This is a genomic window from Pedobacter miscanthi (genome assembly GCF_003315595.1).
Classification (GTDB): Bacteria; Bacteroidota; Bacteroidia; order Sphingobacteriales; family Sphingobacteriaceae; genus Pedobacter; species Pedobacter miscanthi.
The window spans coordinates 1-57,671 of record NZ_QNQU01000019.1 but is presented as its reverse complement, the minus strand read 5'-3'; the positions used below and the strand labels follow the sequence as shown (position 1 = coordinate 57,671).

Sequence of the window (57,671 nt, the reverse complement as noted above, 5' to 3'; positions counted from 1 at the left end):
ACTACCGGCGAAATTTGTTTTAATACCGGGATGACAGGTTACCAGGAAATTTTTACCGATCCAAGTTATTTTGGACAGATAATGGTTACCACCAATGCACATATTGGTAATTATGGTATCCACAAAGATGAAATCGAATCAGGTTCGATCAAAATCGCTGGTTTAGTCTGCAAAAATTACAACATCGTTTATAGCCGTAAAGAAGCAACAGAATCGATCCAGGATTATTTCCAGAACGATAATTTAGTTGCCATTTCTGATATCGATACCCGCGCTTTGGTACGCCACATCAGGGATAAAGGCGCCATGAATGCCATTATTTCTTCTGAAATTACCGATCTAGAAGAATTAAAGCAAAAACTGGCCGAAGTACCTTCAATGGAAGGCTTAGAACTTTCGTCAAAAGTAAGTACAACAGAACCTTATTTTTATGGTAATCCTGAAGCAAGTTTAAAAGTTGCTGCTTTAGATTTAGGCATTAAGAAAAACATTTTGCGCAGTTTCGAAAACCGCGATATCTACGTGCAGGTTTTCCCGGCTAAAACTACTTTTGCCGAAATGGAAAAATTCAGTCCTGATGGTTATTTTATTTCAAACGGTCCTGGCGATCCATCGGTAATGCCTTATGCTGTAGAAACCATTAAAGATATTTTAGCAGAAGATAAACCATTGTTCGGTATTTGTTTAGGACACCAGTTATTGGCCGAAGCAAACGGTATCGGTACCATGAAAATGTTTAACGGTCACCGTGGATTAAACCACCCGGTTAAAAACATCATCAAAAACCACTGCGAAGTTACTTCACAGAACCACGGCTTCGGGGTTATTCCTGATGAAGTTAGAAACTCTGATAAAGTAGAGATTACACACGTTAACCTTAACGATAAATCAATCGAAGGTATCCGTGTTAAAGGTAAAAAAGCATTTTCGGTTCAATACCACCCTGAATCTTCTCCAGGTCCACACGATTCGCGTTACTTATTCGACGATTTTGTTGAGGTAATGAAAGGCGAGTTAGTTTGGTAGGCCTTAAAAGACCAAAGCTTAAAGACTAAAGACCAAAGGTAGGCAGATGGCTGGAAGGCGGAAGGTTTAGGATTAAAGACTAAAGGTTAAAAACTAATGACCAGTGACGAAGTTAGGAGTTTTGCGGGGCAGAACAGTTAACCAATTTAAACGATTAACCAGTTAACCCAATAAACTAATCAACAAAATAGATCTGCGGATTTGAGGCAAAACAGGCCAACAATCCGCAGATTTCTTTTTTAACCAGTTTTCACCTGCTTAAAACATCATTTTACCGACTTTTTGGATAATCTCAGCCATAATTCATTTTCAATTCATTAAAGCTCCTTACATTCGCAATATGGAAACAAAAAAAGCCATTATCAGCGTAAATAACCTGGTAAAAAAGTACGATGATTTTGTGGCCGTTCAGGGCCTTAGTTTCGAAGTTTACGAGAACGAGATTTTTGGTCTGCTTGGTCCCAATGGTGCCGGAAAAACCACTACACTCGAAATTATCGAAACCTTAAGGGATAAAACATCAGGCGAAATTATTGTTGATGGCTTTTCGGTTGATAAACAGGCGCACAGCATTAAGCAGATTATCGGAGTGCAGTTACAGGCCGCTGGTTATTACCCAAACCTTAACCTGGTAGAGTTGATCGAACTTTTTGCAGGTTTATATGGCGCCAACATTAAACCAATGGAAATCCTGGAGAAAGTAAACCTCCAGGATAAAGCCAAAGCCAAATATAAAGCACTTTCGGGTGGACAGAAACAACGTTTCTCAATCGCCACCACCCTGATTAACCAGCCCAAAATTATTTTCCTTGATGAGCCTACAACAGGTTTAGATCCGCAGGCCCGCAGAAATCTCTGGGACCTGATTACCGAAATCCGCGATGCAGGCACAACAGTGGTAATTACCACCCACTATATGGATGAAGCCGAACAGCTCTGTGATCGCGTTGCTTTTGTAGAGCGTGGACAGATTATCGCTCTGGACACGCCAGATAACCTGATTGATAAATTGGTAAGCAGTGGTTTCGAGCGTAAAAAAGAAGTTAAAAAAGCCAACCTGGAAGATGTTTTCATCAACCTAACAGGGCAAGAGTGGCGCGAATAAAATTTCAAGCTCTTTTGAAAAGCAAGCACAGTATTCCAATTAATGTTGGCCCCGCTTTTCGTTACAATCTTTTTGCAAACGTTATCCTTCGCAATTAAACTATATTAAGCAAAAAGGATTTACACTGCAATCGGGTTTAAAAACATAAAATAGTGCAACTATTAATCAATAGTAAATGAAAAAATACAATAACATTAAAGCAACCCTGGCCCTTGCCAAAGCGAGTTTCCGGTCCATTATGCGGAGCCCTTCGGCTGTGGTATTTACCCTTGCTTTCCCTTTGATATTTATCCTCGTTTTTGGCTTTTTGGGTGGCGGCGGAACACATATCGATGTTGGGGTAACACCAGGCTCTGATGTAAACAACCCGGTAATGGGCATGCTTGAAAAAACAGGTATGATCCGCTTGATTAAGGATAAATCAAAAGCCGATTTTGATAAACTACTCGAAAAAGGTAATGTAGATGCCATGATCGATGTACACAGGAAAGTAAATTCAGCAGCTTATTCAGTTAATGTGGTCTATACATCAGCATCGCGTGATAAAGGTGGCATTTTAAAATCGGTGTTAAACAATGTCTTTTACGATAAAACACTAAAACCAACGGTTGCAGAGATAAAAGAAAGCACCATAACCGGTCGCGAATATAAAACCATTGATTTTATCCTACCCGGACAGCTGGGTTTCTCCCTTTTGAGCACAGGCGTTTTCGGAACAGCTTTCGTATTTTTAAGTCTCCGCCAAACTTTGGTGATTAAACGCTTTTTCGCTACACCGGTAAGGCGTTCGAGCATTGTAATAGGCGAAGGTATTGCACGTATTGGCTTTGCTTTAATAGGCGCTTTATTTATCATTTTAATCGGTCACTTCTTTTTTGGCTTTACACTCGTGCACGGGGCAGCCACGGTCGTCAATATGCTCATATTGGCTACAATGGGTATTATTGTTTTTATGGGTTTTGGTTTTATCATTTCGGGCATTGCCAAAAACGAAAGTATGGTACCACCAATATCCAACATTGTTACTTTACCACAGTTTTTACTATCAGGCACATTCTTTTCAATAGAAGCCTTTCCAAGCTGGTTACAGCCCATCAGCAGGGCTTTACCCCTTACCTATTTAAACGATGCCATGCGTAAGGTCGCTTTCGAAGGTATGGGTTTATGGGATGTTAAATTCCAGATTATGATCCTTTTATTATGGGGAATCGGTATTTATGCCGTAGCCGTGAAGGTATTTAAGTGGGAATAACCAACATCATAAAAAGAACTTAAAAAGATAACCTTCTGGTTATCTTTTTTTTTTGTGGAAAATTTTAATATCGGATAATAGTATTTTTATATCCAACCGATAATTGGTACATTTGGGTATGTGGGATTTTGATTTAAGCGATTTAGAAGAGCTACAACAACAAATAGGCAGGTTGTACGATAAAAAGACCAAGTTGGAAAACTCGAGGCCCTTGCCTAATAGTGCCCTTCACCGCATCAAAGAAGATCTTACCCTTGAGTGGACGTACAACTCCAACAGCATAGAAGGAAACACCCTAAGCCTGAAAGAAACCCAGATGGTTTTACAGGAGGGCATTACTGTTAAAGGCAAATCTTTAAGGGAACACTTCGAAGCCTTTAATCACGAAAAAGCAATCGATTACCTTTACACCCTGGTAAATCATAAATATACGCTAAGGAGCATCGACATTTTATCATTACATGGCTTGGTTTTGCGTAGCATAGAAGATGATTATGCCGGCCGTTTAAGAAACGGTGGTGTGCGTATTGTTGGTGCAAATTCCACACCACCCAATGCCAATAAGGTTTCCGATCTGCTGGATCAACTGATCACATTTGTAAATGATAACCCGTTGGGGTTAAATGATATTGTATTATCTACCATTTTTCACCATAAACTGGTATGGATACATCCTTTTTTCGATGGAAACGGCCGCACGGTAAGGCTTGCCATGAATCTTTTACTCATGCGCAGGGGCTTCCCTCCCGCTATCATTCTCAAAAACGACAGAAAAAAATATTATGAGGCACTTAATCAGGCCAATAAGGGCAAATACCATAAGCTCTGCCTGCTTATGCTGCAGGCGGTAGAGCGCTCTTTAAATATCTATCTTCATGCATTACCCAATAGCACTTACGGCGATTACGAACCCATTTCGCATATCGTTTCGGAGCCTGATGTTCCTTATGGGCAAGAGTACGTAAGTTTACTGGCAAGGCAGGGCAAAATAGATGCCTACAAAGAAGGCAGGGATTGGCTAACCACAAAATCTGCAGTAAAAAGCTATATCCAAACGCGTAAAAGGAAACGTTAACCTTTTTTAACTTTTTGCGGTTTGATAATGACGTAATTTTACCGAAAAATATTCAATGAAAAATTTGATCATCTTTTGCAGTATTTTATTGATTGCCAATACCGCGAAAGCACAGTTTAAATTCCTCGCCAATAACAGTTCCGATCAATACAAGGCCAAAATTATTGTTGATAAATGCGAAAGTGGCAGCTGTGATGGAAAAGCAACCATTATACTTTACGATAAAGCCACAGACCGCGAGATTGACACTTTCCATTCGGATGACCTTGAATTTGGCTTAACCGAAACACAGGATGCGAAATTGGGATGGCTTGAACTCGGGAAATACCAGACACCATTAATTTTCGGCGATTTTAATTTCGACGGGATAGAAGATATCGCAATCAGAAATGGCAATAAAGGCAGCTACATGAGTCCGTCGTACGATATATACGTGGCCGCAGCCGAAAACAAGTTTACCTTAAATAATGAACTAACTAAATTGGCCAGCCAAAATCTCGGCATGTTTGATGTAGATAAAAAACTTAAGCAAGTTTCTATCCATCAAAAAGACGGATGTTGCTTTGATAAGACGATCAATTACAAATACGGCAATAAGAATGCATTATATGAAGATTCGTCGGTAATTGAAGATTCGAGCATTGCCGATTACGTTACGGTAATTACCCAAAAACTGGTTGACGGTAAAATGAAGAGAACCGTGCAGAAGTTTAAGATGAAGGAGTATTATAATCAGTAACGAGGGTTAATTAACCACAGATGCACAAGACTGATAACCGTCATTTCGAGCGGAGTGCGACGCCACCTAGGATAAAGTAAGTGCTCAGCGAAGCTAAATCTAATTCTAGTCGTAGCGTCGCGCTACGACTAGCTAACAAGTTTATTTTCGGTCTTAGCGAGACGCTAAGACCAGAGATTAGATGACAAATAGCGAAGAAAGACCCTGAAATAAATTCAGGGTGACGAATTTTATATTTAAAGCGCCGCTTTCACCAAAAATGGCAATATCTCTTTCTGGAAACTTACAAAGTTTTTGCGCACATCCGAATCGCTTACGGATGTAAATGCGAAGGAAAATACGATGCTTTTACTTGCTTTTAGCAGAAAAGCCAATCCTTCCCTTCGGGCAGGGTTATTTTTAAAGTTATCCAACTGCAGGTAAGCCGCTAATAATAAGGCCTCAAGCTGATCTGACAGATGTTTTAAGAACTCCTGTGAGTTTGCATTTTCGCGCACAAAATCCCAGCCGATAAACTCGTTACAGGCCGTAAAAGATAAACGGCTGGTTTTCATTACAAGTGCTTTTAAATGCTCTTCTTCTGATGCGTAGCTAACTTTATTATGCAGAATTTCGTGCAGGTTCTGATCAAGATAATCCATTAGGATACTATCTAATACCTGCTCTTTACTTTCAAAATATTTATAAATAGTTGCTTTGGCGATGCGTGCCTTTTTTGCAATTTCGTTTACACTGGTTTTATGATAACCATATTTTCTAAATAATTCTTTGGCAGCCTTTTTTACTGTTTCTTTTATTTTTTCAGCTTCCATTCTAATTGGTTACGTGTAAAAGTGTGTTGCCCTGCAACGATATATTGTATGCTTTTAAGCTTTTTTCGGCAGGTGCTTTTTGCGGACTTCCATCCAGCAACGAAAATTTTGCACCAGAGCAGGGATCTGTTGCGGTTACACCACTATCATCAGGGGCAACTTTGCATATTTTCTCGGGATTTACGGTACTGCAACGATCGAAAGCTACATAAGTACCAAGTGGTGTTTTAACAATTAACAAGCCACCAACGCCGTTGTTTGCAACTACCAGCACATTATTTACTGCTTTTAAACTAAACTCCGTTAAGGTAACATTATAATTCACGGGTACATCCGGAATGTAACCGTCCTCCTTACCACAACCGGTAGTTAATATCAGAACAAATAATATGCTGTATAGATATTTCATCATTAAATTAAGGCCGATTTAAACTGCTTTAAGAAACGTGCATCATTCTCAGAGAATAAACGCAAATCTTTAATTACATATTTTAGGTTGGCAATACGTTCAATACCCATTCCGAAAGCGAAACCACTGTATTTTTTCGAATCGATACCACAGTTTTCCAAAACGTTAGGATCAACCATACCGCAACCCAGAATTTCTACCCAGCCGCTGTATTTACAAAACTGGCAACCAGATCCTTTACAAATGGTACAAGAAATATCCATTTCTGCAGACGGTTCTGTAAAAGGGAAATATGACGGACGGAAACGCACTTTGGTACCTTCTCCGTACAATTCCTGAACGAAATAAAACAAAGTTTGCTTTAAATCTGCAAATGAAACATTTTCATCTACATATAAACCTTCTACCTGATGGAAAAAGCAGTGTGCCCTTGCCGAAATGGCTTCATTACGGTAAACACGGCCCGGCATAATTGCTCTGAATGGCGGTTGTCCCTGCTCCATCATACGTACCTGTACCGATGAGGTATGTGTACGCAAAGCGATATCGCCTTTTTCGCCACCTTTTTTAATAAAGAAGGTATCCTGCATATCCCTGGCCGGATGCTCTTCAGGGAAGTTTAATGCAGAGAAGTTATGCCAGTCGTCTTCAATTTCAGGACCTTCTGCCACGGTAAAACCAAGTTTGGCAAAAATCTCCACAATTTCCCTGCGCACCAAAGCTAAAGGATGGCGCGAACCGATTTCAAAACCTTCACCGGGTAAAGTTAAATCCTGTTGCGAATTTTCACTTTTGGCATCAACACTTTCGGTAGATTCTTTTAAAGTCTGGTATTTTGATTCGGCAAGTTGCTTAAATTCATTCAAAACCTTACCCAACGATCTTTTTTCTTCAACAGAAACAGATTTGAACTCGTCGAAAATTTCTTTGATGATGCCCTTGCTTCCTAAATATTTAATACGGAACTGCTCTAATTCGTCGGCCTTTTCGGTTACGAAAGCATTAATTTTATCGGTATATTGTGTTATTTTGTCCTGTAACATGGCTTCAAATATACGGCAAATTATCTAATAATTTTAAGCTTAACGGGTTCAAATAATCTGTTTACAATATCATTATAAAAGAAAATGAACCCATAAACAACAAAAGCCGCTTAAAGCGGCCTTTGTAATTATAATAGATCTATAAGTTTTAAATTACGCCTAATTCTTTACCCACTTTGGTAAATGCAGCAATGGCTTTATCTAAATGGTGCTGCTCATGTCCGGCCGATAATTGTACACGGATCCTGGCTTTGCCTTGTGGTACCACCGGATAAAAGAATCCGATTACATAAATACCTTCTTCGAGCATTTTAGCGGCAAATTGTTGTGCTATTTTTGCATCGTACAACATTACCGGAACAATCGGGTGGAAACCAGGTTTAATATCGAATCCGGCTTCTGTCATCTTCTCGCGGAAATATTTGGTATTACTTTCCAGTTTATCTCTTAAAGAAGTGGTTTCGCTCAACATATCCAGCACGGCAATTGATGCACCCGCAATCGCAGGCGCCAGGGTGTTAGAAAACAGATAAGGGCGTGAACGCTGACGCAACATATCGATAATTTCTTTTTTACCCGAAGTGAAACCGCCTGATGCACCGCCCAAAGCTTTACCTAAAGTACCTGTAATGATATCGATACGATCCATTACATTAAAATGTTCGTGCGTACCACGTCCGTTTTTACCGATAAAGCCTGTACAGTGCGATTCGTCGATCATGATCAATGCTTCATATTTATCGGCCAGATCGGCAATTTTATCCAATGGGGCAACAGATCCGTCCATAGAGAATGCACCATCGGTAACGATAATACGGTGACGGCAATCTTTAGCAGCGATCAATTGTTTTTCCAGGTCTTCCATATCTGCATTTTTATAACGGAAACGCTGTGCTTTACACAAGCGCACGCCATCGATAATAGAAGCATGGTTCAATTCGTCGGATATAATGGCATCTTCTGCATTAAACAAAGGCTCGAAAACGCCTCCGTTTGCATCAAATGCAGCTGCATATAAAATGGTATCTTCAGTACCTAAAAATTTAGAGATTTTTGCCTCCAGTTCTTTGTGTACATCCTGTGTTCCGCAGATAAAGCGCACTGACGACATTCCATAGCCATGATCGTCTATCGCTTTTTTAGCCGCTTCTATCACTTTAGGGTGAGAAGAAAGTCCTAAATAATTATTTGCGCAGAAATTGATTACCTCAGCACCACCGCTTACTTTAATGTCGGCACCCTGAGGCGTAATAATAATCCTTTCGCGTTTAAATAATCCAGCGTTTTCGATTTCTTCAAGTTCTTTTTGAAGAACCGGTTGTAATGTTTTGTACATGGCCTTTTAATATGGTTGAATTTACGTCCAAAGTTATAAAAAAAAGTCTTTTCAGACCTAAAAACGCAATTTTCGTGATATATTTTACAGACAAACGTTTGACCGGCAGGTTATCCTGAACCAGACCTCGATTATTGGCTTAAAATTGTAGCCGTTACTATTTTTTTTCGATCTTAACAAACTTTAACATGCCGCTATGTGTATAGTGTAAAAAGATATTCGATATTTAGGGCATACTAATCCAACTATGACAAGAATTTGCGCACTCCTATTTTTTTGCGGCCTCACCAACTTTGTATTCGCCCAGCATTTTACCGTTACAGGGATTGTTAAGGATACCAACGGACAGCCAGTTCCTTTTGCATCGGTTTACTTAAAGAATACCACTACAGGAACTTCTGCCAATGTTGACGGGAAATATTCGGTAAAGCTAAAAAACGGGGAACATACTTTAAGTTTCAGGGCTGTTGGTTACAAACAACAGGAGCATATTGTAAATTTAACTGGTGATATTTCGCTAAATGTAACGCTATCACCAGAGAGTTATACGCTGGAGGGTGTAAATATCAAGGGCAATGCCGAAGATCCGGCTTACGGCATTATCCGCAAAGCCATTAAGGAACGAAAAACACATTTAAATGAAGTGAAAGCATTTAGTTGTGATGTTTACATCAAAGGTGTTCAACGGTTAAAAGGTGCACCTAAAAAGTTTTTCGGACAGGATATACAGAAAGTTTTAGAGCTTGATACCAACCGCAAAGGCATTATTTACCTGTCGGAATCGCAAAGCAAATTTAATTTCAGACGGCCGAATGATGTACATGAGGAAATGATCTCATCTAAAGTTGCCGGCAGGAACAACGCCTTTAGTTTTAATAAGGCATCAGACCTGATCATTAATTTTTACGACAATTACCTACTCGAGAACAAATTAAGCGCCAGGGGATTTATTTCGCCAATTGCAGATAATGCTCTTTTTTATTATAAGTATAAATTATTGGGTGAAAGTAAAGAAAATGGCGAAATCATCCACAAGATAGAGGTGATCCCACGCCGTGAAAACGATCCGGTTTTTAGGGGAATTATTTATATTGTTGATGATAGCTGGAGAATTTACAATACTGATGTTTACCTGACCAAAAATGCGGGCATTAACTTTATCGATACCCTAAACATTAGCCAGCAGTTTACCCGGGTTAATGATGTTTACATGCCTACCGCCATTAATTTTCAATTTGCAGGCAATGTACTGGGATTTAAAATTGCCGGTTATTTTGTGGGTATTTACAGTAATTACAACCTGGATCCTAAATTCCCGAAAAACTTTTTCAGTGGCGAGATTTTAAAAGTTACCGAAATGGTGAACAAAAAAGACTCTGTTTACTGGAAAAACAACAGGCCTATCCCTTTAACTGAGGACGAAAAAATCAATTATGTTAAAAAAGATAGTGTTGCCAAGTTAAAAGAGTCGAAAAAATACCTCGATTCACTGGAAAAAGACAATAATAAGTTCGGGATAGTAAAGCTGCTGTTACATGGTTATAGTATTAACGACCGTTACGATAAAGAATACTGGTCGTTCGATCCGGTGCTTAAATCTATATTTTACAATACTGTTGAGGGTTTTGCAGTTAAATACGGTGTTACCTATAGAAAAGTGTTTGAGAACAGAAAATCTTATTCGATACGCCCTGAATTAAGGTATGGCTTTGCCAACCAGAAGCTTACCGGAAGTTTAAGCGGAAGTTATTTTTACAACCCGCTTAAACGTGCCAGCGTAAGTGCATCCTTCGGAAACGGGATATTCGACCTGAATAACCTGGGCTCTATGACGCAGCTGGGTAACTCCATCAACTCCTTATTTTACGAAAAGAACTTTGCCAAGTTTTACGAAAAAAGTTTCATCAATGTTAATACCACCCGCGAGCTGGCATCAGGACTACAGGGAAGTGTGGCTGTAGATTACAGCAGGAATAAAACACTTAGCAATAACTCAACATTTAAATTTATAGATGCGAAAGACCGGGAATTTACTTCGAACAATCCTTTTAGCCCAACAGAAGACATAGCACTTTTCCCAACTTATAATGCTTTTAGTGCAACGGCAAGTTTAACTTATACTTTCGGACAGAAATACATTACCCGTCCGGATGGCAAGTTTTATACCGAATCGAAGTTCCCTAAAATGACAATATTGTATAAAAAGGGTTTCAATGGTGTATTGAACAGTGATGTGGATTACGATTTTGTAAAGCTGGAGGTTTCGCAAGACAGAATCGGGCTTGGCTTGTGGGGTTATACTTCATTTTTGGCAGGTGTGGGCAAATTCCTGAATAACAAGAGCATGTATTATCCTGATTTTAAACATTTCGCCGGTAACATCTCTACCATCTTCCCTCCTAACCTCAGGAAGTTTCAATACCTGGATTTTTATCAGTTCAGTACCAATCAGCAATATTTCGAAGCCCATTTAGAGCATAATTTTGCAGGTTTCTTTATGAATAAAGTTCCATTATTGCGAAAAGCAAAACTTGAAGAGTTTATCGGTGGGGGTTATTTATCTTCTCCTGAAAAAAGAAATTACAAAGAATTCTACTTCGGCATTCAACGTCTGGTATTACGCGCCAGTTATGGTTTTGCCTATGATGGCGGACGTAAGTTGACGCAAGGGTTTAGGATTTCGTATGGCTTTTAGGATGGATGATGTTTGATGGAAAATGGATGATGGAAAGCACATAATCCATTTTACATTTTTACATCTTACATAATTCCCCTATCTTTGCCCCGCTTTAAACGCCGTTTGCAACGGTATCAACAGCGTTATGGAAAAATATCAAACACTACTTTACTATTGCTATAGTTACATAGCAGAGGCAGAGCAATTTGCTGCCGATCACCTTAAATTTTGTAAATCGTTAGGTTTAGTTGGCCGCATTATCGTTGCCGACGAAGGTTTAAATGGTACCGTTTCCGGAACAGCCGAAGCCTGCGAAGCTTACATGAAAGCAATACATGCTGACGAAAGGTTTGCCAAAACCGAATTTAAAATCGACAATGTTGAAGAACTTTCGTTCTTAAAAATGCACTGCCGCTATAAATCGGAGATTGTACATTCGGGTTTAAGGGATACTTCGATTATCGACCCGAACAAACAAACCGGCAAACATTTAGAGCCAGTCGATTTCATGAAAATGAAAGATGATGAGGATGTAATTATCCTCGATGTGCGTTCTAATTATGAGCATAACCTTGGTAAATTTAAGAACGCAGTAACGTTAGATATTGAGAATTTCCGCGATTTCCCTGACCAGATCAATCAGCTCGCCCAATATAAAGACAAGAAAATATTAACTTACTGCACCGGCGGCATTAAATGCGAAAAGGCATCTGCCCTATTGTTGCATCATGGTTTTAACGATGTATACCAGTTACATGGTGGCATTATAAAATACGGAAAAGAAGCTGGCGGCAAGGATTTTGAAGGTAAATGTTACGTTTTCGACAACCGTATTGCTGTTGACGTGAATGAGGTAAACCCTACTGTGGTTTCCGTTTGCTACAACTGTGGTAAAACCACTCCAAAAATGATCAACTGTGCCAATCCGGAATGTAACGAGCACATCACCCAATGCGATGATTGCGGTAACGAACTTCAGGGTTGTTGCTCAACGGCATGTACAACAAATCCGCGCAAACGTCCTTATGATGGCACAGGGTACTATGTGAAGGTTCCGCAGCCAGTGACTTTGAAAAGTTAAAAAATTAATTTAAATTCCATTATTAATTTAACGCACTCTTAATAATGGAAATACAGACTTTAAAAAGTAAAATATATTATGTCAGAGGGCTCAATGTATTATTTGATTTTGACCTTTCTGAACTATATGAAACAGAAACCAGGATTCTAAAACAGGCCGTTAACAGAAATATCGACCGCTTTCCGGAAGATTTCATGTTTCAAATCACAAAAGCAGAATGGCAAGAGGTTATCACAAATTGTGATAACCTCCCTGCAACAGCTAAATTCTCTCGATCAAATCGACCGTCATCTCGACCGGAGCATAGCGGAGCGGAGAGATCTATCTCGAGACAGATTTCTCGGCTGCGCTGCGCTCGAAATGACGGTAATTCATAGGAGTTATAAAGTTTTTGGCGCATGATTCTCTAACCATGAACCTCCACTCGCCCATTTTAAACAATTTTTCGTTTACTTTGTGTAATAATGGCTTTACCCGCTAACCATTTTATGCTAAACTATTTCCGTTTCGTACTACTGCTTTTATGCTTTACCATAGGTACCTATGCAGCTGATATTAAAAGTATTGGCGTACCCTACATAGAAAATTATCCAAAATCTGTTTATTCATCCGGTAACCAGAACTGGAGCATCGCTAAAGATAAAAACGGCGTAATGTATTTTGGTAATGCCGAAGGTCTGTTAACTTTTGATGGCCGCTACTGGCAGAAATACCAGATGCCCAACAGGCAGATTGTAAGGGCTGTGGCCACTGATAATAAAGGAAAGATTTATACCGGTAGTTTTGGCGAATTTGGTTACTGGGCTATTAAAAACAATAAATTAAATTATAACTCCCTTACCAGCTTACTTCCAAAAGGAATAAAAATAAATGATGAAGTCTGGAAAATTTATATTGATAGAGACCGGGTGATCTTTCAGTCATTTTCAAAGATTTTTATCTATCAAAACAATAAAATTGAGGTAGTAAAATCGCCATCTTCTTTTTTATTCCTGCATAAGGTAAATAACAGATACCTGGTGGAAGTACTCGAAAAAGGGCTGTTTGAACTAACAGGCAGTAAACTGGTCCATATTCCGAACAGTGAAAAACTAGGCCGGGAAGGGATTCTTTCTATCCTGCCCTATAAAACCACCGGCCTGATCATCGGAACCAGTAAACAGGGATTATTTACCTACGACGGGAAAGATTTCACACCTTTAAATACCCCTGCCAATAGTTACCTCAAAACCTATCAACTTAACAACGGGGTAAGTTTGCTGGGTAAATATTTTGCTTATGGCACCATCCTAAATGGCCTGATCATTATCGACGAAACCGGAAGAGTTGTACAACGCATCAATAAATCGAGTGGTTTGCAGAACAATACGGTTTTAAGTTTATATGCGGATAATGAGCAAAATCTTTGGGCGGGGCTGGATAACGGCATCGACCGCATAGAACTCAACTCTCCCCTATATTTCTATTTCGATAAAACGGGGCAGTTTGGTACGGTATATTCGAGTATCATTTTTAATAATAAGATTTATCTGGGCACCAATCAAGGTCTGTTTTACAGCGAATGGTCGCCGGATAATCTCGTACCTTTTAATTTTAGGCTGATCCCAAATTCGCAGGGACAAGTATGGGAGTTAACCATTATCGATAATGAATTAATCTGCGGGCATAATAGTGGTACTTTTAAGATTAATGGCAATCAAATTGAGTGGTTATCGAGAAGTTCGGGTGGGTGGACAATCAGAAAGTTAAATTCCAATCCCAACTATCTGGTTCAGGGCACCTATACCGGGTTATCACTTTTTACCGAATCTCCCGCCCGGGGTTTAAAGTTCGAAACAAAAATTTCAGGATTTGATGCACCATCGAGGTACGTAGAGCAAGATAACAAGGGCGATATTTGGGTAGCCCATGCTTATAAAGGATTATATAAACTGAATTTAAGTCCAAATTACACCAATGTAACCAGTATTAAATATTTCGACGAAAAAAATGGCTTACCAGGCAACTATAATATCAATATTTTCAATTTAGAGAATAAAATTGTTTTTTCTTCCGACGCAGGTTTTTATACATACGACGAGTTAAGCGATAAATTTACCAAATACGAAGCGTTGAATAAGGAACTTGGGTCTTTCCAGTCTTCAAACAAAATCATTAATGCTGGTGGCAAAAAGTACTGGTTTATCAATCACGGTAAAACAGCCCTGGTTAACTTTAGCGAACCTGGCAAAGTAGAAATAGATTCGAACCAGTTCAGCATTTTAGATGGCCGGATGGTTCAGTATTATGAGAACATCAGCCGTATCAGCAATTCAATTTACCTGATCAGCGTTGATGATGGTTTTGTAATTTATAATTCTACCGCACAACTTAATCAGGAAAAAAGGAAACTACCTTCTGTTTTAATCAGGCGTGTGGAAGATATTACCGATAAATTTTCACTCATCAGCGAAACCGGAAATGATGAAGAAGCTACAGAAATCCAGAATAGCCGCAACAACATCCGCATTTCTTATGCACTACCCTACTACCGCCAGGCAAAAGTTAAATACCAGATTTACTTAGAGGGATATTCCAAAACATGGTCTGACTGGAGCTACGCCACGCAAAAAGATTTCACCAACTTAAGTGCCGGAACCTATGTTTTTAAAGTTAGGGCAAAAACCGACGACAGTACGGTGAGCGAAGAAACCGTTTATACATTTACCATTTTGCGGCCCTGGTACCTTAATAACTGGGCTTTACTGTTTTACACTGCCCTGTTTGTGGTGGTATTGATCCTCGGGAAGAAAATTTATGAAAGAAAACTGAAGAGGGACAGTCAGAAAATAAGCGACCGTTTACAGGCAGAACAGGAAGAAATATTAAAACAGGAAGCCGAAACAAACGAAAAACACATTATTAAACTCCAGACAGAGAAGCTGCAAGCTGAACTGGCTTCGAAAAACAGGGAACTTGCGAATTCGGCCATGACACTGGTATATAAAAATGAGCTCCTCCAAAAACTCAGCGATGAGATTTCGAAACTCAAGGATGAAAACGGAAAAAAACTTTCGGAAGATCAGACCCGTAAAATCCAGAAAGTAATTAATGACGGCATGAACGATGAGCGTGATTGGCACCTCTTCGAAAACAGCTTTAACGAAGCGCACGAAAGTTTCTTTAAAAAATTAAAGGCGCAGCATCCTGATCTTGTTCCGAATGATTTAAAACTTTGTGCTTACCTGCGGATGAACATGAGCAGTAAAGAAATGTCGTCGTTGCTGAATATCACTTTAAGGGGGGTAGAAATCCGCAGGTACCGCCTGCGCAAAAAGCTCGAAGTACCCCATGATAAAAACCTGACCGAGTTTTTAATGGAGCTTTAGTCAACAGGTTTTGGGGATCAGAATTCTTCATTTTTAGGGCATAAAACCATCGTTAAATTAATTAACTAATATTTTAGGAAATCTCACTTCTCAGCCATTTTTGGCCTGAGTGGCAGATTAGGCACTACATCATTACCTCTCATAGGCCTTTTCTCTACCCCACAAAACACTTAGTGTGATTTGTACACTTTTGTGTATGTTAATGTTTTGTTAAAATCCAAAAAAACTGCGTTTTTAGGCTAAAATCGCATTTGGTTTATCTTAGTGAGATACCGCACACGGCACGATGATGTATTAATGTTGAGGTACAAAGACTTGCACATCAGCAAAAACAACCCCACATTTAACCAACAATTAAACTAAAATTTATAATAAAGCATGAAAAGAATCTTTACAAGAATTTCTGTTCTCGCTGCATTTTGTTTGCTAACAATTAACGTAGCATTAGCGCAAAACATTACCGTTAAAGGTAAGGTAATTGATGGAGGTGACAAAACTCCTTTACCAGGCGTATCTATTTTAATCAAGGGCACACAAACTGGCACCCAAACAGATGTAAACGGCGGCTATTCCCTTAGCGTACCGGCCAATGCCACATTGGTATTCAACTTTGTAGGCTACACAGCACAAGAGCAGGCTGTAAATAATCAAACTACGATTAATGTATCACTGGCGTCGTCGACACAACAATTAGAGCAGGTTGTGGTTGTAGGTTATGGTACACAACGAAAAATTGATGTTACGGGTTCTGTAGCATCGGTTAAGGGTGAGGATATTAATAAACAACCTTCTACCAATCCAATCAGCGCTTTACAGGGTAAGGTTGCCGGAGTTTCGATCAGCAACAATGCAACTCCTGGTGCTGCACCACAAATTACCATTCGTGGTACAGGAACCATTTATGGTAATACAGGTCCGTTATATGTTGTTGATGGTGTTTGGTATGATGATATTACATTTTTAAATCCTGCAGACATTGCAAGTATCAATATTCTTAAAGATGCATCAAGCCAATCTATTTATGGTGTTAGGGCTGCAAACGGTGTGGTTTTGGTTACTACCGTTAAAGGAAAAAATGGAAATGCAACAATCAATTACAACGGAACAGTTGGTTTACAAGCGGTAACCAACCAGGTTAAAATGACCAACGCAAGCGAATATGCAACTGCGGTAAACGAGGCGTATGCGATAAATGGAGCAGCTAAGCCGTTGTTTGCAAGTACAAATTTGGGCGAAGGCACAGATTGGTATGATCAAATTTTACGCAATGCCATGATTAACAATCATCAGGTTTCTATCAACGGGGCCAGCGAAAAATCGAGCTATAATTTTTCATTGGGCTATGTTAATCAGGATGGTATCATCACCAATAACAATTACAAAAGATATACCGCACGCCTGTCTAACGATTTCCAGGTTTTTAAGAATTTAAAAGTTGGATACAACGTTACTGGTAGTTCAAGTAAATCAAATAATGCTCCTGCCTCAATTTACAGGGCTTTATATACCGCATCTCCGGTTGTACCTGTTTTTAATGCCGATGGCAGTTATGGCGATCCTAATACGTATCAGTTAGGAAATGGAAGCAATGTGAATCCACAGGCTACCATTGATTTTAATAACAGTATCACCTCGAAATACAGGGTTACAGGAAATGTATACGCGGAATTAAAGTTTGCTAAACACTTTACCTTTAAAACAAGTGCAGGTGGTGATTTCGGACAGGAAGAAAACAGGATTTACACTCCATTATATTATGCCACTACCGGACAGAACACAAAAATAAGTACACTTTCTATCGGCAGAACTGAAACCAGAAACTGGATTTTAGAAAACACCCTAACCTACGAAAATAAGTGGAACGACCACAGTTTAACTATTTTAGCAGGTCAAACCGCACAACGTTACAAATCATATACCATAACAGGTACAGCACAAAATGTGCCCTTTGCAAGAGAAGGCGATTTATACCTGAGTTTAGGTAATGCAGCAGGTAGAACCATCGAAGATAAAGGTGCGTTAAATACTGCAACTTCATACTTTGGAAGAGTTAACTATAGCTTCAAAAACAAATATCTGTTAAATGCTTCTTTAAGGGGCGATGCTGCATCACAATTTTTCGGCGGTAGCGATTTATGGGGATATTTCCCATCAGTTGGTGCAGGCTGGGTGGTAACCAACGAAGATTTTATGAAAGATCAAAAAATCTTCAGCAATTTAAAAGTTCGCGGTAGCTGGGGTAAAGTAGGTAATGCAGGTGTTCCGATTAACCCTACAACGCTTACAGTTAATCAAAGTGCTGCTTTAATCGCATTTTATAATGGTATTGCCAATACAGGTGCCAGTGTAACTACTATTGTGCCTCCTGCCCTTTTCTGGGAGCGCAGTGCGGGTACTGATATTGGCTTGGAAATGGGCTTTTTTAATAACAAATTATCAGTTGAAGCCGATTACTACAATAGAAAAACTGAACAGGCTATTTTCAACATTCCAATTTTAGGTTCTTTAGGTACATCAAACAGTGTATTATTAGGCAACCAGGCCGACTTTAGAAACCGCGGTTTCGAACTATCTGCTACCTGGTCTGATAAAACTGCCGGTGGTTTAACCTATTCGATCAGTGGTAATGTTGGTATAAACAACAATAAAGTATTGAATGTAACTTCGGGTTCGAATCCTATTGATGCAGGTGGCGATGGCTTAAACAATGCCGTAGTTCCAACAAGAACTGTGGTTGGCAGACCAATTGGATCTTTTTATGGCTATCAGGTAACCGGAATTATCCAAACCGCACAAGAAGCAGCTGCTTCGGGCATGCCGGGTGCCAGACCAGGCGATTTTAAATACGCAGATTTAAATGGGGATGGCATTGTAGATTCGAAAGATAAAACCTTCTTAGGCAATCCAAACCCCAAATACACTTATGGTATTAATACCTATTTTTCTTACAAAAACTTCGATTTAACCCTCGATATCCAGGGTGTGGCCGATGTTGATGTATTTAATGCTAATCTGGGTAACAGATTTGGTAACGAAAATTACACTAAAGATTTTTACGACCACAGATGGACCGGACCTGGATCTAGCAACACTTACCCATCTACAAGTTTAGCAGGTGGAAATAACAATCAAACCAACTCATTTTATATCGAAAGTGGCGCATATATCAGATTGAGAAATATACAATTGGGTTATAACCTGCCGCAATCGTTGATTTCAAAATGGAAAATGCAAAAATTAAGAGTGTTTGCCAATGCCCAAAACGCTGTTAATCTGTTCGGCTATAAAGGTTTTACTCCAGAGGTTGGTGGTGTACCTACAAAAGCAGGTATCGATTTCAACGTATATCCAATGTTTGCGACGTATAACATCGGTATAAACTTAACCTTTTAATTGATTTGAACATGAGAACATATATAAATATAAGTTTACAAAAATGGTGTGCAGTTGGTATGTTATCAACTTTAATGTTCGCATCATCATGTAAAAAAGACTTCTTAAATGTAGACCCACAAGGTCAGCAGGCAGCGCAGCAATTCTGGAAAACACAGGAAGATGCTACCAAAGGTGTAAATGCAATATATGCAAATTTACGCACCTGGGAGAATCTTGCCTTCCCTGCACTGGCTATAGAAAGTACCGGATCAGACGAAGCCGATAAAGGCAGTACGGTAACCGATGCTACATTTTTTAACCTTTATGATACCTTTACTGTTACCTCTACTGAAGGTTCTTTACAGAGTTTTTGGACAGGCCAGTATAGAAATATAAACCTTTGCAATCAGGTATTGGACAATATTCCAAATATTCAGATGGATGCTGGTTTAAAAGCGCGTTATTTAGCTGAGGCAAAATTTGTTAGGGCTTATTCTTATTTTAGATTGGTAAGGGCTTACGGTGGCGTACCTTTAAGATTAAAAGTACCTGCTGATGCATCAGAATACAACATTCCGAGAGCAGATAAAGCAGCAGTTTATGCTCAGATAGAGAAAGATTTAAATGAAGCCGCAGCAGTACTACCAGCATCTTATGGTTCGAATGATATTGGAAGAGCTACAAAAGGTGCAGCCATAGGTATGCATGCAAAAGTTGCCATGTATCAGCAAAAATGGGATGATGCTTTAGCGCTAACCAATCAGGTAATTGGTATGGGCTATGCCCTTTTCCCTGATTTCGAGAAAGGATTCCGTACTCAGAATGAAAATAATGTGGAATCATTATTTGAAGTTCAATGCGAATTTGTTCCGGGAAATAACGATGCTTCCAATTCTCAGTACAGCCAGGTTCAGGGTGTAGCTGGAGAACCAGCAGGTGGCTGGGGCTTTAATACACCATCTGCAGCGCTGATCGCTTCATTCGAACCCGGTGATCCCAGAAAAGATGCTACAATCTTATTCCCTGGAGAAACTACTCCTCAGGGCGATTTTATCAAAACAAATGTTGTAAACATTGGCTACAACCAAAAATCTTATGTTCCATTTAGCATGTTTGTTTCAGGTAATCAAGGTTCTCAACAAAATTTCAGGGTATTAAGGTTTGCCGATATCTTATTGATCAATGCAGAAGCGGCCAACGAACTTAATAACCCTACATTGGCACTAACATCATTAAACAAAGTACGTGCGCGTGCCAGAGGTACTGCTACAGGTATTCTTCCTGATGTTACCACTACTGATAAAACAGCTTTGCGTACAGCGATCTGGAAAGAAAGACAGTCGGAGCTAGCATTAGAAAGCGACAGGCTTTTTGATGTGATCCGCCAGGGCAGAGGCGCACAGGTTTTAGGTCCTAAGGGCTGGAAAGCAAATAAAAATGAAGTGTGGCCAATTCCACAAACAGAAATCGATTTAAGTGGCGGCTTGCTTACGCAAAACCCGGGTTACTAAATTATATCATCTGGTTAAAGGTTGCCGGTAATACCGGCAGCCTTTCATTTATTTAATCCTATGCAAAAAATTATCCTCAACAAAATTACGCACTTACTGATTGTTATCCTGTGCCCTATTTTACTTTTTGCTTCATGCGTAAAAGGCAAAAACACAAGTTACGATCCAGATTTATCGGTCAAAAAAAACCTTTCTGATATCGAATTATTGGATCTGGTTCAAAAACAGACTTTCCAGTATTTCTGGGATGGTGCCGAACCAACTTCCGGCGCGGGAAGAGAGCGTTTTCATTTGGAGGATGTATATCCCGAAAATGATAAGAATACGGTAGCTACAGGTGCAACAGGTTTTGGCCTAATGGCCATTTTGAGTGGGATTGATAGAAATTATGTAACCAAAAAGGAAGGATTGGAGCGGTTGAACAAAATACTGGATTTCCTGTCCAGAGCCGATCGTTTTCATGGCGCATGGTCGCACTGGATAAATGGCGAAACAGGAAAAGTACGCCCATTCGGACAAAAAGATAATGGAGGCGATCTGGTAGAAACTTCATTTGTTGCACAGGCCCTGGTCTGCATCAACGAATATTATAAAAACGGAACTGAACCCGAAAAAGCACTCGCTAAAAAAGCCGACGAACTTTGGAAAGGCATCGATTTTGACTGGTTCCGCAATAAACAAAATGTACTGTACTGGCATTGGTCGCCAGAGTACAACTGGGAAATGAACTTCCCGGTAAAAGGTTATAACGAATGTTTAATTATGTACGTTATGGCAGCCTCATCCCCTACCCATAGCATACCGGCCGAAGTGTATCATGAAGGCTGGGCAAGAGGTGGTGCAATTAAGGCGAATTTCGATCTGTATGGACATCACATTCCATTGGATTATCAAGGTGCCAAAAATTCTGTGGGTCCGTTATTCTGGGCACATTATTCATATTTAGGTTTAAATCCTAAGGGGTTAAAAGACCGCTATGCCGATTACTGGCAAAACAATGTTAATCAAACTTTGGCCATACACGATTATTGTGTAGCCAATCCGAAAAAATTTAAAGGTTATGGCGAAAATAGCTGGGGCTTAACCGCCAGTTATTCGGTAAAAGGTTATGCTGCCCACAGCCTGCAGGAAGATTATGGTGTGATTTCTCCTACCGCAGCCATATCATCTATTCCGTACACGCCAAAAGAATCGATGAAGGTGATCAGGCACCTTTACGAAGATCTTGGAGACAAAGTTTGGGGCAAATACGGTTTTTACGATGCTTTTTCTGAAACCGATAACTGGTATCCTAAAAGATATCTGGGAATTGATCAGGGACCGATGGTCGTAATGATCGAAAATTACCGTTCAGGTTTGCTCTGGAAACTATTTATGGGAAATAAAGATGTTCAAAATGGCCTGAAGAAACTGGATTTTCAGTTTCAGCCATAGTATAGTGTTGTATATAAATGTTTAGCCACCATATATTTTAAATTAAATCTACAGAACCATGAAAAGAATTATTTTAATATTAACAGCAATGATGGGATGTGTAATCCTGAATTCAAGTTTTACTGCCATACCCAACACTATACATAAAACAACAAAAACAAAATTTGCCACTGTAAATGTTACAGCTACCAACTCTACCAGCGATGGTGTTTATGTACGGCTAGAAAATAATACCAGTGGAGGCGCTTATGTTTTCTTTATCCAGCCTAACTCCCCAAGTGGAACAGTTATCGGACAGATACCTGAAAATGGCGACATATATACCGTAAAATTAACTTCAACAGGCGGCGCACATGATATGTGGGTTTATTGGGAACATCAAACACATGTTACCGGATTAAGCGTTAGCGGGATGGCAATAGGCTGTTCGAGCTGTGCCCGGATTAATATTTTCAATTAATAACTTACGGATAATGGCTAAACATTTATTCAAGATATTTTTAATCATACCCCTGCTCTGTGGCACATATTCAGCCTATGCACAGCAGAAAACCTATTGTAATCCTATCAATGTAGATTATGGTTACACACCTTTTGAATCTTTTACCGAATGGGGCAAACACCGCGCCACTGCCGATCCGGTTATCGTAAACTACAAAGGCGATTTCTATCTTTTCAGCACCAACCAATGGGGTTACTGGCATAGCGCCGACATGTTAAATTGGAAGTTCCACGAAAAGAAATTTCTCCGCCCATGGAACAAAACCAAAGATGAGCTCTGCGCTCCCGGCGTAGGCATTGTTGGCGATACCATCGTAGTTTTTGGCAGTACCTACACTAAAAATTTCACGCTGTGGGGAAGCACGGATCCTAAAGGCAATAAATGGTTTCCGCTGGTGGATTCCTTAGAAATCGGCGGCTGGGATCCTGCATTTTTTACCGATGATGACGGCAGATTTTACATGTACAACGGAAGTAGTAACAATTATCCGATGTACGGCGTAGAGTTAGACCGTAAAACCTTTAAGCCAATTGGTACCCGTACCCCTATGTACCTGTTACAGAGCTGGCGTTATGGCTGGCAACGTTTTGGTGAATATATGGATGATACTTTCCTCGATCCTTTTGCGGAAGGCGCCTGGATGACCAAACATAATGGCAAATATTATTTCCAGTATGGTGCTCCCGGAACCGAGTTTAGTGGCTACTCTGATGGTGTAGTTGTGGGTACCAAACCTTTGTTCTACGATATGCCTACAATCCCGCAATCTGATCCTCTAAGTTATAAAGGCGGTGGATTTTCGCGTGGTGCCGGGCATGGAGCAACCTTTCAGGATAACAATCAAAATTACTGGCACATTTCTACTAGTATTATCTGTGTAAAAAATACATGGGAGCGCCGGATGGGAATCTGGCCAACCGGTTTTGATAAAGACGACGTAATGTGGACCAATACGGCCTTTGGCGATTATCCGCTTTATTTACCTTCTGAAAGAAAAGAAGGTGGTCCGGCTGGTCCGGGCTGGATGCTCATCAACTATAAAAAGCCGGTAACGGTTTCATCAACCTTAGGAAGTTTCAATGCCAATAACGCTGTTGACGAAAGCATAAAAACCTACTGGAGTGCCAAAACAGCTAATAATGGTGAATGGATCCAGACTGATTTAGGTAACCTGGCAACCGTTAATGCCATACAGATCAATTATGCCGATCAGGATGCCGAATTTATCGGTAAACAGATTGGAATTTATCACCAGTATAAAATCCTCTCTTCAACAGATGGCAAAAGATGGACAACCCTGGTTGATAAAAGCCAGAACAAAACCGATGTTCCGCATGATTATATCGAACTCCAGAAACCGGTAAAAACAAGGTTTATCAAGATGGTAAATATCCACATGCCTACGGGGAAATTTGCCATTAGTGGATTACGCGTTTTCGGAAATGGAAATGGCGAAAAACCTACAAAAGTGAATAACCTGATCGTATTAAGAACAGAGAAAGACAAACGCAGTGCTTACATCAAATGGGAGCCTGTTGATAATGCTTTTGCCTATAACCTTTATTACGGCACTGCACCTGATAAACTGTACAACTGTATCATGATCCATGATTTTAATGAATACTGGTTTAAGGCAATGGATAGTCAGAAAGCATATTATTTTGCCATAGAAGCCATAAATGAGAACGGTGTATCGGTAAAAACCGAAGTAAAGAAAGTCGATTAAACAAGTGCTCACGCTCGTTTCTAACGATCAATATAAATACGATAAAATCGTAAGGNAACGATCAATATAAATACGATAAAATCGTAAGGCTATTTAGGCACTCGTTGGAAACGAGCGCAAGCAGTTACTGAGGAAGGCCGATTAAACAAGCGCTCACGCTCGTTTCTAACGGACGTGGAAATGACTGATCGTTTCTAACGATCAATATAAAATACGATAGAATCGTAAAGCTAGCTAAGCACTCGTTGGAAACGAGCGCGAGCAGTTCGTGAGGAAGTTCGATTAAACAAACGCTCACGCTCGTTTCTAACGATTAATTTAAATACGATAAAATCGTAAAACTATTTAGGCACTCGTTGGAAACGAGCGCAAGCAGTTACTGAGGAAGTCGATTAAACAAGCGCTCACGCTCGTTTCTAACGGGCGTGGAAATAACTGATCGTTTCTAACGATCAATATAAAATATGATAGAATCCTAAAGCTATTTAGGCACTCGTTGGAAACGGGCGCCAGCAAGTAAATAAAAAACAGCTCACGCTCGTTTCTAACGAGCGTGGAAATAACCGATCGTTTGTAACGATCAACATTAAATACGATAACTGTAAGGCAATTTGAGTTTGCCAGCAAAAATGCAGAATAAAAAATAAAACACACATATAATGAAGAGAGCGAATATCCTGGTTGTTTTTTTAACACTATTTGTACTGAACGGATCAGCACAGACCAAAAAGCCTGTTTCGGCGGAAGAAGCGAAGATGAATACCTTCATCAGTAACCTGATGGCGAAGATGACCGTTGACGAAAAAATTGGTCAGCTGAATTTGCCCAGTTCTGGTGATATCACCACGGGACAAGCCAACAGCAGCGACATTTCCAAAAAAATAAAAGAAGGACAAGTTGGTGGTTTATTCAACATTAAAGGCGTTGATAAGATCAAAGCCGTTCAAAAAATTGCAGTAGAAAACAGCCGTATGAAAATTCCATTGCTTTTCGGAATGGATGTTATCCACGGTTACAATACCGTTTTCCCGATTCCTTTAGGGGTAAGCTGCATCTGGGATATGGCAAGTGTACAAAAATCAGCACGTGTAGCAGCCATAGAAGCCAGCGCAAGCGGTATTAACTGGACCTTCTCGCCTATGGTCGACATTTCGAGAGATCCACGCTGGGGACGTATTTCAGAAGGTAGTGGCGAAGATGCTTATTTAGGTTCGCAAATTGCGGCAGCTATGGTAAAAGGTTACCAGGGGAAATTACAGGCCAATAACGAGATTTTAGCCTGCGTAAAACACTACGCACTGTATGGCGCTGCCGAAGCCGGTAGAGATTATAACACCACCGATATGAGCAAAGTACGCATGTACAACGAATATTTCCCGCCTTATAAAGCCGCGGTTGATGCCGGTGCCGCCAGTGTAATGGCTTCTTTTAACGAAGTTGATGGTATTCCTGCTACCGGAAGCAAATGGCTAATGACCGATGTTTTACGCAACCAGTGGGGCTTTAAAGGCTTTGTAGTGACTGATTATACTGGTATTCCTGAAATGATTGCACATGGCATGGGCGATTTGCAAACTGTTTCTGCTTTAGCTTTAAATGCAGGTATTGATATGGATATGGTGGGTGAAGGATTTTTAGGTACGTTAAAAAAATCTTTAGCAGAGAAAAAAGTTGGTATTGCTCAAATAGACAGGGCTTGCAGATTGGTACTTCAGGCAAAATACAAACTGGGCTTATTTACCGATCCTTATAAATTCTGCAACCCCGAAAGAGCAGAGAAAGAAGTTTTTAGTCCGGCTAACCGCCAGGTGGCTCGCGAAGTTGCCGGCGAAAGTTTTGTATTGTTAAAAAATAACAACAATGTACTTCCGTTAAAAAAATCAGGAACTATTGGTTTAATTGGTCCATTGGCCGATAATACAGCCAATATGTATGGCACCTGGAGTGTTGCAGCCCTTTTTGATCAATCGGTTACTGTATTACAAGGTTTAAAAAATGCCTTGGGCAATAATGCGAAAGTATTAACTGCACGTGGTGCTAATTTCCTGGCCGATTCTACCATGGAGCACCGTTATGTAAACATCCACAACCCTACTTATAAACGCGATCCGCGTTCGGAAGCCGAAATGATCAAAGAAGCTTTAGAAGTTGCAAAAAAATCGGATGTAATTGTGGCCACCATTGGTGAAGGTTCTGAATTTACCGGCGAAAGCAGCAGTGTAACCGATATCCAGATTCCAGAAACACAGAAAAACCTGTTAAAGGCATTGGCAAAAACCGGCAAACCGGTTGTTTTGGTATTGTTTACCGGCCGTCCGCTGGCATTAAACTGGGAGCAGGAAAATATCCCGGCGATTTTAAATGTTTGGTTCCCTGGAAGTGAAGCAGGAAGTGCCATTGCCGATGTACTTTTCGGAGATGTTAATCCATCGGGTAAACTAAGCACAACTTTTCCTCAAAATGTTGGTCAGGTGCCTTTGTATTATGCGCATAAAAATACCGGTCGACCGTTGGCAGAAGGTAAATGGTTCGAAAAATTCCGTTCTAATTATTTAGATGTAAGCAACGATCCTTTATATCCTTTCGGTTTTGGCTTGAGCTATACCACATTTAATTATAGCGATATTAAATTAAGTTCAAATACCTTAACTAAAGGAAAAACGATCACCGCATCGGTTACTTTAAGCAATACAGGCAAATATGAGGGCAAAGAAGTGGTTCAATTGTATATCCAGGATCTTGTGGGCAGCATTACCCGTCCGGTTAAAGAATTAAAGGGTTTCCAAAAGATAAGTTTAAAAGCTGGTGAAAGCAGAACAATTACTTTTAATATTTCGGAAAACGACCTTAAATTTTACAATTCAGACCTGAAATTTGTAGCAGAACCTGGCGATTTTAAAGTATTTATCGGTACTAATTCACGCGATGTAAAAGAAGCTGCTTTTACCCTGAAATAAAAACATTTTGGTTAGGTTACAAACCCTGCGCTATTGTAAAGTAGCCAGGGTTTATTTTTTGGTAGAAAACTGATTTCCAAATTATACTGAAAATGTTGTTTTTATGAATATACTAACTAGAACGATTAGTCATGCTGAATTTATTTCAGCATCTTTTTAGTATGAAAGACCCTGAAATAAATTCAGGGTGACGGCCACAGTAGTAAAAAGCTTGTAAAATGATATACTATTGCAAAGTAATTAAGGTTTCCTATTTTTGTTGCATGAAACCATCATGATTTACCAATACATACCTTAAAATAACAAATCATGATAGCTTCATCACCATTAAAAAATAATATAAAACGGATGAAAAAGATTATTTTAACCATCTGCATTCTTTTTCCAGTACTCTTTTTAAACGCTCAGGATTTTAAAAAATACGATAAGGGAAGTTATATCAAAGGAAAAGATTCTATTTACTACAGAATACTATTTCCTGAAAATTTTAATCCCGACCAAAAATACCCGATTGTTTTCTTTTTGCATGGAAGTGGGGAGAGAGGAAATGATAATACCAGTCAGCTGGTGCATGGCGGAAAACTGTTCTTAAAACCGGATGTCCGCAAAAATTTTCCTGCCATTGTAGTTTTCCCACAGTGTCCGCAGAACGATTTTTGGGCCAATGCCAATTTTGAAAAAGATGCCAACGGTAAAAGAAAAATCAGTTTTGTGGAAGGGGGCAAACCTACCAAAGTGATGCATGCTCTACAGGGAATGGTTAAAAATTTTCTTAAAAAGCCTTATGTAAACAAAGATCAGGTTTACGTTGGTGGTTTATCAATGGGGGCTATGGGTACTTATGAGCTGCTAAGAAGAGAGCGCCGTAAATTTGCCGCTGCCATTGCCATCTGCGGTGGCGATAATACCAATAATATTAAAAAATACCAAAAAGTACCGCTTTGGATCTTCCATGGGGCAAAAGACGACATTGTTGATCCGGCATTCTCTATTGCCATTGCCGAGCGTTTAAAAACTGTAGGTGATGAGGTAAAATTTACCCTCTATCCAAATGCCAACCACAACAGCTGGGATAGCACATTCGCAGAACCGGAGTTATTAAGCTGGTTGTTTTCGCATAAGAGGTAATAGCATTTCGTTAATCAGACCTCGCAGGTTTTTAAAACCTGCGAGGTCTAAAAACGGCTTCAACAGTCCATGTCATCGATCAACTGCTGATGTTTCTTTTCATGATATTCTTTATAAAAATTCAATCCTCCAAACCAATCAATAACTTCTTCTCTTTTCAGAGCGGTTGGCTTATCCGATAATACAACATTATATGAAGAATATGGATAATCCCTGAAGTCTCTCAACACCCCGTGCTTTTGTGGATTAGAATGGATATAATAAATCAATTCACTGATATAAGATTCATTCTCAACTTTCTTCCTTTTAAACCGTTCTTCAAAAAGTTTTCCGGTGCGATCGAACCTTTTATTAAAGGCTTTTGCATAGGCATTGAATAAATTTGAAAAGCTCTTTTCAATATTTATAGTAAGTTTATTTTTATCCTTTGTTTTAATGAGAAGATGAAAATGATTATTCAATAAACAGTAAGCAAAAACATCCGCTACAGGTAAAATATATTTCTTCAATAGTTTAAGGAAATAAAGATAATTAGATTCTTCCCTGAAGATGATCTCACTATTATTCCCTCTATTGTAGATATGATAATAAGTTTCATATTCTAAAGGAATTGTTCTAATCATACTTAAATTTAAATAAATTCATAGAAAAATCAAATATTATGAAGCTCCAGACCTTGCAGGTTTACTTGAACATATTAATCCCAGACCTCGTAGGTTTTAAAAACCTACGAGGTCTAAACAACAACAAAAAAAGGGTCCCGATTTTACACCGCGACCCTTTTTCAGTAAGTATCAAATACTATTACTCAGCCATATTGTGATAAACCGCCTGCACATCATCATCTTCCTCTAATTTATCAATCAGTTTAAGTACATCAGCTGCCTGCTCTTCGGTAACCTCGTGGTGAGAAAGGGCAATACGCTCCAGTTTTGAACTTTTTAATTCAATACCTTTTTCTTCCAGGGCTTTTTGCAAAGAACCAAAGTTTTCGAAGGCACCTTGTGCAACTGCAATATCGTTTCCTTCTTCATCGGCCTCCACATAAAGTTCCTCTAAACCCGCATCGATTAATTCGAATTCCAGTTCTTCTAAATCCAGATCTTCGGCAGGCACAAAACGGAAGATAGATTTACGGCTGAAAACAAAATCCAAAGAACCTGTTTTACCCAAAGAACCGTCAGTTTTGTTAAAATAACTGCGAACATTGGCTACCGTACGGTTGGTATTATCGGTAGCTGTTTCAATTAGAACAGCAACACCGTGAGGGGCGTAACCTTCGTACACGATCTCCTCATAATTAGCCATCGATTTATCAGAAGCACGTTTGATAGCTGCCTCTACCCTATCTTTGGGCATGTTTACCGCTTTCGCATTTTGTATGGCAGTACGTAAACGCGAGTTGGTTTCGGGATGAGGCCCGGATTCCTTCACTGCCATTACGATATCTTTACCAATACGCGTAAACTGAACCGCCATTTTGGCCCAACGCTTAAATTTTCTCTCTTTTCTAAATTCGAATGCTCTTCCCATTGTTTTAGTATGAAGTATTTTAGTATCAAGTATGGAGAATTGAGTATCAAGATAGGACAAAACCCTTACACCTTATACCCTACACCTTTAAGCTCTCTACTTATTTTTTTAAATTATTTAACATGTCAATTGTAAGTTTCGATAAATCGAACTCTGGTTTCCATCCCCAGTCTTTTGCCGCGTAATTATCGTCGATAGAACGTGGCCAGCTGTTTGCAATTTGCTGGCGTGGATCATTAGCCGCGTAAGTTAAGGTAAATTCCGGAATATGTTTTCTAATTTCGGCAGCCAAAACCTCTGGTGTAAAGCTCACCCCGGCAAAATTGTAACTGCTGCGTACTGAAATCTGATCTGCAGGCGCATCCATCAGTTCGATGGTTCCGCGGATTGCATCATCCATATACATCATCGGTAATTCTGTTTCTGCACTTAAAAAACTCTGATAGCTTCCTTTTTTCAGTGCATCGTGGAAAATGTGGATGGCATAATCAGTTGTTCCACCACCTGGGGCAGCCTTCCAGCTGATTAATCCAGGGTAGCGGATACTACGCACATCCAATCCGTATTTTTGGTTATAATATTCGCACCAACGCTCTCCGGCCAGTTTACTGATTCCATAAACCGTATTCGGATCCATTACACAATATTGCGAGGTATTATCTTTTGGCGAATTCGGGCCAAATACCGCAATAGAGCTTGGCCAGTATACTTTTGCCGTTTTATATTCTAAAGCCAAATCCAAAACATTCAGCAAACCGTTCATATTTAAATCCCAGGCCAGTTTTGGGTTTTGCTCACCAGTAGCCGATAATAAAGCAGCTAAAAGGTAAACCTGTGTTGGTTTGTATTTATGAAAAATACCGTTGATCATTTCTTTATCCAGTACATTCACAAATTCAAATGGTGCAGAGTTTTTGATGTCGTAATCGGGCCTGCGGATATCGCATGCAACCACATGATCATCACCATATATTTTACGTAACATGGTTACCAACTCGGTACCAATTTGCCCGTTAGAGCCTAAAACAACAATTTTTTCTTGCATAATTTTTTAGAGATTGAGCAAAGGTAAAAAAATGAGATAATATGAAGAATGCTTAATTGTTTAAATTGCTAAATTGTTGAATTGCTTCATTGCTAACTGCAAATTGCCAACTGAAAACTATTTTTAATGGTTAATCGGTTAATTGTTTAAACTGGTTAATTGTTCGATTACCGCATTGCTAAACCGATCGCTAGATTTTGAACATTGTGATTTGATCATTGGTATTACTGAAAAAAGGTTAACCGTTTTAGCGCAATTGCTAAATTGTTGGATTGCTTGCTTGATTGTTAACTGTAAATTGCCAACTGAAAACTGTTGTGAATGGTTAATTGTTTAATTGTTCGATTACTGCATTGCTAAACCGATCGCTAGATTTTGAACATTGTGATTTGATCATTGGTAATTACTGAAAAAAGGTTAACTGGATTAGCGCAATTGCTAAATTGTTGGATTGCTTCATTGCTAACTGCAAATTGCCAACTGAAAACTGCTGTGAATGGTTAATCGGTTAATTGTTTACCCTTCGACTACGCTCAGGGGGTTAACTGAGAATAGCGAATTGCTTAATTGTTCGATTATTGCATTGCTAAACCGATCGCTAGATTTTGAACATTGTGATTTGATCATTGGTAATTAACATTTAACACTAATCGCCCAACGCCATACGCCAAACATTCCAACTTTAAAACCTTCCAACAATGAAACAATAGAACAATCAAAACAATAAAGCCATCGCACGTAAACATTAATTTTATTACATTTACTATCATTAATATCCCGAACAACCAAATAAATGCGTCAATTTGAGCCTGACAAATCACAAGATTTACTTAACCGTCTAAAACTGGGCGATAAGCAGGCTTACGAGCACATCTACTTTGCCTTTAGCAAGGAGCTACTTTATGCAGCCTATAAAAAAACAGGCGACAGGGTAATTGCTGAAGAACTGGTGCAGAATATTTTTATCTCCCTGTGGGAAAAACGGCATGATTTACAGATCAACAATCTCCAGGCGTATTTATTCGGGGCATTAAAACTAAGTGTGATCAACCACATCCGCAGTTTGGTGATGGAAAATAAATACATGGCGTATCAAACGCTCACCTATTCCGAAAACCATCAGGATACCGCCAACCTTGTCGATCTTCATGATCTGTCTTCCATCATCGAAAAAGGCATTAATTCCCTCCCCGAAAAAACCCAGGAAGTTTTCAGGCTCAGCCGTTACCAGCACCAGTCAACCAAAGATATTGCAACCGGCTTAAACATCACCGAAAAGGCCGTAGAGTACCATATTACCCGCTCCATCAAAAGGATAAAAGAATACATTAAAAATTTTTACATCTTTTTATAGCTGATTATCAGTTAATTACAAATTATTTCACTTTTTTTATTTCTCACCTTTAGGGGTTCGCCCCCATTGTGTTACTGGTATAGTATAAAGCCAAATATTCTTCCTTATGAATCAGAAATCATTTTACGATTTACTCAACCGTTACGAGAGCGGAAATTGTACCGAAGCCGAAAAGCTTTGGGTTGATAAATGGTATCATAATTTAAACAGCCACGATTTTAAAGATTTATCTTCCACTGCGCTTGAAGAAATGCAGGCAAATGTTTGGCTCAATCTCAATAACACGGAACAAAAGTCTGCACCGGCTCTAAAAGTTAAAAAATTGTGGCCAAAATTTGCCATTGCAGCTTCCATCATGGTTGCCTTTTTTATTGCTGGCTTATACCTGGCCAATTATAACCGTGCAGAACAATCCTTTTTAGATGAAAACGCTGACCTGAATTTAATCAGCAAAACGAACGAAAGCGACAGCACCATGGTAATTGCGCTTAGCGACCAAAGTACAGTTACACTTAAACCACAGGCAAACATTATTTACCCCAAGGTTTTTGCAGCCAACAAAAGAACCGTTTATTTAAAAGGAAGTGCCTTTTTCTCGGTGAGTAAAAATCCGAATAGGCCTTTTTATGTGTATAATCAAAAATTGGTGGTACGGGTTTTGGGAACCAGTTTCTGGGTTAAATCGGCCACCGATAAAATGCCTGCACAGGTTGCCGTAAGAACGGGAAAAGTAAGTGTAGCCGAAAACCAGAAAAGCTCGCTGTTTAGCTTCGCAGAAAAAAAGCTGGCCAAACCAATACTCCTTACGCCTAACCAAAAAGGCATTTTCACAGATCATCAGTTAAATAAAACACTGGTAAGCAAACCTATTCCTTTAGATGAAGCATACAACATTCCTACAAGCGTAAGCTATAATTTTAAAGAAGAAAGCATTAAGGAAATTTTCAAAACCTTATCAGAAGCTTATGGCATTGAGATAAAATCGGATAACGAGCAGATCGCTACTTATACTTTTACCGGAGATTTGAGCAAAAAAGGGCTATATGAGCAGCTCGACCTCATCTGCGGAACCATATCAGGCAAATATTACATCCAGGGAACCAGTATTGTGGTTTCTAATAAAAACTAACCAAATTATATAAAAATTATGAAGAAAAACTACCCAACCAACAGCCCGTAAGCGCGGCACATCTTCCATAATATTTTCTAAAAACAAAGCCGACAATGTGGGGCATTGCCGGCGAGTTAAATACATAGAAATGTATTCATGGTATTCCTATGTCCAATAAATCCAATCATTTAATGAACAATAACCAAATTTATGAAAAAAAATCAACTTATTTCGCTGGCGATATATGCAATGAGAGTTTCGATTTACCAAATACTTGCAATAATAATTTTTAACTGTGCTTCATTTGCCAAAAATGTGCGCGCACAGGAATTTTTGAATAAACCAATTTCGATCAAAGCCGATCAAACCGATATTAAAACCATTATCGAAAAAACTGAACAACTAACCAATGTGAAGTTTGTTTACAGTCCGCAATTGATTAACTCCGGCCGTAAAGTTTCTATCAATGTAGTTAACCAAAAACTTAAATATTTTCTTGAGAATTCGCTAAAACGTTATGACGTGGGATATAGGATAGTAAAGGATCAGATTCTGCTCTATTCTATTCCTGCCAATAACAACCTCGAATTGTTAAAAGCTTTCGAGGGTATCGTAACCGGAAAAGTAACCGACAGTAAGGGCAATCCAATTCCGGGCGTATCCGTTACCGTTAAAGGAAAATCAATCGGGACCACGACTGATGAGAATGGCGCATTTGCTTTAAAAGGTTTAACGGTTGATAGTCGCGTTTTAGTAGTGCGCTATGTAGGTTTCATCTCAAAAGAAGTAAATCTTTCTCCGGGTAATGCCGACGAAAACCTGAGCATCAGTTTATCCGAAGATAATCTTCAGCTGGAAAGTGTAATGGTAACCGGTGGTAACCCGAAGAAAAAACTCGAAAGTAGTGTGGCTTTAACTTCGGTGAGCAATAAAGACATTACCAACCGAGCACCGCTAAATAGTACCGATCTTTTAAAAGCCATACCGGGTTTAACGGTAGAAAGTACAGGCGGTGATGGTCCGGGTAACGTTTGGGTAAGGGGATTTCCGCAGCAGGGTGGTTATATTTTCCTTGGTATTCAGGAAGATGGTTTGCCACTTTTACCAACAGGTTTCAACACCAATCCATCGGTAGATCAATATTACAAAACAGATTTAACCATTCAGAATATCGAAGCTGTTAGAGGTGGTAATGCTTCCATTATCCAGTCTAATACCCCTGGAGCCGTGGTAAACAACATCAGTTATGTGGGAGCCGATAAACAATACGGTCAGTTTAAATTTACCACAGGTTTTTCGCAGGGTTTATACCGCTTTGACGGAAACACAGGCGGAAAAATAAACGACAACATTAAATACAACATCGGTGGTTTTTACCGTACTGATAATGGTGTGGTAGATCAGGGTTTCAATCCGGCCAATCAGGGTGGGCAGATTAAAGGTAACATGACTTTTAATTTCAAAAACCACAAAGGCTTTATCCGTGTGTATGGTAAATATCTGAACGATAAAGTGCAGTTTCTGTTAACCAGTTATTATCCCTACGATGGCACCGGAAAACCGACTACTTACCGCGATTACGATATGGCTTCGCAATCTATCGTGCCATTACAAACCGAATGGAGTTATAACGATCCGGCAACCGGCAACCACAATTTCAGTTTAACCGATGGTATCCATACCAAATTGGGATCAGGTGGTTTCCAGTTCAATTATTTAACAGATAGCGGCTGGCAAATCGTTAACAATTTCCGTTATCAGAACACACATACCAATTCTACTTATACCGTTCCTTCCGGAATTGCAGCCAGAACTGCCGCAACACCATACTATTACCCGGGTGGCGCAGTTGCACCATTTGTGGCAGGCGATTATGTAATTACTTCATCCGCCAACGGACAAATTAATAGCGATGTACAGGTTGTAGATTATTTAGACCTGAAAAAAACCATTAAAAACCACAGTTTGGGCATAGGTACGGGTATCCACCAGTACAACCGTGATGATTTACGTTATGCTTTCCGTTCCTTCTCCGAATTTAAAGAACATCCGAGCATTATTCTACAGTCACCTACTGCAGGAGAGCGAACCATTCAAACCAAAAACACCTTTATCGGTGATACCCGGACTTTATCGGCCTACGCATCGGATGAGATCAAAATCAACGAACAGTGGCGTTTAGATATCGGTGCGAGGATTGATAACCAGAATGTAAAAGGCGACAGACCTTATTACGCGTTGAATACGAATGGAACAGTTAATACTACCGCTGCTGCTACTGCAACGATTTTGGGTTACACACCTTACGATGAAACCTTAACCAACTGGGCAGCATCAGTTGGTGCCAATTATAAAATCAATTCAACCTCGAGTATTTTTGCAAGGGCAACCAAAGCATACAATGCACCAACAATTGGCGATTACAATGCATCTGCTTATAATCCCGCCAACATTAAAAAACGTCCGGTTTATTTAGGTGAAATAGGTTTTAAATATGCGAAAAACAACCTGGCTATTTTTGCATCAGGAAGTTATTCGGCAATCAAAAATGTATCCTTAACCATCAATGTACCTACAACTGCCGCAGGTACACAGGCTTTGGTTGCATTTGGATCTACCCGTACATTCAGTGCCGAATACGAAGTTTCGTATAAAATTGCCAAACCACTTAGTTTACGTTTAACCGGAACCTTACAGGATTCTAAATACACCGATTATGAAGCTTCTACCAAAGGAAACGCAGCCGTACTGGCCGAATTTGGCGACCGTACCTACAGCTTTACCGGCAAAAGAACAGAACGCGTACCGGTTTTAAATACCGAGCTTGGTGCCAACTACGATTACAAAAACTTTAACTTATATGTAGCGGCAAACTATGTAGGCAGCCGTTTCACCTCTCCCAGCGACAGTTATAGATTACCAGCTTATGTGGTAATGAAAGCCGGCGCAGGATACAATTTCACTAAAAAAGTTTCAATAAGATTTTGGGCAGACAACTTGTTAAATGCAAAAGTGCTGACAGAGGGCGATGTTCGCGGAGATCAGTTCAGGGATTTCTCGACCGTTACCCCTGGCACATTAATGATTGGCAGAACATTACTTCAACGTACTTTCTGGGGATCATTGGCTTATTCATTCTAACAAATCAAACCGGAGTTTACGCTCCGGTTTTTTTAATTCTAAAAACATCATGACAACAAGAAGATCATTTTTACAACAGGCAGGCTTAGCGGGTGCGGCTGCCTTTTTAAGTCCGTCAATTATTACTACCGCCCTGGCCCAGCCGGCCAAAATTTCAAAAATTGGTATCGGCCTTTTCACCTTACGTGAACAGTTAACTGCGGATGTTAATGCCACCATCCAACGCGTAGCCCAAATTGGCTACAACCAGGTAGAAACCTATTACGGTTATCCGGGCAAATACGAGGTGAAAGGATTTTGGGGTTTAGAGGCAAAAGATTTTAATGCATTATTGAAATCAAATCACCTTACCTCTCCTAGCGGACATTACAATGTAACCGAGTTTTTATCTTCAGGTGATGACAAAGTATTAAAATCACATATCGAAACTGCCGCTACCGTAAACCAGAAATATTTTGTGATCCCTGCTTTGCCTACCGATATCAGGGCCAATGGTACTTTGGATGATTATAAACGCATGGCTGGCAGATTTAACCAGGCTGCAGAACTTTGCCGGAAATCGGGATTAAAACTGGCCTACCATAACCATAATTTCGAATTTAAAGATCAGGGAAATGGCGTTACCGGATACGAAATCCTGCTAAAAGAAACCGATGCCAAACTCGTAGGTTTCGAACTCGATATCTTTTGGGCAGTAAATGCTGGTTTAGATCCGGTAATGATGTTTAAGAAAAATCCGGGCCGTTATAAAATGTTCCATGTAAAGGATATGGATAAATCAGATAAAGCTGTTTTTACCGAAGTAGGTGCCGGAAGAATTGATTTTAAAAGCATATTTGCAGCATCAAAACTCGCCGGACTGGATTATATTTTCACCGAACAGGATATCATTAAAAAAGAGCCTTATGAGAGTATAACCGAAAGTTACAATTACATCAAAAAGAATCTGATTTAGGTCAGATTTCCGCTTTGAAAATGTTCGCTTTTTAATTTATGGGTAAATAAAGCATTCACCTATACTAAATGTATTTTTTACACCAAGTAAATCGGCACCAAAAACCCACTTAAAACAACAATAAAGCAATAAAAACCTATTTATTTAGAACAATTCTACGCGGTAACAATCGCATTGCAGTCTGATAATTTAACTGTAAAAATTTATTCTTTCCGTTATATTTTTTCTAATATTACTAATTCAACACATAATATAACCAATATATAAAACCATAAAGACGATGCACAGAAGAGAAGCACTTAAAAACGTCGCATTTTTGTTGGGAGGAGCAATCTCAGCAAGCACAATGGGCGTTTTATTTGAAAGTTTTACGCTCCCTGAAAACGAAAAAAACTTTGTGAATTATTCGCTGGAAGACGAAAAGATTTTTGCCGAATTCGCTGATATTATTGTCCCGACTACCAAAACCTCAGCAGGAGCCAAAGCCGCAGGCTTAGGCAAATTCATCCCGATGATGATGAAAGATTGTTATCCTGCTACCATGCAAACCTCATTTGCGCAGGGTTTTAAAGATCTTCAGGCAAAATCAATGAAAGATTTCGGTAAGAGCTACATCACCTTAACTCCGGCCGACCGTAAAAAATTAATGATCGATTTAAGAACAATTGCACTTGCACAAAAAGAAAGCAAATCAGAAGAAAACAAAGATCTGGCTTACTTTTTCATCACTGCAAGGGATTTAACGCTGCTCGGTTATTATTCTTCAGAAATTGGTTGCACCAAAGCGCGTGAATATGTGCTTATTCCGGGCCGATATGATGGGAACACCACATTAAAGCCTGGCCAAAAATCATGGGCAACTTAATTTCTAACCACAACTACAAAACATCATGAATTTAAATACAGATTTAAAAGCAGAAAATACTTACGATGCTATTGTAATAGGATCGGGGATTAGTGGCGGCTGGGCTGCAAAAGAACTAACAGAGAAGGGCTTACGCGTACTGATGCTCGAAAGGGGAATGAACATTGAGCACATTACAGGTTACGAAACCGCAATGAAAAACCCATGGGATTTTAAACATGCCGGTAAACTAACCGAAGAGCAAAAACGTACCCACCCCGTACAAAAAAGAGATTACCCATACCAGGAAGCAAACGAAAAATGGTGGGTAAACGATTTGGAATGCCCTTATACCGAAGATAAACGTTTCGATTGGTACCGTGGTTTCCATGTAGGCGGTAAATCGTTGATGTGGGGTCGCCAGAGTTACCGTTTAAGTGATCATAACTTTGAAGATAATAAAAAAGATGGTCACGGTGTAGACTGGCCTGTTCGTTATGCAGAACTTTCGCCATGGTATGATTATGCAGAACGTTTTGCCGGCATCAGTGGTTCGAAAGAAAACTGGCCTACCTGTCCGGATGGTCAATTTTTACCTCCAATGGATTTAAACATTGTAGAAAAATCGGTAAAAGCACGCGTTGAAGAACATTATAAGAGAGAACGGATTATTATGATTGGCCGAACCGCCAATTTAACTGTTCCGCATAAAGGCCGTGGAAACTGCCAGTACCGTAACTTATGCAGCCGTGGTTGTCCGTTTGGTGCTTATTTTAGTACCCAGTCTTCTACCCTTCCGGCGGCAATGGCAACAAAACGCCTAACCTTACGTCCGTATTCTATTGTAAACCATATTATTTACGATAAGGATACCAAAAAAGCAAAAGGTGTGATGGTAATTGATGCACAAACCAACAAAACAATGGAATTTTATGCTAAAATCGTTTTTGTAAACGGTTCTACATTAGGTTCTACTTTCATTTTGTTAAACTCAACCTCAGAGGCACATCCAAATGGTTTAGGTAACGGAAGCGGACAATTGGGTCACAATTTAATGGATCACCATTTCCGTTGCGGCGCATCAGGCGAAGCCGAAGGATTTGATGATAAATACACTTATGGCCGCCGTGCAAACGGAATTTATGTGCCAAGGTATCAGAACATCGGCAACGATAAACGCGATTATTTACGTGGTTTCGGTTATCAGGGTGGTGCAAGCCGTGCAAACTGGCAAAGTGATGTGGCCGAATTATCATTCGGGGCAGATTTAAAAGAAAAGATGACCAAACCAGGCAAATGGACCATGGGATTGGGCGGTTTCGGAGAAATGTTGCCTTACTACGAAAACAAGGTTTACATCGATCACAGCAAAAAAGATAAATGGGGACAGCCGGTATTAGCCATTGATTGCGAATACAAGGAAAACGAGAAAAAAATGCGCGTGGATATGATGAATGATGCGGCCGAAATGTTAGAAAAAGCAGGCATGAAAAACATCAAAACATACGATAATGGTTGTTATCCCGGTATGGCCATCCACGAAATGGGTACTGCAAGGATGGGTAACGATCCGAAAGAATCGGTACTGAACAAATGGAACCAGATGCACGAAGTAAACAACGTTTTCGTAACCGACGGTTCGTGTATGCCATCAATTGCATGTCAAAATCCATCACTAACCTTTATGGCCTTAACCGCCAGGGCCTGCGATTATGCTGTTAAAGAATTAAAGAAAAAGAATATCTAGAAAAGGTATAGGGTAAAAGGTTTAGGGTGTAGGGTTTAATTATTCCTATACCCTATGCCTTTAGCCCTATGCCCCATACCTCAACAATGAAAAGAAAATTAAGAATGGGCATGATAGGCGGTGGAAAAGACGCTTTTATCGGTGCCGTACACCGTTTGGCTGCCAATATGGATGGCCTGATCGAATTAACTGCCGGAGCTTTAAGTGTAAACCCTGAAATCGGGTACGAATCTGGAAAATTACTTTTCCTTCCTGACAACAGGATTTATACGAATTACGAAGAAATGCTGACCAAAGAAAGCGAATTGCCAGCAGATGAGAGAATCGATTTCGTAACCATTGTTACTCCAAATTTTGCCCACTTTGCCCCTGCCATGATGGCTTTGGAAAAAGGTTTTAACGTGGTGATCGAGAAACCAATTACTTTAACTTTAGACGAAGCGAAACAGCTGCAGGCAAAAGTTGAAGAAACCGGCTTAACCTTATGTTTAACACACACCTATTCGGGTTATCCGATGGTTAAACAGGCTAAACAAATGGTTAGCGAAGGTGCTTTGGGAGCCATCCGCAAAATTGTGGTAGAGTATCCACAGGGATGGTTAAGTACCTTATCAGAACGCGAAGGCAATGCACAGGCCGCCTGGCGCACCGATCCATCAAAAACCGGAAAAAGTGGTAGCATGGGTGATATCGGCACACATGCAGCACATCTGGCCGAATACATTTCGGGTTTGAAAATCACAAAAATATGTGCCGATTTAAATATTGTGGTACCGGGCAGGGCCATCGATGATGATGGTAACGTACTGTTAAAATTCGATAACGGAAGCAATGGTGTACTTGTTGCATCGCAGGTTGCCGCGGGAGAAGAAAATGCACTAAAAATCAGGGTTTATGGCGAAAAAGGAGGCTTAGAATGGCACCAGATGGAGCCAAACACCATGATTGTAAGGTGGCTAAACGCACCTGCGCAGATCTACAGAACCGGTAACGGCTATATGGGCAGTTACGCTCAGCACAATACACGCACACCTGGTGGTCACCCTGAAGGTTACTTAGAGGCCTTTGCAAATATTTACAGAAACTTTGCGTTAACAATAGATGCAAAGCTGAATAATGAGCAGCCTACGGCAGAAATGCTGGATTTCCCGGGCACTGAAGATGGCATCAGGGGAATGGCATTTATCGAAAATGTCGTGGCTTCAAGCCAGTCTGATCAAAAGTGGCACGATTATAAACTATAATATTCAGCATGACAACGATAAAAGGACCAGCAGTATTTTTAGCTCAATTTATAAGCGACGAAGCCCCATTTAATACCTTAGAAAATATATGCGAATGGGCAGCCGGATTAGGTTTTAAAGGCATCCAGATGCCAACCCTCGATGCAAGGTTTATCGATCTTCAAAAAGCGGCAGAAAGCAAAACCTATGCCGACGAACTGAAAGGTAAAATTGCTTCTTATGGTTTGGAGATTACCGAACTTTCTACCCATTTGCAAGGTCAGCTGGTGGCTGTTCACCCGGCTTATGATGACCTGTTTGATGCATTTGCACCAAAAGAAGTACATAAAAACCCTAAAGCCAGAACAGATTGGGCTGTACAACAGATGAAATATGCTGCTAAAGCTTCACAAAATTTAGGCTTAAATGCACATGCTACATTCAGTGGTTCATTATTATGGCAATATTTTCACCCATGGCCACAACGCCCGGCAGGATTGGTTGAAGAAGGTTTCGCAGAACTGGCAAAACGCTGGACACCGATCTTAAACGAGTTTGATCAGTGCGGTGTTGATGTTTGTTATGAAATCCATCCCGGAGAAGATTTATTTGATGGCGAAACTTATGAAATGTTTCTTGCCGCAGTAAAGAATCACCCGCGTGCATGTTTATTATACGATCCATCGCACTTCGTGCTGCAACAATTGGATTACATTCAGTACATTGATTTTTACCACGAACGCATCAAAGCCTTCCATGTTAAAGATGCAGAATTTAATCCTACAGGCAAACAGGGCACTTTTGGCGGCTACCAGAGCTGGGCTAACCGCGCAGGTCGTTACCGCTCGCCTGGTGATGGACAGGTTGATTTTAAAACCATTTTTAGTAAATTGGCCCAATATGATTTTAAAGGTTGGGCTGTTATGGAATGGGAATGTTGCATTAAAAACCAGCAGGATGGTGCCCGCGAAGGTTCAGAATTTATCAAAAAGCATATTATCAACGTAACAGATAAGGCATTTGATGATTTTGCAGCATCAGGCAGTGATAGCGCTTTCAATAAAAAAATATTAGGATTACAAGATTAACAAAACACAAAACACACACAAGATGAAAAAAACATTTTTAGTTTTAGGCGCCGTTGTCATTTTTATGGCGTCGTTTGCAAAAGCTGACTTAGCGAAAGAAAAAACCGTTGTTGCAACTGCAACAATGACCAATCATGCCGAATTTCAATCAAATCCGGGCGAAAAACTGATTAACAAAAACGACTGTTTAGGTTGCCACAACAAAACCAATAAGATTATCGGCCCTGCTTATGTAGAAATTGCAAAAAAATATCCGGCAACCGATAAAAACATCAATATGCTGGCCGATAAAATTATTAAAGGTGGTACAGGTGTTTGGGGTAATATGCCGATGACTGCTCATGCTTCCCTTAAAAAAGACGATGCAAAATTAATGGTAAAGTACATTTTATCCCTTAAAAAATAATTTTAACCAAATTAGCAAATCGATTTACTAATTATGAAAACAGAGCAAGAGAATAAAAACACGAGTAACCGCCGTGATTTTATTAAAACTTCGGCTATCGCTGCCGCAGCATTTATGATCGTACCCCGCCATGTATTGGGCGGCCCCGGTTATTTAGCACCAAGCGATCGCTTACTGGTTGCCGGCATTGGTGTTGGCGGCAAAGGCCAGAGCGATTTAGATATGTTCAACAAAAGTGGAAAAGCAGATATTGCTTTTTTGTGTGATGTTGACGATCGCCGCGCCGCAAATAGTGTAAAAGCTTTTCCAAAAGCAAAATACTATAAAGATTGGCGCGAAATGCTGGATAAAGAACATAAAAACTTCGATGCTGTCTCTGTTTCAACTCCCGATCATAACCATGCCATCCAGGCTTTAGCGGCCATGCAATTGGGCAAACACGTTTACGTGCAAAAACCTTTAACACACGATATTTACGAGGCACGTATCTTAACTGCTGCTGCCAAAAAATATAAAGTGGTTACCCAAATGGGAAATCAGGGTGCATCAAACGATGGTCCACGCCAGATGAAAGAATGGTACGAAGCCGGTTTAATTGGCGATGTACATACTGTTTACGCATGGACCAACCGTCCGGTTTGGCCTCAGGGTATTCCATGGCCAGCAAAAAAAGCCGAAATCCCTAAAGAACTGGACTGGAATTTATGGCTGGGAACTGCTCCTGAAAAAGATTTCGTTGATAAACTGGTTCCTTTTAACTGGCGCGGCTGGTGGGATTACGGAACCGGTGCGTTGGGCGATATGGGCTGTCACTTAATCGAAGCTCCTTTCAGCGTATTAAACTTAAAGTACGCCAAAGAAGTAGAAGCCAGTGTGGGTTCTGTTTATGTTGACGAATTTAAACGCGGTTATTTCCCTGAAAGTTGCCCTCCGTCAAGCCATGTTACCTTAAAATTCCCTAAAACGAATAAAACCAAAGGTGATGTTACTTTACACTGGATGGACGGTGGTATTCAGCCAGAACGTCCGGAAGAATTAGAAGCAAACGAAACTTTTGGCGATGGCGGTAATGGTACCCTGTTTATTGGTACAAAAGGCAAAATGATGTCTGAAACTTATAGTGCAAACCCTAAATTATTGCCTTTAAGCAAAAATAAAGACATTAAAGTTGCCCCTAAATATGCCCGTGTACCTGATGGTGCAAACGGACACTATAAACAATGGGTAGAAGCAGCTATTGCAGGTTATGGTAAACAGGAAGTAAGTTCGCCATTCGAAATTGCAGGTCCGTTAACCGAAGCCTTATTAATGGCTAACTTAGCGATCAGAAGTTTCGACATCCAGAAAACCGTAAATGGCAAAGTTACTTATCCGGGCAGATACACTAAAATGCTTTGGGATAACGATAACATGAAAGTAACCAATTTCGACGAAGCAAACCAGTTTGTAAAACGCGAATACCGCAAAGGCTGGAACAATTTAACTCTTTAATTTAATAAGTTTAGACCTCGCAGGTTTTAAAAACCTGCGAGGTCTTGATAACAACACATAAAAACATGAAAAAAATCTTCCTTTCTGCTATGATTGTACTAGCAGTTACGCAAATATCTAAAGCTCAAAAAGGCTTTAAACCATTATTTGATGGCAAAACCACTACAGGTTGGCATACCTATAATAAAACCACTGTAGGCAGTGCCTGGCAGGTGCAGGATGGTGCATTGCACTTAGACTTGGCTACAAAAGGTAAAGATGGTGGTGGCGATTTGGTTACCGATAAAGAATACGGCGATTTCCATTTAAAATATGAGTGGAAAGTAGCACCAAAAGCCAATAGCGGTTTAATTTTTTATGTTCACGAAGAGCCTAAATACCATGCTACCTATTCTACAGGTTTAGAAATGCAGGTAATCGATAATGATGGTCACCCTGACGGGAAAATCACCAAACACCGCGCAGGCGATTTATACGACCTTGTAAAAAGTTCATCAGAGCCGGTAAAAGCAGTTGGCGAATGGAATAAAGCAGAAATTATTAGCAAAAAAGGTAATTTAACCTTAATTTTAAATGGTGCTGAGGTTGTAAAAACCACCCTTTGGGATGATAACTGGAAAAAAATTGTTGCAGGCAGCAAATTTGCAACATGGGAAAACTGGGGAACCTTTAAAACCGGTAAAATTGCCCTGCAGGATCACGGAGATGAAGTTTGGTACAAAAACATCTCTATAAAAGAACTTTAAATACGGAAAATGTAAGATGGAAAATGGTTAATGTGAATTATACCATCATCCAAGAACTTACATTCTACGCCATTAATGGAAGATGTAGGAGGGAAAAGTATAATGTGAATTACAAATCCCTCTTACCAAATCCACTTAAAATATTATAACATTGTAAGATGAGTTTGGGGATACGTTTCCATCATCCCTCTTACCTCTACCATTTTACATAATTACTAGCCAAATGAATAGCACTACTCGCGTTAAACTCTCTGCCATGATGTTCCTCGAATTTTTTATCTGGGGCGCATGGTTTGTAACTTTAGGAGCGTTCCTAAACACCAACTTAAAGGCAACCAATTCCGAAATTGGCTCTGTATTTTCAACCCAATCCTGGGGAGCCATTATTGCTCCGTTTATCATAGGTCTTATCGCCGACAGGTATTTTAATGCTGAAAAGATTTTAGGTATTCTGCACATTATTGGCGCTATTTTAATGTACCAAATGTATAATGCACCTGATGTAAGTGTTTTTTACCCTTATGTTCTGGTTTATATGATATTATTTATGCCAACCCTTGCACTGGTTAATTCGGTTTCATTTAATCAGATGAAAGATGCAGAAAAAGAATTTGCAAATATCAGGGTATTTGGCACCATCGGTTGGATTATTGCTGGTTTATTAATCAGTTTTGCATTCCATTGGGATTCGCCCGAAGGTATTCAGGCAGGAATGCTAAAAAGTACTTTCTTAATGGCCGGTATTGCTTCTTTAGTACTCGGTTTATTCAGTTTTACTTTACCTGCTACCCCACCAAAGGTTGCTAAAGGTGAGAAAATCAAAATCGGCGATATTTTAGGTTTGGATGCATTGAGACTGTTAAAAGATAAAAATTTTGCTGTTTTCTTCATTTCTTCTATCTTAATCTGTATTCCGCTAGCATTTTATTATCAAAATGCAGGTCTTTTCCTTGCAGATATCAAAGTTTCCAATCCAACAGGTAAAATGGCCATCGGTCAGGTTTCCGAAGCATTATTTTTGTTGGCTATTCCGGTATTCTTTTCAAAATATGGCTTCAAGAAAACAATTATCGTTGGTATGCTGGCATGGGCGGTACGTTATGTACTATTTGCTTATGGTAACGCAGGTAGCTTAAGCTTTATGTTGATTATTGGAATTGCCCTGCACGGTGTATGTTACGATTTCTTCTTTGTTTCAGGTCAGATTTATACCAACTCCAAAGCAGGAGAAAAATTCAAAAGTGCTGCACAAGGTATCATCACCCTTGCTACTTATGGCGTGGGCATGTTAATCGGCTTTAAAGTAGCCGGATTAATTACCGACATGTATAAAACCGGAGAGGTAACCGATTGGAAAATGGTTTGGATTATTCCGGCCGGAATTGCAGCAGCAGTTTTCTTGTTGTTTGCGCTTCTTTTCAACGATAAAACCAAATCTGAAATAGAGGCTAAAGCGGCTTAATATGAGTTCGAACCTGGATAGAAGAAATGCTTTAAAAAACATCATCGCAGGAACTGCTGCGATTGGTGTTTCTTCAGGGTTTTCAGCACTAGCAATGGATATACCAGTATCAGATCAGCCTTTAAGGCTAAAAGGAAATATCAAACACGCCGTTTGCCGTTGGTGTTTTAGCAGTTTGGATGTAGAAACACTTTGTACCGAAGCTAAAAAGATCGGTATTAAAGGTATCGACCTCGTTGGTCCGCAGGATTGGCCTACCTTAAAAAAACATGGCTTATTTTCTTCCATGTGCAACGGTGCGGAAATTAACCTGGTAGATGGTTTTAACGATGAGAAATTCCACGCAAAGCTGATTGAAAATTATACCAAAATGATTCCGCTTGTTGCCGAAGCAGGTTATAAAAACCTGATCTGCTTTAGCGGGAACCGCCGTGGTAAAGATGACGAAACAGGCTGGAACAATTGTGTTAAAGGCCTGAAACAGCTTATTCCACTGGCAGAAAAACACAATGTAGTACTGGTAATGGAGTTACTGAACAGCAAGGTAAACCATAAAGATTACCAGTGCGACAGAACTGCATGGGGTGCCGAACTCTGCAAACGCCTTGGATCGGAAAATTTCAAATTACTTTACGACATTTACCACATGCAGATTGATGAAGGTGACGTAATCAGCAACATCAGGCAATATCATCAGTACATTGCCCATTACCACACCGCCGGTGTTCCGGGTAGAAATGAGATAGATGATACCCAGGAGCTTTACTATCCTGCCATTATGAAAGCCATTGCCGAAACCGGTTTTAAAGGTTTTGTGGCACAAGAATTTATACCAAAAAACGCCGATAAAATAGCCTCCTTAAAAAAGGCCGTTACTATCTGCGACATTTAAAAATATACCTATGATATCAAGAAGAAGTTTTATACTAAACTCTAGTATGGCTGCAGCAGCAGCGCTTTTGGTTCCGTCTTTTGCATTCGCTGCTGATAAAAAAGCGGTAGGTTTACAGTTATACTCTTTGAGAGACGAACTTCCGAAAGATGTAAAAGGAACCATTGCCAAAGTGGCAAAAGCTGGCTTTAAAGAAGTTGAAACTTATGGTTTCTCTATAAAGGATCAGTTTTGGGGCTTAACTCCTAAAGAGTTTAAAGCTTTGCTGGATGCAAATGGTTTAAAGGCACCAAGCGGACACTACGGTTTAGGTACCTACCTTTCTGACGGTAACACTACAGAACTGAAAGCTGCAATTGCTGCCGCTAAAGTACTGGGTAGCGAATATGTAACCATTCCATGGTTGGATGAAAGCATCAGAAAAAATGCCGATGATTATAAAAAAATCGCGGTTAGAATTAACGAAGCCGGTAAAATGGCCAAAGCAGCAGGTATCAGACTGGCTTATCATAACCATAATTTCGAATTCGAAAAACAGGGTAATACCACAGGTTACGAAATACTGTTAAAAGGTACCGATAAAAAGTTTGTAGATTTTGAACTCGATTTATACTGGGTAATACGCTCTGGTAACGATCCGATTAAATTATTTAAAGAAAACCCGGGCCGCTTTACCATGTGGCATGTTAAAGATATGGATAAAGCCAACCCTGCCTTAAATGCAGAAGTGGGCACAGGTTCTATCAACTTCAAACCTATTTTTGCCCAGGCAAAACTTTCGGGCATGAAACATTTCTTTGTTGAGCACGAAACCAATTACAAACCCAACCCTATCGGGTCGGTTACCGCAAGCTGTGCCTATATCAAAAAAGAAATCCTTTAAATTTTGAAGCAATGAACTCAAGAAGAACCTTTTTAAAACAGGCAGGATTAGCAGCCGGAGCGGCTTTGTTAATTCCATCATTTGCTTTTGACAAAGTGAGCAAAAATGTAGGCCTACAGTTGTATACCCTCCGCGATGAATTACCAAAAGATGTTAAAGGCATTATCGAAAAAGTAGCAAAGGCCGGGTACAAAGAAGTGGAAACCTATGGTTTTTCTAATGGAAAATTCTGGGGATTGACACCTAAAGAATTCAAAGCCCTGTTGGATGCCAATGGTTTAAAAGCACCGAGCGGTCACTATGGTATGGACGACTTTGTGAAAACCGGAAATACCGACAAATTAAAAGCTGACATCGAATCATCAGCTGCTATTGGCGGGAAATATTTTACCATTGCGGGCGCACATGTTGACATGAGCAAAGGTGCTGATGGTTTCAAAAAAACGGCCAGCGATTTTAACAAAGTGGCCGAAATTGCGAAAGCTTCAGGTTTAAAATTTGCCTATCATAACCACGATTTCGAATTTAAAAAACTAGGCGATACCACCGGTTACGATGTGTATTTGAGCGAAACGGATAAAAACCTCGTTAACTTCGAAATGGATCTTTATTGGGTGGTGCGTTCGGGCAACGATCCGCTAACCCTTTTCAAAAAGTATCCGGGCCGTTTCCCAATGTGGCACGTAAAAGATATGGACAAGGCAAAACCAGAGTTAAACACTGAAGTAGGCAAAGGATCGATTGATTTTAAATCCATTTTTGCACAGGCCAAATTAGCCGGCATGCAACACTTTTTTGTAGAACACGAAAATAATTATCAGCCCGATCCGATCGGCTCAATCAAAACCAGCTGCGATTATATCAAAGCCAGTTTGATTTAAATCTTATCTCCAAACCTCGCAGGTTTCTCAAACCTGCGAGGTTTTTCCGCGCTTATCGTCATCTCGACTGAAGCATAGCGAAACGGAGAGATCTATCTTCAAAACATCAAATCTTTAATTCGTTAGTCATATTTTGCGCTAGGGTTACAGACCTAGGTTATCTAAACCTGACAGTAGCGGGCATCCCGATTTTTCATCGGGATAAAGCGAATGGCAGGACTTTCGGAACCGATAGGCACTGAATCTGCTTTCCAAAACAAAAACATCACTAAATACCAACTTTATAGATTTCATCTCAGACTTCCGAAGTTGGCGGCACCCTGCCCCAACGGAACTTCAGAAGTCTTGCTCAGCCATATTTTCTATTGTAAACCTAAAATTTCAAATATTAAAAGCAAATTTTATTGGTAACAATGGGGATATCAGCTTAATTTTTAGCATATTTGGACTCATATCAAATAATTAATAATATAATTTAAAATTTAAAAATGAAAGTAGCAGTAGTAGGTGCAACCGGATTGGTTGGCACTGTTATGTTAAAAGTATTGGAGGAAAGAAATTTCCCTTTAACAGAGTTAATTCCCGTAGCATCAGAAAAGAGTGTTGGTAAGGAAATTACTTTTAAGGGTAAGAAGTTCCCAATTGTTAGCATGGATACTGCAATCAGCATGAAACCTGACATCGCTTTGTTTTCTGCTGGTGGAAACACTTCATTGGAGCATGCGCCACGTTTTAAAGAGGCCGGAACAACCGTTATCGACAACTCTTCTGCATGGAGAATGGATCCTGCAATTAAATTAATTGTACCGGAGGTTAATGCACACGAACTTTCTATCGATAACAAAATTATTGCCAACCCTAACTGTTCAACCATCCAGATGGTGGTGGTTTTAAAACCTTTGCACGATAAATATAAAATCAAACGTGTAGTGGTTTCTACCTATCAATCAGTTACGGGTACCGGTGTTAAAGCGGTTGAGCAATTAATGAACGAGCGTAAAGGCGTTGATGGCCCTAAAGCTTATCCATACGAAATCGACTTAAACGTACTTCCGCATATCGATGTTTTTACCGAGAACGGATATACCAAAGAAGAAATGAAAATGGTTAAGGAAACGAACAAAATTATGAGCGACGATAACATTAAAGTTACCGCTACAACGGTTCGTATCCCGGTAATGGGTGGTCACTCCGAGTCGGTTAACATCGAGTTCGAAAATGATTTCGATTTAGCTGAAGTGCGTAGCATCTTAGAAAAAGCACCTGGTGTAATCGTTGTAGATGATGTAGCCAACTTAAAATATCCAATGCCTAAAGATGCCCATGAAAAAGATGAGGTTTTCGTAGGCCGTATCCGCAGAGACGAATCAGCACCTAAAGCATTAAACCTTTGGATTGTTGCTGATAACTTACGCAAAGGCGCTGCAACCAATGCCGTTCAGATTGCCGAATACCTGATTCAGAAAGAATTGGTTTAATCAATAAAAAAGACCCCGATTTTATATCGGGGTTTTTCATGAGACTGTATCATAATACAGAATGTCATCCTGAGCTTGTCGAAGGACCCTTCCAGAAATTCGTCTATGGCGTTTCGACAGGCTCAACGTGACAAATTTAGAGAAACTATTATGATCCATTCTCTTTTTTGTGCGCGCTCCATCGATGAAACATATTCCAATCGCTTTAATTTATTCCAGGTTATTTATTGGTTTCGGAATTATTTTATTAAGCGTTTTCCATGTTGCCCATTATTCCTTTTTGGCCGTTACCTTATTATCTATTGGTTTACTAACCGATGTGTTTGATGGAATTATTGCCCGTAAACTCAATATCTCTTCCGAAAAGTTAAGGCGCCTGGATTCAGGGATCGATCAGGTATTTTTCATTTCCGTAGCGGTTGCAACTTACATTCAATGCCCTGATTTCTTTAAAGCCAACCTTGTAAAACTGATCATTCTCGGTGCGTTTGAAGCTTCAACTTATATATTAAGTTATATCAAATTCAAAAAAGAAATTGCTACCCATTCTATCGGCGCTAAAATCTGGACGTTAACGATATTCGCTTCATTAGTCGAAATTATGGTTCATTGTCAATCGATAGTATTATTTGAGCTTTGCTTTTGGATCGGCGTAGTAACCAGAATAGAAATACTCGCCATTGTTTTCACCCTCAAAAAATGGACGAATGATGTACCCAGCTTTTACCACGCAATTAAATTAAGGCAGGGAAAAGAAATTAAGCGTAATAAGTTGTTCAACGGGTAACATTTGTAAAGATGTTATCATAACAACCATCGCTTTTTAATTAGTTTTATCTTTGGTAATCTTCAACAGATAAAATATTTATGCGATTAAAAATATATTCTTTACTGCTTTTAATTTTTACTACAAGCTTTGTTAACGCCCAAAACAGGATTCAGAATCTCGAAAAGGCTTTTAATAACCTGTTAAATGATGAGCAGGCCAAACATGCCATTGTTTCACTTTGTGTTTTAGATGCCAATACCGGCAAAACTTTATATGCCAAAAACGAGCAGATCGGTCTGGCCACGGCTTCAACCTTAAAAACTATTACTGCGGCAACGGCTTTCAGCATTTTAGGAAAAGACTTTCAATTTCAGACCACTTTAGCTTATTCCGGAACAATTACCACAGATGGAACATTAAAAGGTAACCTGATCATTATCGGCAGCGGCGACCCGACATTGGGTTCGTGGCGTTATCAGAATAAAGAAAATACAGTTTTAAGCACCTGGGTTGTGGCCATAAAATCAGCTGGCATTAAAAAAATTGCGGGTACAATAATTGGCGACGACCGTATTTTTGGTACACAAACCACACCCGAAGGCTGGGTTTGGCAGGATATCGGCAACTATTATGGTGCAGGAACTTCGGGTTTAGCCTGGCGCGAAAACCAATTTGATATCCATTTAAGACCGGGAAACAGCACAACAGATGAAGTAAAAGTTGTGAAAACAGTTCCGGCTACACCTTATGTGCAAATTGTAAATGAACTTAAAACTGGTGCATCAGGTACTGGTGATAGAAGTTACGCTTTTCTTCCACCTTACAGTAATGTTGCTTACCTCCGCGGAAGCTGGGGGATGGGCATTGCCAAAACAGGGATATCTGTGGCCCTCCCCGATCCTGCTTTTGATTGCGCATACCGTTTACAGGATACCTTGAAAAGATTGGGAATTTCGACCAGTCAGCAGGCTACAACGGCAAGGTTAATGACTTTGAACAATCAGGTTATTCCTTCGGTTACACAAAAAATAAGTACCATCAGCTCTCCAAGTTTGAGCGAGATTACCTACTGGTTTTTAAAGAAAAGCATCAATTTATATGGCGAGTCGCTTTTAAAAACCATTGCATTAAAATCGGGCAAAGTGGGTACCACGAGCAAAGGTGCTGAAACGGAGATCAATTTTTGGGCAGATAAAGGCGTTGACAAAACCGCATTAAACATTATTGACGGCAGCGGACTTTCTCCAGGCGACAGGATTACCACCTCGGCAATGGCCAGTATACTTTTTCAGGTCCAGAAAGAAAACTGGTTTCCTGATTACTATAAAGCCCTGCCCGAGTACAATGGCATGAAAATCAAGAGCGGAACTATAAACGAGGTTTCTGCATTTGCAGGTTACCACACCGATGCCGCTGGCAACAAATATGTGGTGGTGATCAATATTAATAATTATAGTGGAAACAGTATCAACAAAAAGTTGTTTAAAGTGTTAGATGAATTAAAATAACACGCTACTTTAAATAATATGACACTTTTTGTAAAAAACCTTCAAACCGTTGACGGACTGATTTCGAATTTATATAAAAATGTTTCTGTCGAAGAAATGACTAAAAAAGTAACTGAGTTGATGGAGCAGCAAGGTTATAATGTTACTTATGATCAGTTCGGAAACTTAATCCTGGAGAAAGGTAGTCGCATTAAACGGCTTCTGCTTGGCGCTTTTGTAACTTATTATAAATTTAGTGTAACCATTACTCCAGGCGCTGATAACGAACTAACCGTCAATATTTTTCAGCAATCGAGCGGTATGTCGGGCGGTTTAATTGGCATGAACCAAATTAAAACAGAACTTGCAAGGTTAAACTTTTTGTTTTCGAATATTTGATAAGATTTTAATGAACGGATCTAAAAATCCGCCTTTTGCTTTAATTTTAAATTTGTGTATTTTTGATATATGGAAATAACAATCGATATAGGCTATGAACAATTGTTAGCGGCGATAAAAAAACTTCCGTAAGCAAAGATCAAACAATTAAAATCAGTTTTAAATGAAGAGTTCATTGAGCAAAAAGCATCAAAAGACTTATCTGATTTTCAGGCTTTTTTGCTCAAAGCCCCTACAATGAGCGAAGATCAGTACAAACAGCATCAAGCAAATAGAAAAGACTTCAATTCATGGAGAACGAAGTAATTTGTTTAGATACGTCAATTTTAATTGATTTTTATCGAAAACGAATAAAAGAATTCTATTGAAAGTCGTCATTTCGAGCGGAGTGCAACGCAGTCGAGAACCCGAAGGCTCAGCGAAGCTAAATCTGCTTCGATAGATCTCTCCATTCCGCTGTGCTTCAGTCGAGATGACGATCTTTTCAGATACATATGTAATGATCATTCAAATAATTCGCCCTAAATACCACCCAGGCCGAAATCATATTCAAAGGAACCAACATTAAGCCTAAACCGAACATGATAAACAGGTAAAAAAGGAAAAACAGGGTAAAAATGCGTATTAAAAATCCTTTAACCCCTATCCTATCCAGCAAAAGCAAACTTCTGAATAAAAGGATAGCCGAAAAGGCGAATAGCATAAGTTTGAGCGAAGTAAACAGGCCAAAACGGGTAAATATCCAGCACATTTCGGGTAATAATAAAACAAGATAGTTTAAAGCAAAGCCAAAAAATACCTTTGCTTTACTAAAAGGAAAATTTGGCAGAAAGGATAAATAACGGTCGTTAAAAACTTTTTCCTGATAAATCAACACAACATGGGCTACAACAATGCAGGAGGTAATGAGCATCAGTAACCTGAAATTATCTTCCAGATCAGAAAAAAGCATAAAAACACCCGAAATCAAAATCCACGACAGCGTTTTGGTGAGTACATAAGCCAACTTCGACCGGTTAAAAACCTGAAACGTGTACAATAAAAACACAGGTTTATTCCATTTCCGGCTTACCCGGATCAGCCAACCGGGCTTACTGGCTTCAATTAAATGGTTGCTTTTTTTCAGGCAGAGATAAGCGCTGCCCAAAATTAAGAGCAACTGAAAAATTAAAATTCCAACAGAAATAAGATAATAACCGAATACAAGCCCAATAACTGTAGCATATAAAGTATAACACCATACCGGAATAAACATATTATTCAGCACTGCACACCAGGCAATAAACTGATATTTTTTTGAGGATGAAGTAAAACTGTAATATAAAAACTCCTGTTGGGGTAAGACAAGCTGGTTAAATACATATTTTAAGCTTTTATAAGCATACATTGCGCTTGCCACAAGATAAAAAGCCATAATTAAGGGATTGCTAACCAAACTGATGGTAAAGAAAAACTGCCAGAAATCAATCTGATCTGGCATAACAGTACCTAATGTATTAATAAACAAACAGTAACTGATCAGCATCACAAAAACAAACACCAACATACCTGCATGAGTACGGTAAAACCCATTTACAAATATTTTTTTTAAAGCAAGGTTCGAATGCGGAAACATTAAAAGTTCAGGGTTAATTTTTTATCCTCAATACTGATTTCTTTAATTCCAGGCAATTTTAATGCATTTAAAGGTTGATGTGATGACAAGAGAAAACTAACCTTGTCTTTCTCATGTTTTTTATTAATCCAGCTGTATAATATTTCAAGAGATTCTGCATCGATGGTATTTAAAGGTTCATCCAGCAAAATCAATTTTGGTTTCCCCAGAAAAGCCAGAACCATCGAAAGTTTTTTGAGCATACCGCTGGAATAGGAACTTAAAGGATTGTTGATATAGCCCTGCATTCCCATTTCTGCAACCAGGATTTCCGCCTGACCGGCTTCAGCACCCTTAGCTTTTGCAAAAAGGGCAATCATCTCTGCTCCGCTCAAAAATTCGGGAAATAATGGTTCGGCAGCGGCAAAATTGACCAGTTTTCGATAAGAAACATCATGGTTTTTTAAATTAACGGTACCAATTGCGAGATCACCTTTAAAAGATAGTATCCCTGCAATTGCTTTCAATAAGGTACTTTTTCCCGTACCATTGCTGCCTTTTATCCAGAAAATGCCTTCGGGAATCTTAATATTGTCTATCTTTAAAACAAGATGATCGAAATAAGATTTTTCAAACTGACTGAAGTGTAACATAAAAACATTTCATTTCTGACTTTATTTTCATTGAAAAGTTACAATCTTATCTCGCCTCAATAAAATTTAAACCCATGCAATTAATTTTACGCTCTTATCAACCAGAGGATGTTGAAAGTTTGGGTAAACATGCCAACAATTTCAATATTTCGAAGTATTTGACCAATAAATTCCCTTTTCCTTATGAAAAAAAAGATGGAGAAGCTTTTATTCAGCTGGCACTAAGCCACAACCCATTACAAATTAAAGCTATTGAGTACAACGGTGAAGTTATCGGATCGATAGGTGTGCACCAACTGGCCGATATTTATAGTAAAAGTGCCGAAATGGGCTACTGGATTTCGGAAGAGCACTGGGGCAAAGGCATTGTTCTGGTAGCAGTGAAAGAAATGTTGAAATATGGTTTCGAAACATTCGATATTGAACGAATTTTCGCAAGGACATCGCATACCAACCTGGCCTCACAACAGGTTTTGAAAAAAGCAGGTTTTGTTTTCGAGGCAGAATTAAAAGCCACTATTTTTAAAAATGGCGAATATTTTGACGAATTGATTTTTGGTTTCAGGAAAAATCAACTGATTTAACAACTGCATTAAAACTTTTGTTAAACCCGGAGCTTATTGCGTAAATTCGTGCAAACCAAAACAACAAAGCAATGAAATTATCGATTAAATCAGTAATGCTGTTTGTTGCACTTTTAAGTGCCGCAGATTGCGCAAATGCCCAGGAAGCAAAATTTCCACAACCGAGCAGCGGACAAACCATCATCCAGGATTTTGGATTGGGCAAAATAACTTTAATTTATTCGCGTCCGAACGTTAAAGGCCGTAAAATTTTTGGTGGTATGGAACCATTGGGCACAGTTTGGCGGAACGGGGCAAATGCCGCCACTCGCATTAAATTTACGGATGCCGTTAAAATTGAAGGTAAAGATTTAGCTGCTGGTGAATATGGGCTTTTCAGTATCCCCGGCAAAAATGAATGGACGGTTATTTTTAGTAAAACGCCTGACCAATGGGGCGCCTATACTTATAAAGAAAGTGATGATGTATTGCGTGTAAGCGTAAAAACAACAGCTTTAAAGGACAAGGTAGAAACCTTAACCATGCAATTTGCGGCAGTTACCGAAACTTCGGCAGCTTTAAATATGATGTGGGAAAATAGTGCTTATACCATCAATATTACCACTTCTATAGACGAAAAAGTAATGGCCAATATTGCCGAAGCAATGAAAGGTGAGAAAAAGCCTTATTTTAATGCTGCACTCTATTATTTCCAAAACGGAAAAGATTTAAAACAAGCTTTAGCATGGATGACGGAAGCAGAAAAATCAGATCAGAAAGCACCCTGGTTTAAATTGTGGAAAGGACGTATCCAGTTAAAAATGGGCGATAAAGCCGCTGCAGCAATTACAGCTCAACAGGGAATTGAGGCTGCAAAAGCACAAAATATTGATGAATATGTACGTTTGAATTCTGAACTTTTAGCGCAGGCTAAAAAATAAGGAGATAATTACCCTTGCGGTGTCGTCATTTCGAGTAAACATCAGGGCTGTGGCCTAAAAAAAAATGGAATGACGTTTTTATACGGTGGTTAAATTAGTTTTAAATTTTTCCAACTGTAAAATTCAGGTGATGTCAGGTGCCTAAGGTGGTGATAAAAAATAAACACTACCTGTTTGATTTACCACCTGAGAACATCTAAGCCGTTAAATATCCGCCTCTGCAATGTTGTATTCTGCTTGACCATATAAGACATATAAGAACCATATAAGCTTAAATGTCTTATATGGCAAATAAATTTGATTATCAATGGTTTACATGGTAGTCATTATAAGCGGAGTGCAACGAAGTCGAGAAATCTGTCTAGATAGATCTCTCCATTCCACTGCATTCCAGTCGAGATGATTGTTATGATAAAAACAAATTTTAAG

The 57,671-nt window shown here is 39.5% G+C and carries 46 protein-coding genes (1 of these 46 running past the window's edge); 37 read left to right on the top strand and 9 right to left on the bottom strand.

Features of this window, described 5'->3' with window-relative positions:
• The 5 genes from carA to DRW42_RS20000 all read left to right on the top strand — a co-directional run.
• Nucleotides 1–1,026, top strand: the 3' portion of a protein-coding gene (carA, locus tag DRW42_RS20020) for a glutamine-hydrolyzing carbamoyl-phosphate synthase small subunit (RefSeq protein ID WP_113950612.1). Its footprint begins 87 nt before the window's first position; only the last 1,026 of its 1,113 coding nucleotides appear in the window; its start codon lies beyond the left edge, outside the window; it ends in the stop codon at nucleotides 1,024–1,026.
• Nucleotides 1,027–1,366: 340 nt separating this feature from the next.
• Complete coding sequence (locus DRW42_RS20015; protein ID WP_113950611.1) at nucleotides 1,367–2,131, top strand: ABC transporter ATP-binding protein; 765 nt, start codon at nucleotides 1,367–1,369, stop codon at nucleotides 2,129–2,131.
• 175 nt (nucleotides 2,132–2,306) lie between these two features.
• Nucleotides 2,307–3,383, top strand: a complete 1,077-nt coding sequence (locus tag DRW42_RS20010; protein ID WP_113950610.1) for an ABC transporter permease — start codon at nucleotides 2,307–2,309, stop codon at nucleotides 3,381–3,383.
• A gap of 118 nt (nucleotides 3,384–3,501) precedes the next feature.
• A complete protein-coding gene (locus tag DRW42_RS20005; RefSeq protein WP_113950609.1) occupies nucleotides 3,502–4,458 on the top strand; it encodes a Fic family protein in 957 nt (318 codons plus the stop codon).
• Between the two features lie 55 nt (nucleotides 4,459–4,513).
• Complete coding sequence (locus DRW42_RS20000) at nucleotides 4,514–5,197, top strand: XAC2610-related protein (protein ID WP_113950608.1); 684 nt, start codon at nucleotides 4,514–4,516, stop codon at nucleotides 5,195–5,197.
• Nucleotides 5,198–5,433: 236 nt separating this feature from the next.
• Here DRW42_RS20000 and DRW42_RS19995 read toward each other — a convergent pair whose 3' ends face one another.
• The 4 genes from DRW42_RS19995 to kbl form a co-directional block, all read right to left on the bottom strand.
• Nucleotides 5,434–6,009, bottom strand: a complete 576-nt coding sequence (locus DRW42_RS19995) for a TetR/AcrR family transcriptional regulator (protein ID WP_113950607.1) — start codon at nucleotides 6,007–6,009, stop codon at nucleotides 5,434–5,436.
• A gap of 1 nt (nucleotide 6,010) precedes the next feature.
• The gene (locus tag DRW42_RS19990) at nucleotides 6,011–6,421 is read right to left on the bottom strand and encodes a Rieske (2Fe-2S) protein (protein ID WP_113950606.1); all 411 of its coding nucleotides are present in this window, start codon (nucleotides 6,419–6,421) and stop codon (nucleotides 6,011–6,013) included.
• Nucleotides 6,421–7,461 carry a phenylalanine--tRNA ligase subunit alpha gene (gene pheS / locus DRW42_RS19985; protein ID WP_113950605.1) on the bottom strand — a complete coding sequence of 347 codons (1,041 nt, stop codon included), beginning with the start codon at nucleotides 7,459–7,461 and terminating at the stop codon, nucleotides 6,421–6,423. The genes DRW42_RS19990 and pheS overlap by 1 nt, the downstream gene beginning before the upstream one ends.
• 148 nt (nucleotides 7,462–7,609) lie before the next feature.
• Nucleotides 7,610–8,797 carry a glycine C-acetyltransferase gene (kbl, locus tag DRW42_RS19980; RefSeq protein WP_113950604.1) on the bottom strand — a complete coding sequence of 396 codons (1,188 nt, stop codon included), beginning with the start codon at nucleotides 8,795–8,797 and terminating at the stop codon, nucleotides 7,610–7,612.
• A 247-nt stretch (nucleotides 8,798–9,044) separates the two neighbouring features.
• Here kbl and DRW42_RS19975 point away from each other — a divergent pair, with 247 nt between their 5' ends.
• The 11 genes from DRW42_RS19975 (at nucleotide 9,045) to DRW42_RS19925 (ending at nucleotide 28,556) form a co-directional block, all read left to right on the top strand.
• Complete coding sequence (locus DRW42_RS19975; RefSeq protein WP_113950603.1) at nucleotides 9,045–11,492, top strand: DUF5686 and carboxypeptidase regulatory-like domain-containing protein; 2,448 nt, start codon at nucleotides 9,045–9,047, stop codon at nucleotides 11,490–11,492.
• 127 nt (nucleotides 11,493–11,619) lie between these two features.
• Nucleotides 11,620–12,555 (top strand): oxygen-dependent tRNA uridine(34) hydroxylase TrhO, encoded by a 936-nt coding sequence (gene trhO / locus DRW42_RS19970; protein ID WP_113950602.1) that lies wholly within the window; start codon nucleotides 11,620–11,622, stop codon nucleotides 12,553–12,555.
• A 44-nt stretch (nucleotides 12,556–12,599) separates the two neighbouring features.
• The gene (locus DRW42_RS19965) at nucleotides 12,600–12,932 is read left to right on the top strand and encodes an ORF6N domain-containing protein (protein WP_113950601.1); all 333 of its coding nucleotides are present in this window, start codon (nucleotides 12,600–12,602) and stop codon (nucleotides 12,930–12,932) included.
• Between the two features lie 111 nt (nucleotides 12,933–13,043).
• On the top strand, nucleotides 13,044–15,923 hold the full coding sequence (locus DRW42_RS19960; protein ID WP_113950676.1) for a ligand-binding sensor domain-containing protein: 2,880 nt from the start codon (nucleotides 13,044–13,046) through the stop codon (nucleotides 15,921–15,923).
• Between the two features lie 378 nt (nucleotides 15,924–16,301).
• Nucleotides 16,302–19,316: a SusC/RagA family TonB-linked outer membrane protein gene (locus tag DRW42_RS19955; RefSeq protein WP_113950600.1), complete on the top strand. Its 3,015-nt coding sequence runs from the start codon at nucleotides 16,302–16,304 to the stop codon at nucleotides 19,314–19,316.
• 11 nt (nucleotides 19,317–19,327) lie between these two features.
• Entirely contained in the window at nucleotides 19,328–20,809 is a 1,482-nt protein-coding gene (locus tag DRW42_RS19950) for a RagB/SusD family nutrient uptake outer membrane protein (protein ID WP_113950599.1), read from the top strand.
• A gap of 60 nt (nucleotides 20,810–20,869) precedes the next feature.
• Complete coding sequence (locus DRW42_RS19945) at nucleotides 20,870–22,243, top strand: glucoamylase family protein (protein WP_113950598.1); 1,374 nt, start codon at nucleotides 20,870–20,872, stop codon at nucleotides 22,241–22,243.
• 58 nt (nucleotides 22,244–22,301) lie between these two features.
• A complete protein-coding gene (locus tag DRW42_RS19940) occupies nucleotides 22,302–22,703 on the top strand; it encodes a hypothetical protein (RefSeq protein WP_113950597.1) in 402 nt (133 codons plus the stop codon).
• A 13-nt stretch (nucleotides 22,704–22,716) separates the two neighbouring features.
• Nucleotides 22,717–24,471, top strand: coding sequence for a discoidin domain-containing protein (locus tag DRW42_RS19935; protein WP_113950596.1), 1,755 nt, complete (start codon nucleotides 22,717–22,719; stop codon nucleotides 24,469–24,471).
• 659 nt (nucleotides 24,472–25,130) lie between these two features.
• Nucleotides 25,131–27,428, top strand: a complete 2,298-nt coding sequence (gene bglX / locus DRW42_RS19930; RefSeq protein WP_113950595.1) for a beta-glucosidase BglX — start codon at nucleotides 25,131–25,133, stop codon at nucleotides 27,426–27,428.
• A gap of 348 nt (nucleotides 27,429–27,776) precedes the next feature.
• Nucleotides 27,777–28,556 (top strand): carboxylesterase family protein, encoded by a 780-nt coding sequence (locus tag DRW42_RS19925; RefSeq protein WP_113950675.1) that lies wholly within the window; start codon nucleotides 27,777–27,779, stop codon nucleotides 28,554–28,556.
• A 59-nt stretch (nucleotides 28,557–28,615) separates the two neighbouring features.
• Here DRW42_RS19925 and DRW42_RS19920 read toward each other — a convergent pair whose 3' ends face one another.
• From DRW42_RS19920 to DRW42_RS19910, 3 genes are all read right to left on the bottom strand, one after another.
• A complete protein-coding gene (locus DRW42_RS19920; RefSeq protein ID WP_113950594.1) occupies nucleotides 28,616–29,179 on the bottom strand; it encodes a transposase in 564 nt (187 codons plus the stop codon).
• A gap of 181 nt (nucleotides 29,180–29,360) precedes the next feature.
• A complete protein-coding gene (locus DRW42_RS19915) occupies nucleotides 29,361–30,089 on the bottom strand; it encodes a YebC/PmpR family DNA-binding transcriptional regulator (protein WP_113950593.1) in 729 nt (242 codons plus the stop codon).
• Between the two features lie 100 nt (nucleotides 30,090–30,189).
• Nucleotides 30,190–31,134: an NAD-dependent epimerase/dehydratase family protein gene (locus DRW42_RS19910; RefSeq protein WP_113950592.1), complete on the bottom strand. Its 945-nt coding sequence runs from the start codon at nucleotides 31,132–31,134 to the stop codon at nucleotides 30,190–30,192.
• A gap of 793 nt (nucleotides 31,135–31,927) precedes the next feature.
• On the opposite strand from DRW42_RS19910, the gene DRW42_RS19905 reads away from it, so the two are divergent.
• The 19 genes from DRW42_RS19905 (at nucleotide 31,928) to DRW42_RS19815 (ending at nucleotide 53,491) form a co-directional block, all read left to right on the top strand.
• Nucleotides 31,928–32,488: a sigma-70 family RNA polymerase sigma factor gene (locus DRW42_RS19905; RefSeq protein WP_113950591.1), complete on the top strand. Its 561-nt coding sequence runs from the start codon at nucleotides 31,928–31,930 to the stop codon at nucleotides 32,486–32,488.
• A 106-nt stretch (nucleotides 32,489–32,594) separates the two neighbouring features.
• Entirely contained in the window at nucleotides 32,595–33,617 is a 1,023-nt protein-coding gene (locus DRW42_RS19900; protein ID WP_113950590.1) for a FecR family protein, read from the top strand.
• 192 nt (nucleotides 33,618–33,809) lie between these two features.
• Nucleotides 33,810–36,740 (top strand): TonB-dependent receptor, encoded by a 2,931-nt coding sequence (locus DRW42_RS19895; RefSeq protein ID WP_113950589.1) that lies wholly within the window; start codon nucleotides 33,810–33,812, stop codon nucleotides 36,738–36,740.
• Between the two features lie 49 nt (nucleotides 36,741–36,789).
• Nucleotides 36,790–37,695, top strand: a complete 906-nt coding sequence (locus tag DRW42_RS19890; RefSeq protein WP_113950588.1) for a sugar phosphate isomerase/epimerase family protein — start codon at nucleotides 36,790–36,792, stop codon at nucleotides 37,693–37,695.
• 280 nt (nucleotides 37,696–37,975) lie between these two features.
• Nucleotides 37,976–38,560, top strand: coding sequence for a gluconate 2-dehydrogenase subunit 3 family protein (locus tag DRW42_RS19885; RefSeq protein WP_113950587.1), 585 nt, complete (start codon nucleotides 37,976–37,978; stop codon nucleotides 38,558–38,560).
• A gap of 25 nt (nucleotides 38,561–38,585) precedes the next feature.
• The gene (locus DRW42_RS19880) at nucleotides 38,586–40,286 is read left to right on the top strand and encodes a GMC oxidoreductase (protein ID WP_208643600.1); all 1,701 of its coding nucleotides are present in this window, start codon (nucleotides 38,586–38,588) and stop codon (nucleotides 40,284–40,286) included.
• 86 nt (nucleotides 40,287–40,372) lie between these two features.
• A complete protein-coding gene (locus tag DRW42_RS19875; RefSeq protein ID WP_113950585.1) occupies nucleotides 40,373–41,530 on the top strand; it encodes a Gfo/Idh/MocA family protein in 1,158 nt (385 codons plus the stop codon).
• Nucleotides 41,531–41,538: 8 nt separating this feature from the next.
• Nucleotides 41,539–42,597: a sugar phosphate isomerase/epimerase family protein gene (locus DRW42_RS19870; protein ID WP_113950584.1), complete on the top strand. Its 1,059-nt coding sequence runs from the start codon at nucleotides 41,539–41,541 to the stop codon at nucleotides 42,595–42,597.
• A 22-nt stretch (nucleotides 42,598–42,619) separates the two neighbouring features.
• Nucleotides 42,620–43,003: a c-type cytochrome gene (locus DRW42_RS19865; RefSeq protein WP_113950583.1), complete on the top strand. Its 384-nt coding sequence runs from the start codon at nucleotides 42,620–42,622 to the stop codon at nucleotides 43,001–43,003.
• Nucleotides 43,004–43,036: 33 nt separating this feature from the next.
• Nucleotides 43,037–44,494, top strand: a complete 1,458-nt coding sequence (locus DRW42_RS19860) for a Gfo/Idh/MocA family protein (RefSeq protein WP_113950582.1) — start codon at nucleotides 43,037–43,039, stop codon at nucleotides 44,492–44,494.
• A 65-nt stretch (nucleotides 44,495–44,559) separates the two neighbouring features.
• A complete protein-coding gene (locus DRW42_RS19855) occupies nucleotides 44,560–45,240 on the top strand; it encodes a 3-keto-disaccharide hydrolase (RefSeq protein ID WP_113950581.1) in 681 nt (226 codons plus the stop codon).
• A 223-nt stretch (nucleotides 45,241–45,463) separates the two neighbouring features.
• Nucleotides 45,464–46,702, top strand: a complete 1,239-nt coding sequence (locus DRW42_RS19850; protein ID WP_113950580.1) for a nucleoside permease — start codon at nucleotides 45,464–45,466, stop codon at nucleotides 46,700–46,702.
• Between the two features lies 1 nt (nucleotide 46,703).
• Nucleotides 46,704–47,594: a hydroxypyruvate isomerase family protein gene (locus tag DRW42_RS19845; RefSeq protein ID WP_113950579.1), complete on the top strand. Its 891-nt coding sequence runs from the start codon at nucleotides 46,704–46,706 to the stop codon at nucleotides 47,592–47,594.
• A gap of 10 nt (nucleotides 47,595–47,604) precedes the next feature.
• Nucleotides 47,605–48,477, top strand: coding sequence for a sugar phosphate isomerase/epimerase family protein (locus DRW42_RS19840; RefSeq protein ID WP_113950578.1), 873 nt, complete (start codon nucleotides 47,605–47,607; stop codon nucleotides 48,475–48,477).
• Between the two features lie 11 nt (nucleotides 48,478–48,488).
• The gene (locus DRW42_RS19835) at nucleotides 48,489–49,358 is read left to right on the top strand and encodes a sugar phosphate isomerase/epimerase family protein (protein ID WP_113950577.1); all 870 of its coding nucleotides are present in this window, start codon (nucleotides 48,489–48,491) and stop codon (nucleotides 49,356–49,358) included.
• A 488-nt stretch (nucleotides 49,359–49,846) separates the two neighbouring features.
• Entirely contained in the window at nucleotides 49,847–50,836 is a 990-nt protein-coding gene (locus DRW42_RS19830; RefSeq protein ID WP_113950576.1) for an aspartate-semialdehyde dehydrogenase, read from the top strand.
• A 184-nt stretch (nucleotides 50,837–51,020) separates the two neighbouring features.
• On the top strand, nucleotides 51,021–51,623 hold the full coding sequence (locus DRW42_RS19825) for a CDP-alcohol phosphatidyltransferase family protein (RefSeq protein ID WP_113950575.1): 603 nt from the start codon (nucleotides 51,021–51,023) through the stop codon (nucleotides 51,621–51,623).
• A gap of 80 nt (nucleotides 51,624–51,703) precedes the next feature.
• Nucleotides 51,704–53,113 (top strand): D-alanyl-D-alanine carboxypeptidase/D-alanyl-D-alanine endopeptidase, encoded by a 1,410-nt coding sequence (dacB, locus tag DRW42_RS19820; protein WP_113950574.1) that lies wholly within the window; start codon nucleotides 51,704–51,706, stop codon nucleotides 53,111–53,113.
• Between the two features lie 18 nt (nucleotides 53,114–53,131).
• Complete coding sequence (locus DRW42_RS19815; RefSeq protein WP_113950573.1) at nucleotides 53,132–53,491, top strand: hypothetical protein; 360 nt, start codon at nucleotides 53,132–53,134, stop codon at nucleotides 53,489–53,491.
• A gap of 484 nt (nucleotides 53,492–53,975) precedes the next feature.
• Here DRW42_RS19815 and DRW42_RS19810 read toward each other — a convergent pair whose 3' ends face one another.
• Both DRW42_RS19810 and DRW42_RS19805 read right to left on the bottom strand, forming a co-directional pair.
• Nucleotides 53,976–55,106, bottom strand: a complete 1,131-nt coding sequence (locus DRW42_RS19810) for a hypothetical protein (protein WP_113950572.1) — start codon at nucleotides 55,104–55,106, stop codon at nucleotides 53,976–53,978.
• Nucleotides 55,106–55,738, bottom strand: a complete 633-nt coding sequence (locus tag DRW42_RS19805; RefSeq protein WP_113950571.1) for an ABC transporter ATP-binding protein — start codon at nucleotides 55,736–55,738, stop codon at nucleotides 55,106–55,108. Before DRW42_RS19805 ends, DRW42_RS19810 begins: the two co-directional genes overlap by 1 nt.
• A 74-nt stretch (nucleotides 55,739–55,812) precedes the next feature.
• Between DRW42_RS19805 and DRW42_RS19800 the strand changes: the two genes are divergently transcribed.
• Together DRW42_RS19800 and DRW42_RS19795 are read left to right on the top strand one after the other, a co-directional pair.
• The gene (locus tag DRW42_RS19800) at nucleotides 55,813–56,322 is read left to right on the top strand and encodes a GNAT family N-acetyltransferase (protein ID WP_113950570.1); all 510 of its coding nucleotides are present in this window, start codon (nucleotides 55,813–55,815) and stop codon (nucleotides 56,320–56,322) included.
• A 71-nt stretch (nucleotides 56,323–56,393) separates the two neighbouring features.
• The gene (locus DRW42_RS19795) at nucleotides 56,394–57,242 is read left to right on the top strand and encodes a DUF2911 domain-containing protein (RefSeq protein ID WP_113950569.1); all 849 of its coding nucleotides are present in this window, start codon (nucleotides 56,394–56,396) and stop codon (nucleotides 57,240–57,242) included.
• The last annotated feature ends 429 nt before the right edge of the window (nucleotides 57,243–57,671 follow it).

Bases quoted from the DNA above. Each gene is read 5' to 3' on its own strand.
- DRW42_RS19960 (WP_113950676.1), top strand. From the start codon at position 13,044: ATGCTAAACTATTTCCGTTTCGTACTACTGCTTTTATGCTTTACCATA.
- DRW42_RS19810 (WP_113950572.1), bottom strand. From the start codon at position 55,106: ATGTTTCCGCATTCGAACCTTGCTTTAAAAAAAATATTTGTAAATGGG.
- bglX (WP_113950595.1), top strand. From the start codon at position 25,131: ATGAAGAGAGCGAATATCCTGGTTGTTTTTTTAACACTATTTGTACTG.
- DRW42_RS19845 (WP_113950579.1), top strand. From the start codon at position 46,704: ATGAGTTCGAACCTGGATAGAAGAAATGCTTTAAAAAACATCATCGCA.
- DRW42_RS19925 (WP_113950675.1), top strand. From the start codon at position 27,777: ATGAAAAAGATTATTTTAACCATCTGCATTCTTTTTCCAGTACTCTTT.
- DRW42_RS19900 (WP_113950590.1), top strand. From the start codon at position 32,595: ATGAATCAGAAATCATTTTACGATTTACTCAACCGTTACGAGAGCGGA.
- DRW42_RS19875 (WP_113950585.1), top strand. From the start codon at position 40,373: ATGAAAAGAAAATTAAGAATGGGCATGATAGGCGGTGGAAAAGACGCT.
- DRW42_RS19850 (WP_113950580.1), top strand. From the start codon at position 45,464: ATGAATAGCACTACTCGCGTTAAACTCTCTGCCATGATGTTCCTCGAA.
- DRW42_RS19895 (WP_113950589.1), top strand. From the start codon at position 33,810: ATGAAAAAAAATCAACTTATTTCGCTGGCGATATATGCAATGAGAGTT.
- DRW42_RS19935 (WP_113950596.1), top strand. From the start codon at position 22,717: ATGGCTAAACATTTATTCAAGATATTTTTAATCATACCCCTGCTCTGT.
- DRW42_RS19865 (WP_113950583.1), top strand. From the start codon at position 42,620: ATGAAAAAAACATTTTTAGTTTTAGGCGCCGTTGTCATTTTTATGGCG.
- dacB (WP_113950574.1), top strand. From the start codon at position 51,704: ATGCGATTAAAAATATATTCTTTACTGCTTTTAATTTTTACTACAAGC.
- kbl (WP_113950604.1), bottom strand. From the start codon at position 8,797: ATGTACAAAACATTACAACCGGTTCTTCAAAAAGAACTTGAAGAAATC.
- DRW42_RS19915 (WP_113950593.1), bottom strand. From the start codon at position 30,089: ATGGGAAGAGCATTCGAATTTAGAAAAGAGAGAAAATTTAAGCGTTGG.
- DRW42_RS20015 (WP_113950611.1), top strand. From the start codon at position 1,367: ATGGAAACAAAAAAAGCCATTATCAGCGTAAATAACCTGGTAAAAAAG.
- pheS (WP_113950605.1), bottom strand. From the start codon at position 7,461: ATGTTACAGGACAAAATAACACAATATACCGATAAAATTAATGCTTTC.
- DRW42_RS19890 (WP_113950588.1), top strand. From the start codon at position 36,790: ATGACAACAAGAAGATCATTTTTACAACAGGCAGGCTTAGCGGGTGCG.
- DRW42_RS19835 (WP_113950577.1), top strand. From the start codon at position 48,489: ATGAACTCAAGAAGAACCTTTTTAAAACAGGCAGGATTAGCAGCCGGA.
- DRW42_RS20010 (WP_113950610.1), top strand. From the start codon at position 2,307: ATGAAAAAATACAATAACATTAAAGCAACCCTGGCCCTTGCCAAAGCG.
- DRW42_RS19885 (WP_113950587.1), top strand. From the start codon at position 37,976: ATGCACAGAAGAGAAGCACTTAAAAACGTCGCATTTTTGTTGGGAGGA.
- DRW42_RS19840 (WP_113950578.1), top strand. From the start codon at position 47,605: ATGATATCAAGAAGAAGTTTTATACTAAACTCTAGTATGGCTGCAGCA.
- DRW42_RS19965 (WP_113950601.1), top strand. From the start codon at position 12,600: ATGGAAATACAGACTTTAAAAAGTAAAATATATTATGTCAGAGGGCTC.
- DRW42_RS19920 (WP_113950594.1), bottom strand. From the start codon at position 29,179: ATGATTAGAACAATTCCTTTAGAATATGAAACTTATTATCATATCTAC.
- DRW42_RS19910 (WP_113950592.1), bottom strand. From the start codon at position 31,134: ATGCAAGAAAAAATTGTTGTTTTAGGCTCTAACGGGCAAATTGGTACC.
- DRW42_RS19815 (WP_113950573.1), top strand. From the start codon at position 53,132: ATGACACTTTTTGTAAAAAACCTTCAAACCGTTGACGGACTGATTTCG.
- DRW42_RS19955 (WP_113950600.1), top strand. From the start codon at position 16,302: ATGAAAAGAATCTTTACAAGAATTTCTGTTCTCGCTGCATTTTGTTTG.
- DRW42_RS19940 (WP_113950597.1), top strand. From the start codon at position 22,302: ATGAAAAGAATTATTTTAATATTAACAGCAATGATGGGATGTGTAATC.
- DRW42_RS19950 (WP_113950599.1), top strand. From the start codon at position 19,328: ATGAGAACATATATAAATATAAGTTTACAAAAATGGTGTGCAGTTGGT.
- DRW42_RS19860 (WP_113950582.1), top strand. From the start codon at position 43,037: ATGAAAACAGAGCAAGAGAATAAAAACACGAGTAACCGCCGTGATTTT.
- DRW42_RS19995 (WP_113950607.1), bottom strand. From the start codon at position 6,009: ATGGAAGCTGAAAAAATAAAAGAAACAGTAAAAAAGGCTGCCAAAGAA.
- DRW42_RS19805 (WP_113950571.1), bottom strand. From the start codon at position 55,738: ATGTTACACTTCAGTCAGTTTGAAAAATCTTATTTCGATCATCTTGTT.
- trhO (WP_113950602.1), top strand. From the start codon at position 11,620: ATGGAAAAATATCAAACACTACTTTACTATTGCTATAGTTACATAGCA.
- DRW42_RS19795 (WP_113950569.1), top strand. From the start codon at position 56,394: ATGAAATTATCGATTAAATCAGTAATGCTGTTTGTTGCACTTTTAAGT.
- DRW42_RS20005 (WP_113950609.1), top strand. From the start codon at position 3,502: ATGTGGGATTTTGATTTAAGCGATTTAGAAGAGCTACAACAACAAATA.
- DRW42_RS20000 (WP_113950608.1), top strand. From the start codon at position 4,514: ATGAAAAATTTGATCATCTTTTGCAGTATTTTATTGATTGCCAATACC.
- DRW42_RS19905 (WP_113950591.1), top strand. From the start codon at position 31,928: ATGCGTCAATTTGAGCCTGACAAATCACAAGATTTACTTAACCGTCTA.
- DRW42_RS19800 (WP_113950570.1), top strand. From the start codon at position 55,813: ATGCAATTAATTTTACGCTCTTATCAACCAGAGGATGTTGAAAGTTTG.
- DRW42_RS19870 (WP_113950584.1), top strand. From the start codon at position 41,539: ATGACAACGATAAAAGGACCAGCAGTATTTTTAGCTCAATTTATAAGC.
- DRW42_RS19975 (WP_113950603.1), top strand. From the start codon at position 9,045: ATGACAAGAATTTGCGCACTCCTATTTTTTTGCGGCCTCACCAACTTT.
- DRW42_RS19855 (WP_113950581.1), top strand. From the start codon at position 44,560: ATGAAAAAAATCTTCCTTTCTGCTATGATTGTACTAGCAGTTACGCAA.
- DRW42_RS19830 (WP_113950576.1), top strand. From the start codon at position 49,847: ATGAAAGTAGCAGTAGTAGGTGCAACCGGATTGGTTGGCACTGTTATG.
- DRW42_RS19945 (WP_113950598.1), top strand. From the start codon at position 20,870: ATGCAAAAAATTATCCTCAACAAAATTACGCACTTACTGATTGTTATC.
- DRW42_RS19990 (WP_113950606.1), bottom strand. From the start codon at position 6,421: ATGATGAAATATCTATACAGCATATTATTTGTTCTGATATTAACTACC.
- DRW42_RS19825 (WP_113950575.1), top strand. From the start codon at position 51,021: ATGAAACATATTCCAATCGCTTTAATTTATTCCAGGTTATTTATTGGT.
- DRW42_RS19880 (WP_208643600.1), top strand. From the start codon at position 38,586: ATGAATTTAAATACAGATTTAAAAGCAGAAAATACTTACGATGCTATT.